Origin of the sequence: Gottfriedia acidiceleris (assembly GCF_050457485.1) — a bacterium.
Lineage (GTDB): Bacteria > Bacillota > Bacilli > Bacillales > Bacillaceae_G > Gottfriedia > Gottfriedia acidiceleris_D.
Map to the genome: position 1 here is coordinate 461,371 of NZ_JBCMJM010000003.1, position 54,568 is coordinate 515,938.

41 protein-coding genes and 1 riboswitch (1 of these 42 cut by a window edge) are annotated in these 54,568 nt (G+C 35.4%); of the genes, 3 read left to right on the forward strand and 38 right to left on the reverse strand.

What is annotated here, in order from left to right:
• Positions 1–979 carry the 5' portion of an efflux RND transporter periplasmic adaptor subunit gene (locus ABEY15_RS04730; RefSeq protein ID WP_429888778.1) on the reverse strand. It extends 284 nt beyond the left edge of the window, so the window shows 979 of its 1,263 coding nt (coding positions 1–979); its start codon is at positions 977–979; its stop codon lies off the left edge, out of view.
• A 673-nt stretch (positions 980–1,652) separates the two neighbouring features.
• Here ABEY15_RS04730 and ABEY15_RS04735 point away from each other — a divergent pair.
• The gene (locus ABEY15_RS04735) at positions 1,653–3,074 is read left to right on the forward strand and encodes an amino acid permease (RefSeq protein WP_429888780.1); all 1,422 of its coding nucleotides are present in this window, start codon (positions 1,653–1,655) and stop codon (positions 3,072–3,074) included.
• Positions 3,075–3,300: 226 nt separating this feature from the next.
• Here the strand turns inward: ABEY15_RS04735 and ABEY15_RS04740 are convergent, their stop codons facing one another.
• The 14 genes from ABEY15_RS04740 to ABEY15_RS04805 form a co-directional block, all read right to left on the reverse strand.
• On the reverse strand, positions 3,301–4,617 hold the full coding sequence (locus ABEY15_RS04740) for a 6-phospho-beta-glucosidase (RefSeq protein WP_429888782.1): 1,317 nt from the start codon (positions 4,615–4,617) through the stop codon (positions 3,301–3,303).
• Positions 4,617–4,928, reverse strand: a complete 312-nt coding sequence (locus tag ABEY15_RS04745) for a PTS lactose/cellobiose transporter subunit IIA (protein ID WP_097974004.1) — start codon at positions 4,926–4,928, stop codon at positions 4,617–4,619. Before ABEY15_RS04745 ends, ABEY15_RS04740 begins: the two co-directional genes overlap by 1 nt.
• Before the next feature lie 141 nt (positions 4,929–5,069).
• The gene (locus tag ABEY15_RS04750; protein ID WP_429888784.1) at positions 5,070–5,378 is read right to left on the reverse strand and encodes a PTS sugar transporter subunit IIB; all 309 of its coding nucleotides are present in this window, start codon (positions 5,376–5,378) and stop codon (positions 5,070–5,072) included.
• Positions 5,379–5,407: 29 nt separating this feature from the next.
• Positions 5,408–5,923, reverse strand: coding sequence for an RDD family protein (locus tag ABEY15_RS04755; protein ID WP_429888786.1), 516 nt, complete (start codon positions 5,921–5,923; stop codon positions 5,408–5,410).
• Positions 5,924–5,974: 51 nt separating this feature from the next.
• Positions 5,975–7,279: a PTS cellobiose transporter subunit IIC gene (gene celB / locus ABEY15_RS04760; RefSeq protein ID WP_025568869.1), complete on the reverse strand. Its 1,305-nt coding sequence runs from the start codon at positions 7,277–7,279 to the stop codon at positions 5,975–5,977.
• Positions 7,280–7,379: 100 nt separating this feature from the next.
• Positions 7,380–11,693 (reverse strand): InlB B-repeat-containing protein, encoded by a 4,314-nt coding sequence (locus ABEY15_RS04765; RefSeq protein ID WP_429888788.1) that lies wholly within the window; start codon positions 11,691–11,693, stop codon positions 7,380–7,382.
• A 173-nt stretch (positions 11,694–11,866) separates the two neighbouring features.
• Positions 11,867–13,807 (reverse strand): BglG family transcription antiterminator, encoded by a 1,941-nt coding sequence (locus tag ABEY15_RS04770; protein ID WP_429888789.1) that lies wholly within the window; start codon positions 13,805–13,807, stop codon positions 11,867–11,869.
• Positions 13,808–14,237: 430 nt separating this feature from the next.
• Positions 14,238–14,954, reverse strand: coding sequence for an SIS domain-containing protein (locus ABEY15_RS04775; RefSeq protein ID WP_429888791.1), 717 nt, complete (start codon positions 14,952–14,954; stop codon positions 14,238–14,240).
• 33 nt (positions 14,955–14,987) lie between these two features.
• Positions 14,988–16,355, reverse strand: coding sequence for a sugar phosphate nucleotidyltransferase (locus ABEY15_RS04780; protein ID WP_429888793.1), 1,368 nt, complete (start codon positions 16,353–16,355; stop codon positions 14,988–14,990).
• Positions 16,356–16,381: 26 nt separating this feature from the next.
• Positions 16,382–17,509, reverse strand: coding sequence for a MupG family TIM beta-alpha barrel fold protein (locus tag ABEY15_RS04785; RefSeq protein ID WP_429888795.1), 1,128 nt, complete (start codon positions 17,507–17,509; stop codon positions 16,382–16,384).
• Positions 17,510–17,542: 33 nt separating this feature from the next.
• Entirely contained in the window at positions 17,543–18,460 is a 918-nt protein-coding gene (locus ABEY15_RS04790; RefSeq protein ID WP_429888797.1) for an N-acetylglucosamine kinase, read from the reverse strand.
• A gap of 361 nt (positions 18,461–18,821) precedes the next feature.
• Positions 18,822–19,805 (reverse strand): tRNA dihydrouridine synthase, encoded by a 984-nt coding sequence (locus ABEY15_RS04795; protein ID WP_429888858.1) that lies wholly within the window; start codon positions 19,803–19,805, stop codon positions 18,822–18,824.
• 204 nt (positions 19,806–20,009) lie between these two features.
• Positions 20,010–21,392, reverse strand: coding sequence for a 23S rRNA (uracil(1939)-C(5))-methyltransferase RlmD (gene rlmD / locus ABEY15_RS04800; RefSeq protein ID WP_429888798.1), 1,383 nt, complete (start codon positions 21,390–21,392; stop codon positions 20,010–20,012).
• A 109-nt stretch (positions 21,393–21,501) separates the two neighbouring features.
• On the reverse strand, positions 21,502–22,386 hold the full coding sequence (locus ABEY15_RS04805; protein WP_129690707.1) for a diacylglycerol kinase: 885 nt from the start codon (positions 22,384–22,386) through the stop codon (positions 21,502–21,504).
• A 262-nt stretch (positions 22,387–22,648) separates the two neighbouring features.
• Here ABEY15_RS04805 and ABEY15_RS04810 point away from each other — a divergent pair, with 262 nt between their 5' ends.
• Positions 22,649–23,116 (forward strand): formate/nitrite transporter family protein, encoded by a 468-nt coding sequence (locus tag ABEY15_RS04810; RefSeq protein ID WP_429888800.1) that lies wholly within the window; start codon positions 22,649–22,651, stop codon positions 23,114–23,116.
• A gap of 60 nt (positions 23,117–23,176) precedes the next feature.
• Here ABEY15_RS04810 and gatB read toward each other — a convergent pair whose 3' ends face one another.
• From gatB to ABEY15_RS04855, 9 genes are all read right to left on the reverse strand, one after another.
• The gene (gene gatB / locus ABEY15_RS04815; protein WP_098565610.1) at positions 23,177–24,607 is read right to left on the reverse strand and encodes an Asp-tRNA(Asn)/Glu-tRNA(Gln) amidotransferase subunit GatB; all 1,431 of its coding nucleotides are present in this window, start codon (positions 24,605–24,607) and stop codon (positions 23,177–23,179) included.
• 15 nt (positions 24,608–24,622) lie between these two features.
• Positions 24,623–26,077, reverse strand: a complete 1,455-nt coding sequence (gene gatA, locus ABEY15_RS04820) for an Asp-tRNA(Asn)/Glu-tRNA(Gln) amidotransferase subunit GatA (RefSeq protein WP_429888801.1) — start codon at positions 26,075–26,077, stop codon at positions 24,623–24,625.
• A gap of 14 nt (positions 26,078–26,091) precedes the next feature.
• Entirely contained in the window at positions 26,092–26,382 is a 291-nt protein-coding gene (gene gatC / locus ABEY15_RS04825; protein ID WP_429888802.1) for an Asp-tRNA(Asn)/Glu-tRNA(Gln) amidotransferase subunit GatC, read from the reverse strand.
• A 287-nt stretch (positions 26,383–26,669) separates the two neighbouring features.
• Complete coding sequence (locus tag ABEY15_RS04830) at positions 26,670–27,194, reverse strand: deoxycytidylate deaminase (RefSeq protein WP_429888803.1); 525 nt, start codon at positions 27,192–27,194, stop codon at positions 26,670–26,672.
• A 234-nt stretch (positions 27,195–27,428) separates the two neighbouring features.
• Entirely contained in the window at positions 27,429–28,976 is a 1,548-nt protein-coding gene (gene pruA / locus ABEY15_RS04835; RefSeq protein ID WP_335485249.1) for an L-glutamate gamma-semialdehyde dehydrogenase, read from the reverse strand.
• Between the two features lie 202 nt (positions 28,977–29,178).
• Positions 29,179–30,381: a CamS family sex pheromone protein gene (locus tag ABEY15_RS04840; RefSeq protein WP_429888805.1), complete on the reverse strand. Its 1,203-nt coding sequence runs from the start codon at positions 30,379–30,381 to the stop codon at positions 29,179–29,181.
• 71 nt (positions 30,382–30,452) lie between these two features.
• The gene (gene ligA / locus ABEY15_RS04845; protein WP_429888806.1) at positions 30,453–32,453 is read right to left on the reverse strand and encodes an NAD-dependent DNA ligase LigA; all 2,001 of its coding nucleotides are present in this window, start codon (positions 32,451–32,453) and stop codon (positions 30,453–30,455) included.
• Between the two features lie 16 nt (positions 32,454–32,469).
• Positions 32,470–34,647, reverse strand: coding sequence for a DNA helicase PcrA (gene pcrA / locus ABEY15_RS04850; protein ID WP_429888807.1), 2,178 nt, complete (start codon positions 34,645–34,647; stop codon positions 32,470–32,472).
• Positions 34,647–35,345, reverse strand: a complete 699-nt coding sequence (locus ABEY15_RS04855; RefSeq protein ID WP_429888808.1) for a heptaprenylglyceryl phosphate synthase — start codon at positions 35,343–35,345, stop codon at positions 34,647–34,649. The genes pcrA and ABEY15_RS04855 overlap by 1 nt, the downstream gene beginning before the upstream one ends.
• A gap of 222 nt (positions 35,346–35,567) precedes the next feature.
• Between ABEY15_RS04855 and ABEY15_RS04860 the strand changes: the two genes are divergently transcribed.
• Positions 35,568–35,825: a YgaP family membrane protein gene (locus ABEY15_RS04860; protein WP_069032652.1), complete on the forward strand. Its 258-nt coding sequence runs from the start codon at positions 35,568–35,570 to the stop codon at positions 35,823–35,825.
• Between the two features lie 109 nt (positions 35,826–35,934).
• On the opposite strand, the gene purD is transcribed toward ABEY15_RS04860, so the two are convergent.
• The 14 genes from purD to ABEY15_RS04930 all read right to left on the reverse strand — a co-directional run bounded on the left by purD (position 35,935) and on the right by ABEY15_RS04930 (position 54,366).
• The gene (purD, locus tag ABEY15_RS04865) at positions 35,935–37,200 is read right to left on the reverse strand and encodes a phosphoribosylamine--glycine ligase (protein WP_429888809.1); all 1,266 of its coding nucleotides are present in this window, start codon (positions 37,198–37,200) and stop codon (positions 35,935–35,937) included.
• A 19-nt stretch (positions 37,201–37,219) separates the two neighbouring features.
• Entirely contained in the window at positions 37,220–38,755 is a 1,536-nt protein-coding gene (purH, locus tag ABEY15_RS04870; protein WP_429888811.1) for a bifunctional phosphoribosylaminoimidazolecarboxamide formyltransferase/IMP cyclohydrolase, read from the reverse strand.
• A 49-nt stretch (positions 38,756–38,804) separates the two neighbouring features.
• Positions 38,805–39,368 carry a phosphoribosylglycinamide formyltransferase gene (purN, locus tag ABEY15_RS04875; protein WP_056474733.1) on the reverse strand — a complete coding sequence of 188 codons (564 nt, stop codon included), beginning with the start codon at positions 39,366–39,368 and terminating at the stop codon, positions 38,805–38,807.
• Positions 39,368–40,405: a phosphoribosylformylglycinamidine cyclo-ligase gene (gene purM, locus ABEY15_RS04880; RefSeq protein WP_429888813.1), complete on the reverse strand. Its 1,038-nt coding sequence runs from the start codon at positions 40,403–40,405 to the stop codon at positions 39,368–39,370. The genes purN and purM overlap by 1 nt, the downstream gene beginning before the upstream one ends.
• An 83-nt stretch (positions 40,406–40,488) precedes the next feature.
• Positions 40,489–41,901 carry an amidophosphoribosyltransferase gene (gene purF, locus ABEY15_RS04885; protein WP_429888815.1) on the reverse strand — a complete coding sequence of 471 codons (1,413 nt, stop codon included), beginning with the start codon at positions 41,899–41,901 and terminating at the stop codon, positions 40,489–40,491.
• Positions 41,886–44,105 carry a phosphoribosylformylglycinamidine synthase subunit PurL gene (gene purL / locus ABEY15_RS04890; RefSeq protein ID WP_335478167.1) on the reverse strand — a complete coding sequence of 740 codons (2,220 nt, stop codon included), beginning with the start codon at positions 44,103–44,105 and terminating at the stop codon, positions 41,886–41,888. Before purL ends, purF begins: the two co-directional genes overlap by 16 nt.
• A complete protein-coding gene (gene purQ, locus ABEY15_RS04895; protein ID WP_098230894.1) occupies positions 44,089–44,772 on the reverse strand; it encodes a phosphoribosylformylglycinamidine synthase subunit PurQ in 684 nt (227 codons plus the stop codon). Before purQ ends, purL begins: the two co-directional genes overlap by 17 nt.
• Positions 44,769–45,023 (reverse strand): phosphoribosylformylglycinamidine synthase subunit PurS, encoded by a 255-nt coding sequence (purS, locus tag ABEY15_RS04900; RefSeq protein ID WP_069032645.1) that lies wholly within the window; start codon positions 45,021–45,023, stop codon positions 44,769–44,771. The genes purQ and purS overlap by 4 nt, the downstream gene beginning before the upstream one ends.
• Positions 45,011–45,733 carry a phosphoribosylaminoimidazolesuccinocarboxamide synthase gene (gene purC / locus ABEY15_RS04905; RefSeq protein WP_429888817.1) on the reverse strand — a complete coding sequence of 241 codons (723 nt, stop codon included), beginning with the start codon at positions 45,731–45,733 and terminating at the stop codon, positions 45,011–45,013. Before purC ends, purS begins: the two co-directional genes overlap by 13 nt.
• 115 nt (positions 45,734–45,848) lie before the next feature.
• Entirely contained in the window at positions 45,849–47,144 is a 1,296-nt protein-coding gene (gene purB / locus ABEY15_RS04910; protein ID WP_429888818.1) for an adenylosuccinate lyase, read from the reverse strand.
• Positions 47,141–48,289, reverse strand: coding sequence for a 5-(carboxyamino)imidazole ribonucleotide synthase (purK, locus tag ABEY15_RS04915; RefSeq protein WP_429888820.1), 1,149 nt, complete (start codon positions 48,287–48,289; stop codon positions 47,141–47,143). Before purK ends, purB begins: the two co-directional genes overlap by 4 nt.
• Positions 48,286–48,771: a 5-(carboxyamino)imidazole ribonucleotide mutase gene (purE, locus tag ABEY15_RS04920; protein WP_429888821.1), complete on the reverse strand. Its 486-nt coding sequence runs from the start codon at positions 48,769–48,771 to the stop codon at positions 48,286–48,288. Before purE ends, purK begins: the two co-directional genes overlap by 4 nt.
• 132 nt (positions 48,772–48,903) lie before the next feature.
• A riboswitch (purine riboswitch) is annotated at positions 48,904–49,005 on the reverse strand.
• Positions 49,006–49,251: 246 nt separating this feature from the next.
• The gene (locus tag ABEY15_RS04925) at positions 49,252–52,770 is read right to left on the reverse strand and encodes a S8 family serine peptidase (protein ID WP_429888822.1); all 3,519 of its coding nucleotides are present in this window, start codon (positions 52,768–52,770) and stop codon (positions 49,252–49,254) included.
• A gap of 498 nt (positions 52,771–53,268) precedes the next feature.
• The gene (locus ABEY15_RS04930; protein ID WP_429888823.1) at positions 53,269–54,366 is read right to left on the reverse strand and encodes a PRK06851 family protein; all 1,098 of its coding nucleotides are present in this window, start codon (positions 54,364–54,366) and stop codon (positions 53,269–53,271) included.
• Between the last annotated feature and the right edge of the window lie 202 nt (positions 54,367–54,568).

The following is a 54,568-nucleotide window of genomic DNA, read 5'->3' on the forward strand; positions in this document are numbered from 1 at the left end:
GCGTTGCTCTAAAAGTGTAATATGGTATAGCTTCTTTTTTGGAATTTTTATCTTGGTTGGTGGATTGCTCATTCATAGGATAGTTACTTACCTCTGAAATGCTTCCTTTCCAGTTCTTATCGGCAACAACCTTTGAAGTGACTTTAATTGCTTGTCCTGGCTCAACTTTTGCTTTCTCTTCTTCTGTTAGCTTTCCTTCAATTTGAAAAGGTTCGTTTGAAGCGATTTGCATAATTGAGATTTGTTGTTTATCTGTGGCTTTATAGCCTTGACCGATACTTTTGTTCAAATTAAGTACTACTCCATCACTATTACTGTTAACAGTTAATGATTCCTGTTGTGCTTTTAGCTTTTCAGCTTCAAGTGTATATTGCTCTACTTTTAGCTGTGCAGCATTAAGCTCATCCTTTGCAGTATTAAGTTCAGCTTGCAGCGATTGAATCTCTGGTGTATTTGTTGTATTTGTTGTATTTTTATCTGTATTATTTGCATCAGTTGTATTAGGTGTTGATGTTGACGCTGAAATAGCGTTTTGAATGTCTTTCTCTAATGATGCAATTTGGTCGTTTTTCTGCGTAACAGTTGTTTCTGCTAGCTTCTTATTTACTTCTGCTTGTCCTAGTTCAGCTGCTATAGTTGTATCTTCATAAGAAAAAAGTTTTTGCCCTTTAGTGACAGTATCTCCTTCTTTAACAAAAATCTCATTTATAGAACCTTTAGTTGGATTAACGTAAATTGTTTCAGTATGGCTTTGTACTACACGACCAGACACAGTTTCAATTTTCGTAAAACTTTTTACCGTTGGACTGATAAACTGTAATGTTTTAGATTTACTTTTTTTAATTTCTACCACCGCTACGCTAAGAACCACAGAAACGATTAAAAGAACAATGATCCCCATTAAAATAAATTTCTTCTGACGTGGCGTAATTGCTTTTACTTGTTCTTTTTCTTCGTCAATTCTTTTCGCCGTTTCCATAAAACTCTTGCCCCTTCCTTCTCTTGCCAAAAACTTAATACGACTTCTCCTATATCTATTGTCTATTGTTTTAAAAAGCGTTTCAAGGAGATTTTTTAGAAAATCATAAATATTTGATATGTTTTTTTTAATAAGCCTTTTATTTGTCCTTTTGAGTTGATTATTAGGTTGATTTGAGCAGATTTATATTATTTCAGAATACTCAAATTTTAATTCCAAAAAAATAATTTTATCGTTTATGTTTTAATTTTTACCAGAAAGAACGAATAATTAGTGTCTACTAAAAAAGTCACAGAATCCCTTGATAAATCTATGTATTTTCGCACATACTTTCATTAATTTAATTAAAATTCAGATTCTAGCAGCTTAAAATATAATATTTAAAACATTCATACTATTATTGCGTAGTATTATTGAACTATGTTACAATACAAAAAATATCTTTGTAGAATAGGATAATTTTTCCAATACCTAGGTCTATTAAAAAGTATTTCGTATACGCGTTAGAAAACGCTTACGAAAATTTCGAGGAATTAACAATCTTTCCACTTTCAATTTTGGGAATTAATACAACTCTCCCGTTGCAAATTGATTAGTTACTACGCACTCTTTTAAGCAGTGTGTATTTATTTACTAAAAATACAGATTATTCACAAAAAGGGGGAGTCTTTGGATGAATGCTTTTTTCAGGAAAAAGTCGATTGAACAGCTTCAACAGGATGGGGCTAAAAATACCGGACTTAACCGCGTTCTAGGTTTATGGCAACTGACTGCCATTGGTTTAGGCGGGATCATAGGTGTAGGTATTTTCGTATTAACCGGTGTAGCAGCGGCTGAACATGCTGGTCCGGCAGTTCTCTTATCGTTTATTATTGCTGGTTTAGCTAGCGCAGCAGCAGCATTGTGTTATGCAGAGTTTGCTGGATTAATACCGGTAGCCGGAAGTGCCTATACTTACAGTTATGCTGTTTTAGGAGAAGGTACAGCTTGGTTAATCGGGTGGGATTTGTTACTCGAGTATGCCTTAGTTGTTGCAGTAGTAGCCATTGGATGGTCTGGCTACATGCAAGAGTTTTTATTACAAATGGGAGTTCATATTCCTGTATGGGCTCAAGGCGCGCCTGGTACTGGAGCAGGTCACAAAGTTGACTTAATTGCCGTTTTAGTTAGTCTTGGAATTGCGGGCTTACTTACATTAGGAACTGAAATGGGTTCTAAATTTAATTCATTAATGGTTATCATCAAATTAGGAATTATTCTATTAGTTATTGGCGTTGGAAGTTTTCATATTAATACAGCTAACTGGCACCCATTCATGCCTTTTGGTTTTCATGGCGTAATGAGTGGAGCAGCTCTAGTATTCTTTGCTGTATTCGGATATGACACATTAACTACAGCAGCTGAAGAAGCAAAAAGACCGCAACGTGATTTACCACTTGCAGTTATCATATCATTAGCTGTCGCTTTATGTTTGTATGTTGCAATGTCACTTATTATTACAGGAATGGCTCCTTATGAAACACTTAATAACGCAGCACCTGTAGCAAAAGCTTTTAGTAATATTGGTATGAAGTGGATTACGTTAATCATTTCTGCCGCTGCAATTACTGGGATTCTATCAGTATTGTTCTCATTTATGCTTGCTGGATCACGTATTTGGTTCTCAATGAGTAGAGATGGTCTATTACCAAAATGGTTTACAAAATTACATCCTAAATATAAAACACCTTATCGTCCTACTTTAATAATTGGTTTAATTACGGCATTTGTAGCAGGTGTTACGCCAATTAACGAAGTTGCCGAATTAGTTAATATCGGAACGTTAACAGCATTTATTTTAATTTGTTCTTCTATTATTGTATTACGTATAAAACGTCCTGATTTAAAAAGAGGTTTCAAAACACCATTGGTACCGATTATTCCATTAATTGGGATAGGATTTTCTGCTTATCTAATCGCTAGTCTTCCAGGTATTACATTTATTCGTTTTATTGTCTGGATGGCTATAGGACTTGTTGTGTATGGTTTATATGGTAGGAAAAGAAGTACACTTGGTACTGCGAACAACAACAATAATAAAACTAAAATAAGCTAAAAAATTATAGAGACTATTAAAAAAGCCATTGCCACAAGGGAATTTATTTTCCTTGTGGTTTTTTTCGTTAATTCAAGTTTCCTATTTTCCAATAAATCCTGTTAAAAAACAAAAAGCATGTATCCGATTTCAAATCGAATACATACCCAAAATTTCCTAAATTCTAGTAAGCTATTAAATCAAAAAAGGCAGCATCCCAATGGATTCGCTGCCCTAAACATTTGTTTTATTTAAAAAACCTTGGTAAATATTCTTTATGAGCTTCTAGCATTTCGTCAACAATCGCTACAGCTACTTTATCATTTGCTACAAGCGGATTAATCGTCAATGCAAGAATAGCTTTTTCGCGACTTCCTTCTACCGCAGCATCAATTGCTGTTTGTTCGAAAGATTTAATCGTTTGTATTAGTCCTCGAACTGGAACTGGTAATTCCCCGATTGTCAGTGGAATTGGACCATCTTTTGTGATGACACAGCTAACTTCTACTGCTCCGTCATATGGTAAGCCTGAAATAGCTCCCTTGTTCATCGTGTTTAATGGTTGGATATCTCTCGTATCATTATAAATAGATGAAATTAAACGACAAGCCGCATCAGAATAATAAGCTCCACCACGTTTTTCTAACTCAGGTGGTTTTATATCTAGCGCTTCATCTTTATATTTTTCAAAAAGAGATGCTTCAATTTTTTGTACGACTTCTGCACGCGTTTCATTCGATTCAAAATCTTTTAATGCTCTTTCAAGCATTTCAGATGTTTTGTAATAGTAATGATGATAAGAACAAGGAATGACATTGACTGCTTTTAGGAATTCAGGTGCCCATTCTTCAGCATCTATATTTTTTACAAAACTAGCATTAGCAGGATCCATAATCATTTCAAGTACTTGCTCTTTTACACTAACTCCGTCTAAATAAACCTCTGTACCATATACCATATGATTTAGACCTGCAAAATCAATACGTACACGTGAATGATCTACGTTTAATAGTTTTGCAACACCCATTTCCATTCCGATCGGTATATTGCAAAGACCAATGAATCTCTTAATATTTGAATATCTTAATGCTGCTTCTGTAACCATACCTGCAGGGTTTGTAAAGTTAAGGATCCAAGCATTTGGACATAGCTCCTCAACTTCTTTACAAATATCCAAAATAACAGGAATTGTACGTAAGGCTTTAAACAAACCGCCTGCACCATTTGTTTCTTGTCCGATTACGCCATGTTTAAGTGGAATTCTTTCATCAAGTGCGCGTGCAGCTAGTTGTCCAACACGAAGCTGTGTTGTAACAAAATCAGCATCTTTTAGGGCCTCTCGACGATCATATGAAAGATGAATCTCCATTGGTACTCCTGCTTTTTTGACCATACGTTTTGCTAGTGCACCAACTGTTTCTAATTTTTCGCGTCCAGCTTCGACATCAACAAGCCACAGCTCAGTTACTGGGATTTGTTCATAGCGCTTAATAATTCCCTCAACCAATTCTGGCGTATAACTTGAGCCCCCACCTATTGTAACGATTTTAAATTTCTTTGACATTACTTTAGGCCCCTTTCATACATGTCAACGAACTCTTTTGCCAAGTCTTTTACAGTCATTGCATTCATTAAGTGATCTTGAGCATGAATCATTAAAAGTGAAATCTCCGTTGGAGTGCCACCAATCTCTGATTGAATAAGCGTTGTTTGGATATGGTGTGCCTCGTTTAATGCATCACCTGATTCTTTCAATTTCTTGCGAGCTAAATCGAAGTCTTGTTTTTTTGCTGCTTGAATCGCTTCCATTGCAGCACTTCGACCATTTCCCCCATGAAGAATCAGTGTAAAAATTTCCGTTTCATTTTTTACCATGAAACTGACCTCCTCTCTTTATTAATAAAAATTTTTTATCGTCATAACCCCACGGTTATTAATTTTCAAAGTTATAAACCTTTGAGGTATTCATCATATTTTTCTTGAGCAAAGATCAGAAAAGTCATTTCTCAACAATTACTACTTATTTTCAATTAAATTGATAGCTTGCTCTAGGATCGCTTCACCATCACACATGCCGTAATTCATCATATTAATTACTTCAACTGGAATGTTTTTCTCTTCACAGATTTCTTCCATTTCTTCTAAAAGGAAACGTACTTGTGGACCTAACAATAACACATCAGCTTCATCGATTTCTGAGCGAACAACTGATTCAGAAACTGCCCAAATGCGTGCTGAAATCCCTTTTGATTCAGCAACTTTTTCCATTTTAGAAACGATTAGACTTGTTGACATGCCTGCAGCGCAGCAAAGTAAGATATTCATGATGATTTCCTCTTTCTTTAGTAAGTTTTTTATATTTCATTCTTATTTATAACGACAAATCGACCGATTCGATCGTGAACAGCTAATGATTTTTTATTAGCAAACATACTAATAACTGATAAAAAGAACGGAAGACCTTGAAAAATAAACATCGTCAAAAATTTAAAGAAACTTCTAACAATCACTAGTAATACATAAGGAAGTATTCCCTTTTTATTATTAATGCGTGTTAACTTCAATCGAAAGATCTTCTTTCCAATTGTCGATCCTCTTAACAATAAGGTTGTTAAGACGTCATAACAAAAATAGATTATAAGCGATTGGAGAAATGCTTCATTAAAAAGAGCCATTACCTTTACAGCTGCTTCTTGACTAGCAGTTGATTTTTGAAGCTCAATCATATTTGCTAGAACTCCTGGAAAGTTTGGAAGTCCCGTGATTCGATACACAATTGACAAGATGATTGAAACAATTATTGCATCAATGACAAAGGCACCGATTCTTTTTAATCGAAACGAAGTTATAATTTTTTGTCGATTTTCCATAAGTTTAAGTCCCTTCTTCTAATCAATTATCCATCTATTTGCTTGGGAGAATTATTTACTAGCTTTCTCCATTTCTAAATTTTTCTTATCCCAAATTCGAATGAATGGGAACCAAATGATCGAAGCCACTGCAAAAGCTACCAATTGCATGACTACCCCCATAATCTTACCACCCGTCATTAGATAACCACTTATGAAATATGGGGTAGTCCATGGGATGATTGTTCCAGTTGTATGTGGGAAAATTCCCATTGCCGTACCAAAGTACGTTACTGTTAATACTGCTACTGGAGCTAGAATATAAGGAATCATCAAAAATGGATTTAAAACAATCGGAACACCAAACATAATTGGCTCATTAACGTTAAAGATAGATGGCCCAATTGCTAGACGTCCTACCTTCTTAAGAAGTTTTGACTTCGCTAAAAATGTCATATAGATTGCAACTGGTAAAGTAGCACCAGAACCACCCATCCAAATTCCATTCTCATAGAATGTATACGTAATGATATGTGGTAACGTTTTACCTGCTTTAAGTGCTTCTAAGTTTGCATCTGCATTTGTAATCCAAATTGGTTCCATAACAGACGTGATGATTGATGAACCGTGGATACCAAAACTCCATAAAAGGTGTTCCATTAAACATGCGACAAGTGTACCAACATAAGTTGAACCTAAAATCGTAAATGGCTGTGTCACAACTTTATGAACAAACGTTGCAAAATCTCCCCAACCAGTATGACTAAATCCGTATCGAACTAGTAAGAAGAAAAGGATAATCACAAAGCCAGGAATAAGAGCCGTAAATGAACGTGAAACTGTTGGCGGCACAGTATCTGGTAAAGTGATGATGATCTTCTTTTGTAAGAAGTAACGATAAATTTCAGCAGTAATAATTGCAATGATTAATCCAACAAACAAGTATTGAGCACCAAAAAGATCAGGTGACCATGCAGATACTGTTTCCTTACCATCTTTGAAAGTGCTCATAATATTAACAATTAAATAACTTGCTAATGCTAATACCCCAGCTGGAACTCCATCAATATTCTTTTTATCGACCTTATAACTACTTGCTAAGGAATACGCTACGCCAAATACTGCGACTAATGCGATAATCCCCATTGAACCGTTATAAACGATATCTCCAAAAGCATTCCAATTTTCGCCAAATACTTTTGACATGAAGTTTTGATACCAATCTGCTTCTAACCAAGCTACGATAATGAAAAATGAACCAATGATCATTAGTGGCATGGCAAACATAATACCGTCACGCAAAGCAAGTAAGTGTCTTTGATTACCTATTTTCGAAGCGATCGGTAAGAATTTTTTTTCAAAAAAGCTGCTGTTCATTTCGTTATCCCCTCTCTAAGGAATTAGGATCTTGGTAAATCAGTAATTCCCCATATACCAAGATCCCTTTTAGAATTTATTTCTATTTTAGATTTAAGATTTAAAACTTGAATTTAATAACAGTAGTGTAACTACCGTAAACTTTAACTTTTCCATCAAGAGTGAAAGCACGAACTTTAAAGTAGTACGTTTTACCTTTAACTAAACCTGTTGAAGTAAATGCTCCAGTTGTAGTTGTTTTTGTTGTTTGATCAGAGAAATCGCTTTTTGTAGCACGAACGATTTCATAACCAGAAACACCACTTAATCCAGTCCAATTTACTTTAATTGAAGTAGTACTTGCTTTCGTTGCTTTTAATCCTGTTGGTGTAGCAACAGTCCATTTTGCGTAAAGTGTTGTATTTGCTGTTACTTTATCAGTAACAAAGTTCCATGCAGTTTTAAGTCCTGCATCTTTGTACCATCCAACGAAGTTAAATCCTTTTTTCGTTGGGTTAGCTGGTTTCGCAATGATAGAATCATAGTTTCCTGTTATAGTAGCTACATTAGATCCACCTTTACTGTTAAATGTAACTGTGTATTTGTTAATACCCCATTTTGCATAAAGAGTAGTAGATGCTGTTACTTTATCGTTTGCAAAGTTCCATGCTTGTGTACATGAAGCATCTTTATACCAACCAAGGAATGTATATCCTGTTTTTGTTGGTGTTGGAGATGTAATCGCTTCATTGTATGTTGCAGTTACTGGATCAACTGCAGATCCACCTTGTGAATCAAATGATACTGTTTGTTTTGCATCTTTAGATACTGTGCGTACAAAAGTCATCACGTGGCTATCATTTGCAAATTGTGGATCTCCGTTCAATGTCATTCCAGAGTATACAATCGTTGCAGTGATGTTAGCTGGTTTATCAGTGTTGTACGTTACTTTTCCATCTGCATCAACAGCAACATCGTCTGGTGAAGATGATTCGTAACTAACTTCTACAAATTTGTTTCCGTCTGTATTCAATCCTTTTTCAGCCATTGCATCTTTTAACCAAGTTGGGTATGCAAATGAGTTCTTGTCAAGCTCAGTAGGAGCAATTTTTTCAGCTGACTTCATTGGATCAACAACTTTGATTGTGTAAGTGATTTTTTTCGGTGTTCTAAAGAATCCGTCGATCACATATGCCGAAACTGTACAAGTTCCTGGTTTTAACGCAGTTGCGTATGAACCATAGTACTCGCCATTTACACTTAAGTCGGTTGGCTTTACGTTACCTTCATCACCATAAGTTGCTAGATTTCTTAGGTCGATAACTTGAGAAACATTTGATTCAGCATTGATTTGAGAAGGTAGTCCATTGCTGTATCCTGCTTGATCCCAAGCATTCGTTGCCCAAGACACATTTCTAACATAGCCCGTTGTTTTTGCATCAAGCTTAACCGAGTCACCCACATTAATGGTAAATGTATGTGAATCTTCATTATATTTCGCATGAGGATTCATCTTTGCAATGTTCGTTGGATAACTTAAGCTTTCTGTACCATTGTTTACTGGTGCAGTAACTTTTGATCCTAACTCTTCTACATTAGCAGCATCTTCAGGGTTTTGAGTGATCCAGTAAGGCATTGAGATTACAGTTGAAGATTCCATTGTTCTGCTGTTACCAGAGTCAATTGTTCTACGATCCATCGTTCCGAAAATGTTTGTATTGTATTTAGACATCATTACTTCATCACGTGGAATTAATTGGTCAGCCATAAGATTTGGTGCTACATGTGTTACGTCATTTCTGTTTGCAGAAAGAACATCCCAGTTCATGAAATTATTAGGAATACGTGTCATTTGCCATTCTGAACCTGCAAGATCAACTTGTGCATTTCCGATATCAATTCCTTTTGCTTTCAATGCACCTAGTGAAGCTGCGTAGAAAGTTGTCATGAATGGATTTTTCTCTCTCTTTTCGTTTGTCCACCATTGGTTCATACCTTCTAAGATTTCGTCACCGTTAAACTTATCTGCATGATGAGATAATGTGTAGTATGCTAAAGCTTCTTCTTCTTCATCAGAGTAATTCATATATGATTCATGAGTTACACCGCTTACACCGATATCATCACCATTATGAGCAGCAATACCAAAGTATCTTGCAAGATATTGTAATGTCATATCAAGCATCGATTTTGAATTGTGTGTTTTTGGATATCTTACTTCAAATTCATTGTGCTCATTTGCCTTTGTTGACGCTTTTTCACCATTCATTACTTTATACTCGTTTGCATAATCAAGTGGTTCAGCAATATTAATTTTTTGAGCTTTTAGTATTTCTCTTTCAGTGTCACTATATCCACCTAAATCTCTTGCAACTACAAGTGCTTGTAACAGTAATTGTGCATTTAATGGACCATCTTCATAGTCTGCGTCTCTTCCCCATGCATCCTTATTACCATCAAGGTATTCAGGGTTTAAATTTGCCCATCTAGTTGGAGCATTTGGAACGTTTAATCCATTTCCACGAATCGTTCCCTCATTAAAACGAGATTCAGTTGGGTTCTCGCCGTTAACAGTCAGTTGGAAATAGTTGTTTAGCATTAACGCATTTGTGTGATTAATCATATTATTTTTAATTAACGCTGCTAGTTCTGGATCCTCATCTTTAAATGCTTTATATGCTAGATCAAGTGTAAAATAATGACCTACTAATTCATCTGTAGATGTTGTTGCTTTGTAAACAACTTTATTTGAGTCTAATGCTTTTGTATCATCATCAAAACCTTCATTTTGGTCTGCAAATATTTCTGTTAAACGTGGAGGTACTGCAACTGTGTCATAAGCTTTAAGAGCATTATTAGTTCCATTTTTGAAAGTTCCTGGCACGTTATAGTAAACTGTATCTCCATTTATATCTGTAGTTTGTCCTGCCTTCTTTTTAATCCATGCATTATCCCAAGTCTCTGCTTCTGGAACTGTAGCGCCGTTATTACTTGTTTTAACCTTGTACGATCTAGCAAAGAAACCAGATGAAGCAGGTTTTTTTGTGTGATCTAATGTATACTTACCATTTTCATCAACGTAAACTGGCTTTCCTTCGTTCTCTGCAAGCCACGTTTTTGCTTCATCGATCGTTGATACGTTTCCACCGTAAGAGTTAACAACATACACATAGTCGTTTACATTGTTTTTAGATGTAACTTTTAATTGTGTACCTGATATATAACCAAGAGTTACAATTGATTCAACTGCACGAATAGCAGATGCTTTTGCATCTTTTGTTCTTTCATCAGATGCTCCGAAGTTTTCCTTCATGTAGTTATATCTCCAGATTTCGCCAGAAGCATACATTGTCGTCCAAAGACCATCATTGTCTGTATCACCCGTTGCTCTAGCAGCGTCTTTATCAGCTGTCATAAGTGCTTTTACCATGTCCGCTGTAGAAGAGAAAGACATACTACCTGATTGGAATCCAAATCTGTCCGTATAGTTTCTAGAAACCTCTGTTTGTAGTAAAGATTTACCCATTAGTGACATTTGTTTTCTAACGATATGCGTTGCATTACCTTTTTCACCTAGAACCCAAAGTCCATTATTACCATCAGGCATAATGTTGGTAATCACTTCTTTGGCGTTAAAAGTTGCAGCCGCACCAGAATTATTAGTACCAGAACCTGAAGATTCACCAGTTTGAGGAATATATCTTCCTCCTTGTAGATACTGAATTTGATCTGCTGGTGCTAAGTTTGGATCATAAAGTGTAATTGCATCAGATACGATACCAGTAATTACTCCATGAGCTTTTTCATCACCAAGAATAATTTTATCGTTTGACTTGATTAAAGTATCCTTTGAAACCAACCATTTTACGCCACTTTCTCCATTTACATAGCCAACATAGCTCTTAGATGGGAATTTAGCTCCTGATGGTGCAGTAGGAATATTTGTTGTTTCCCATTTTGAATCTTTTAGAGCAGCCGGAATATTTGAATCTCCAGCGTTATAATAGTAAACTACCTTTTCAAGATTAGTAGATGACTGTGTCTCACTTACAGTAACGGTAATATTCACAGTTGTTGCATTACCACTCGTATCTACTCCAGTACCAGTGATTCTTGCTGTACCACCAGATACCCCTAAAATCTTTCCGCTATAATCACCTTTTGCGTTTCCAATCATATCAACATATGCAACATATGGATCAGATGTTGTCCATTTTACTGGCTTCGTTGTATCTAAATTAGCTGGTTTTGCATGAGTGATCTGTGTCGTTGTCATATAAATCTTAGTACCAGTTGAAATAGTAGCTACAGTAGATTGAGTTGAAATAGTAGGAGCAGCATTAACTACTACACTATTAAAAGTACCTGCAAACATTGATGCTGCTAGTACAGAAGCTGGAAGTGCTCTACCTAAAAACCATTTATTTCTTTTCATTTATCTTCCTCCAAAGTAATTTATTTAATTAATTTTCTAATCGAAGAACATCTTTTTTTAATAAGTAACCGTTTTCAAGATTATCTAAAAAGGACAAATGATAGCATGAAGTTGATTCGTTTCTATTAGCGATCATCCTACTAATTTTGTTTGTTAGAATGATCGCTAAACTGCTACGAACCATATTGAAACAGGATCTTTGAAATTTCATATTGAAAATCGTTAAAATTATTTGATTTTAATACTTTCTGCTTCGTCTCGGGGTGGTCCATTAAATGTAAAAATAATCGACTTAACTCTTTGTGTAAAAACAAGTCTCCGGCACGAAGATTAATTAAAAATAAGATTTGTACAACTTTCCCATCGATTGTTGGCGGATTTTTAAAAATCACCACACTGATTGAATCCTGAATCGCAACCATTTTTAATGCATGTGGCGCAGCAATTCCATTTTGCAGTATCGTCGATATTTTTTCTTCACGGTCGACAACTAAAGCTGGATAGTTAGGTGCTGCAAATCCTAGTTCAACAACGCTTTTTGCCTTTTCTTTAATAAAGGCTTTGTAGTCAAACGACTCTTTGCTTTCTTCTATATAAAACAAATCTGTATGAAATAAAGATAAAAGTGTTGGTACATCTTCTTTAACTTTATTAGCCGGGTATCTAGTAAGCGTACGACGAATTCTTTGGACATCCGTTTCAGTTAGTATTGGTGCTACTTGAATATACGGAATCGAAATATTGTCAAATGGAATCGAAGTCGATGAAACTAATAAGTCATAATCTTCTAAATTTAATGATTGAAGCTCACTATACAAAACGACATCAATTTTTGCCCCTTGGAAAAGTGTCTCAAGTTTCATTTTCATTAAATCAGCCGACCCTGCTCCTAATCCGTAAGATAGTAGAATTTCTTTGTAGGAGCTTAATTGTTTTTGCTTCTCCCTTTCCACGTGAGCTGCTAAATGCATTGTAATATAACCCATTTCGTCACTAGAAAGTTCGAACCCCCATATTTCCTTTATCATTTCAGAGAAATTTAAAGCAATCATAAACACGTCCGAATACCTACTATAAACATCATCTATTAATGGATTCGTAAGCTTTAAATTAAAATATAATCTTCTTAACAATGGATACATATGCATGATCATCGTATTTAAAAGTTGCTGATCACCTGAAAACTGAGTTAAGAATGTTTGATCTAATCTTTCTAAACAATTCATTAGTTTTTGTTTTAAGTCATTTTTTTCATGTTCCTCAATATCGTCTACACTCGATTTACCACTTATATGAGCAGCTAAATAGATTATTTCACTCTCTGGTAATACGACATGATATAGTTCAGAAAGAATTTCACAAATTCTCTTTGCTATATTCATAAACGACGGTTTAATTAGAGAAACATCTAACTTTTTTTCTTGATTAGGCAAGATAAAGTTGTGTTGAGTTACTCGAAACGAGAGTACTTGGATATGCACTAAAATATTCTCAAGTGCAAAATAACTTAATTTCAATTGATTATTCTGTACTTCTTCACTCAAAACAGCTCGGATTTCCTCAAACGGAAACGCTTTCTCAAAAGTTTGATAATTTGACTTCTTTAATAATCCTGTTTCTTTTTGACTTAAGAAGTAGGAAAACGCTCTTCTAAAATTCGTTTCATCCCCAAGTAAACGAACTCCGTAACGTGATTTTGTTTCTACTTTTAATTCAAAAATCCTTACTTGCTTTTCAACTTCAATCATGTCGGTAAAAACTGTCGATCTGCTAATCATTAGACTATCAGCAAACATATCGATCGTTTGAAACTCTGTCGTTTGAAGCAAAAGCATAATAATATTATTCACTCGAACACGAGGTAAATCTGGTGCCAATGCCCCGTCTATTTCTTTCATATATGTTTGGACCAACTCTTGGTTTTCTATATGAAGTAAATAGCCCTCACCACGTTTTTTCTGAATCACAAATCCAGACTTTTCTCCAATCGCGTTTAATTCTTTTAATTCATTTCGCAGTGTACGATTTGAAATGGCGAATTCTGATTCAAGTTCCTGTGAAGTTAGTGATTTTCCTTTTTGATACAAATATTGCAAAATTAAATCTCTTCGCATACATTACCTCACCACCCCTAGATGCCTAATCTAGTATTTTAAGTTTACTTTCCATCAAATCTATTTAACAGTTTGAATTTTTCCAATATAGTTCGCAATTTAAAACAAATACGTCTAGTTCATATGTCATATATACTTACAATGCTATAATACGACCTAAGTCCTACTACAAAATACAGGAACATTTTACTAGCACCAATCGTTTCTAATTCTTTTGTATACAAAAAAAATCCTTATCTTAGCATAAAAGCACTAAGATCAAGGATTTTGGCTGTTTATTGTTTTAAGCATTTCTTAACAATGTATTAGAAATTCTGTAAGACAAGGTTAACACTTTATGCCGTTCAAACGTGAAAAAGCGCTCCCATAAACTGGGAACGCAAAAGCGAGCCAATAAGTACGATAAATCTTTTAGAGATTCGATTAATTATTAAACACCATAATACTTAGCAAACAACTCTTTATTCCATTCATCTCCACCATCTACATTCGAACTTTTAAACACAGGTGGTTTTAATCCAGCTTGATGATATTTTTTTGCTAATAATATAGAAATTGATTGAGCAACAAAGGCTCCAGCCATTGTGGAAGTTGCCCCCATACCTGTATTTGCTTCATCTACATAAAAGGCAGCATCTCCAGGTCCGGTGCAATTATCTATGACTACATCACTAAAATCGCAAAGATATTTTCCGCTACTATGTCTTGATTTTGAGCCTTCTGGATGATTTGGATTTGTAAAAGCAATTACCTTTGCACCGCATTCCTGTGTCATTTTTGCAAGTTCAACAGTCATTCCATTTCTTCCCGAATTGGAAGCAATCACAAGAATATCCTTTGAGCTTATTTTGTATAAATCAAAAATTACTTTTGCATAAGCTTCTATTCGTTCGATCACAGTACTTTTTAATGGATGGTCATGTAAAAAAAACTCATTCGGCAAAATTGGAGAGACTCCCGCAAATCCACCCGCTCTTACATAAAATTCTTCTGCAAACATATGTGAATGACCCGAACCAGTAACAAGGAAGCGACCACCATTTTGAATGGCTTCAAAAATACAAGTTGCTGCATGGTCAATGTTATGATTCTGTGTCGTATATAGTTTTTCGAGATTTGCCATCACATACTTATAATAATTCTCCATAAATGAATACCTTCTTTTATCGATTTAATAAAATTACCAACCGTACTTCTTTTCACTCCATTTTTTTATAACTAAATCTTGTTTTACGAAAACAAGACTATTTTGTTCAATATCTTTATCGATGATTGCACCTGCTCCTAACACACTGTAAGCCCCTATTTTACATCCAGGCATAATAATCGTATTCACACCAGTTCTACAATAATCACCAAGATAAGCTGCATTTGAAAAATGTAAAGGTATTTCTTTTCGTCCATTAACCACGTGCTCAGTTTCACCGTCATCAAAACGTAATGTTCCACAAACTGTTGCAGCACCGATATCCGTATGACTGCCTATTGCGCCATAAAACTCCCCATAGTGATAAAGATACACCTTATCCATTACCATTCCGCCAAGGAACTCTGCACAGTGGTCGAATATACAATACGATCCAATTGAAACTCCATCATAAATCATACAATAATTACGTATGGCAGTTTGATCGCCAATAACTGCATTGCCATTGAAAATCGCACCATTATCTATGATTGTATTATCACCTACAATTAGGTTACCGTGAATGACAACTCGATCACCAATTGATGAATTCTTACCAAGCTTTACGTGACCATGAATGGTTGCATTTTCAGAAATCGTCGCACCTTCTGCTAGTTCGTTCTCTTTTATTGCATTACAAAAATGATTCACCATATATTCATTCGCTTCTAACATATGCCAAGGCTTATCGATATCAAAGAAATAGCCATTACACTCAATCGCTTGTAATTTTGTTTTCTCAAGTGATTTTAGTAGTGCAGCTTCGACGTATCGTTCTTTCGGAACACCCACTCCTACTTTTACATTTGGAAAATAATCTGGCGTTCTTCTCAATTCATCTAGTAATGACTCATCAAAAAGAAATCCCGCGAATTGATGGGTAATACTGTCACCACGGTAGTGAGCACCGATCGACTGAACATAACCATCCTTTATACTCGCACCGATCCAATTCCTTGAAGACTCTTCTAATTTTTTCAACAAAACGGTAGATTTGTTGGAATTAGCTAATTGCTTGAGATCCTTTTGTTCAATGATCGTATCACCGTAAAGAACTAGAAACTCCTTAGTACTTGAAAGTTTCTCAGCTCCCTTTACTAAACTTTCTGCACTTCCTAAGTTAGATTGATCAACTACAAATTTAATATTAACTATGTCGAATAGAAGATTCTCAATCTCCCTTTGATGTTCCTCATTAACGACAACAATAATCTCTTCTATTCCCATTGCTACAATGGATTCAATATTATAACGTATTAATGGCTTACCAGCGATTTTTATTGCTGTTTTGGAGCGAACTGCGTTGAAAGGATTCATTTTACTCCCTTTGCCTGCCGCAAGAATTACTGCACTTTTTACCATTCTAATACCTCGACTATAAAATTTTTTTACTTATATTCAACTAATCGAAATTTATTTTTGCCTGCTAATAAATAGGGCATTAAATCGTATGCAAAAGGATGAACAAATCCAATAACATTATGTTCAACGGATTGTCCTAAATCTTTTAATGAAATTTGTACCTCGCCCTCATATTGTGCACTTCGATTATTTAAAATAGAAACTGAATATTTTTCTCTTGGAGCACAGTAGCAATGAGGTACTTCCATTCCCCTTGTATCAGTTGCACGAATGAGATTTGCTGGTTGATCTACTCTTGAAATAAGAACCTGCTCGTTAATTTTCACCTTTGTCTGCTCGGGAACAAACTGATTAAAAACAACTGGAATTTCTATATAATCTTGTTTGTAACATCTAGCCATTTCTTTGAGCTCTGAAAAATCTGCAATTGAGTCACCAATTAACACATCATTAAAACCATTTGCAAATAACTCTAGCATGGCAATATGGCTAGGCAAGAAGCGGTGTTTTTCAATTGTACAAACTCCATGACCTAAATGGTGTAAATCTTTAGGCGATAGCTGTGATGCAACAAACCCTCCGACTGGCACACCGAATAAAGCAAACATATTGTTAATTGAGCGTATGTCTTCTAAAGACAATGCTGTATCTGGTAGAGGAAAAAAATTATGACAAGCTGTTAGTTGTCCGATATTTCCCTCTCGTTCTATTGTTTCTAAAAACTCACGACATTCGCGTAAAGCGTTTCCATTTTGATTATTAGAAGAAGACATTGAAGCATTTACTTCTATTTGGATCACCTGTTTATTTTTTGAAAGAAGTGCAACTTCTTCACTCGTAAACCCTCCATCGATGCGGAGCCTTGTGATGCCCATATTTTGTAATGCTGTAAGGTCGGTTAATGTACAACCCAACTCACTGAAAACTTCATCATTCATATCAGCTGACACAGTCATATTAAGTTGATTGCAATAACTAAATAATTCATTCCAAGTGTCCGCATTTACATTTAGTGCACCTTCAAAACCATGGTTATTTAAAATCAGTGAAACAAATACCTTTTTAAAGCCTAATGATTTAGCCTTTTCTAAATAATCTTTGATTTGATCCAAAGGATAAAAGTTGGGATACACACTAATTCCTATTTCACGCATATTCGATCGCCATTCCTTTATTTTTAATTTGAATTACTTGTATTTCTCACCAATAATGATGGCACCGAAAACTGGATCATAAAGAGGTGCAGAAAGTTCAACTTGGGGTAAAGCCACACTTAACTTATCCTTTAGTGTATCGAAATACTCAGCTGATTTCGTCAGCAAACTTCCTGCCACAGATAGGCGGAAATTAATTGAACCCATTTGTCGGCTGATTCCAATGACTAAACGAACCAACTTATCTAGTTCTCCTTCAACAATTGTACGAGCAGCTTCGTCACCTTTTACCCATGCTTCTAAAACGATTGGCGTACATGAAGCTACCTTATCAACCGGAATTGTATCTTCCAAGTATAATAAATCCATAAAATCTTCCGGAGAATTCAACTTAAAATGAGCGAGCAATTTTTCGGTAAATAAAGTAGGAGCAATTACTTTATCGTACTCATTCATAACAGCCGCGATTGCATGTAAACCGATTTGGAAACCGCCACCCTCATCACTTATTAATCCGCCCCATCCGCCTGAGCGTAATGTATTTCCTTTTGAGTCTATCCCCATAACAATGGAGCCCGTTCCAGCAATCATCAAAGCATCTTTTCGATCTCCATTCCCACCAACAAGAGCAATTTCTGCATCATTCACTACTTCTAGATGACAAGTAAAACCACTTTCTTTTAATGCATTCAAATAAATATCAATATCTTTCGGTCGATCTACTCCTGCAGAGCCTAGTACAAGAATCGCATTTTGTAAACGCTCTCCAAAATAAGAAACAAGCGATTCATATATTTCACTAAATACTGGTCTAAGCCCTTCTACACCGATGTTGTTATAATTTGACATTCCAAAATTTTGATCAAATAACGTTTCTCCATCTAGGCGTTCTTTGACCATAACTCTCGTTTTCGTTCCTCCGCCATCCATTCCGATTATCAATCTATTCATTATGTGTTGATCCATCCTTTCGTTTAGCTAATTAGTTATCGTATCAACTTATACAAATAGCTTTAATTTCAAACTTTTTCGTATCTTATTTCATCTTAATTTTCAAATTTGTTATGAATGTTTAGTTGCATTAATTGTAAAGTATACATTTCTCATTTACTAGGTGGATATTTTCTTCATATAAAGGAAAAAAACCACTTATTCAATGTGAACAACTCGTCAAGGTTTAGACTTGGAGATTATATAATGAAAACAAAAAAAGTACCCTATAGCTAGACTTTTTAATTGTCTACTCTAGAGAGTACTTTTTAATTGTATTTATATGTGCAGACTGTAATTGACAACACAAGGGCTGACACTTTTACAGTTCCAATATTCCATCAAGATTCTTTGACTCAAAGTTATCAAGCATTGCACGTACTTCATCTGTTGATGATGTATTCATTAATTGATTTCTTAATTCACTTGCCCCTCTAAACCCACGAACATATATCTTAAAAAAGCGATGGAGCGCCTTGAACGAACGCAGCTCTAAATGTGAATATTTATCATGGAGGTCCATATGCAATCTTAAGAGATCAAGTAGTTCCTTACTGCTATGTTCTTTCGGCTCCTTTTCAAAAGCAAATGGATTATGGAAAATACCACGCCCAATCATAATCCCATCAATACCGTATTGATGAGCGAGCTTTAAGCCAATTTGACGGTCAGTGATATCCCCATTGATCGTTAAGAGTGTATCGGGTGCTACTTCGTCACGAAGTTTCTTTATCTCCGGTATTAATTCCCAATGTGCATCCACTTTGCTCATTTCATCTCTTGTACGAAGATGGATCGACAGATTGGCAATGTCTTGTTTCAAGATGTGAGTTAGCCAGTCGCGCCATTCGTCTACCTCAGAAAAACCAAGCCTTGTCTTCACACTTACAGGTAATCCTCCTGCTTTTGCTGCTTGAATTAATTCTGCTGCAACTTCTGGACGGCGAATCAAGCCGCTTCCCTTTCCGTGCCCTGCCACATTAGGTACAGGACAGCCCATATTGATATCCACACCTTTAAACCCAAGTTCTGCCATTCCAATACTCATTTGTCGGAAAAATTCAGGCTTATCACCCCATATATGAGCTACCATCGGCTGTTCATCCTCTGTAAAAGCCAAACGCCCACGCACACTTTTGTTTCCTTCTGGGTGACAATAACTCTCACTGTTTGTAAACTCTGTGAAAAACACATCTGGTCTTGCTGCTTCACTTACAACGTGGCGAAATACAACATCCGTCACTTCTTCCATTGGTGCCAGTATAAAAAATGGTCGCGGTAAATCACGCCAAAAATTATCTTTCATATCCATTTTCAAATCCTCTCATTATGGGACTCCCGTCCAATCTCCTATCCCAAAATTAACAAGCAAGATGTCCTTGCTTATACTTGTACCTTTAGTCACTTATTATCTCCACGCCTTCAATCAGCAATCAAGTGATCTTAGTAATAAAGGTTTTGCTAAAAAACTTAAGAACATTAGAAGAACACTGGGTTCAATAGACTAGTGTCAGTTCCCTTCCTTAAGTACTAATTTCGCGACAGCTTCTACGTGACTAGTATGTGGGAACATATCCACTGGCTGTATTTCTACTGTTTTATAACCACCGTCTTCAAGTACTCGTAAATCTCTTGCTAATGTAGCTGGATTACATGATACATAAACGACTTTGCTTGGCTTCATATCAATGATTGTATTTAATAAAGCCTCGTCACAGCCTTTTCTTGGAGGGTCTACAACTAATACTTCTGCTGTAATTCCTTGCTTGTACCAATTAGGTATCACTTCTTCAGCTTTCCCTACTTCAAATTCAACATTTGTCATCTCATTAATCATTGCATTTCGTTTCGCATCTTCAATCGCTTCTGGTACAATTTCTACACCATAAACCTTTTTAGCCTTTTGAGCTAAAAATAAGGATATTGAACCGATTCCACAGTATGCATCAATAACTGTTTCACTACCGTTTAAGTTTGTATATTCGAGTGTTTTATCATATAAAACCTTAGTTTGTGTAGGGTTTACTTGATAAAATGATCGAGCTGAAATTTCGAAAGTAATATCACCAATCTTATCTTTAATTGTTTCACTTCCGTATAATACAATTGTTTGATTGCCTAGAATCACATTTGTTTTTTCATTATTTACGTTTTGAATAATACTTGTAATTGTTGGATATTTCTCAACAATTCTAGCTATTAATTCGTCTTTTTGAGCAAAGTTCAATTTTTTAGTTACAAGAACTAGCATTGATTCTTTTGTATAGTATCCATAGCGTGCCATAATATGACGCAATAGTCCTTTGTGGCTAACTTCATCGTATGGCTCGATTTTTAATTCTTCACATAGATCTTTCACGGATTGTATCATTTCATCATTTTCTTTTCCTTGAATGTAGCATTCATTCATTGGAATAATTTCATGACTTCTCTTTTGATAGAAACCAACAACCAATCCACCTTCTAGCTCCCCTACTGGGACTTGTGCTTTGTTACGGTAACTCCATGGATTTTCCATCCCTAACACTGGATGGATTACTACGTCATTAAGTTTCCCAATTCGTTTTACAACTTCTACTACTTGTTTATGTTTCGCCTCAAGTTGGCCATCATAGCTCATATGTTGAGTTTGACAACCACCACATTGATTGTAAATCGAACATATTGGTTCTACTCGTACATCACTTTCTTTTTGGAATTCAATTATTTTACCGAATCCAAAACCTTTGCTTGTTTTTAGCACCTTAATTTGTGCTTTTTCACCTGGAAGTGCATTTGGTACAAAGATTGGATATCCATCTACCTTAGCAACTCCATGTCCCTCATGGGTTAAATCGATAAATTCAACATCTATGAATTGATTCTTTTCTACAGGTAACACTCTTTTCGACAAGTCCCTTACCTACCTTTCAACCTTTTATTAAACCATTTCATTATACAAAATAAATAACCACGTTAACTACCGTGGTTACTTTTTCTAGTATTTACTACTATTTCACTTATTATGGTACATAGATTTCTAGGTGGTTGTAAAGCATATCGACAGTACATGGTGTTTCTCCACCATACTCACCATCAATATTTAATAGTAGTTTATCATCAGACATAATTTTTAAATGGCTTGCTCTTGTATAAAGAACATGTTCATTTTGTACATGCTGGCCACTTAATAGCTGAGCACATACTCTGATGATTTCAGCTATATTTGATTTCTTTAAGACTAATAAGTCAAATTGTCCATCATTAATACTTGCTTCAGGTGCAATTTTTTCAAATCCACCAACAGAATTTGTATTCGATAATAAGAACAAAAATGCTTCTTCATCAAATACTTTTCCGTCATACTCAATTTTTAATCGTGTAGGCTTAACTCTTGGTAACATTTCAATACCTTTTAAATAATATGCTAGCTGTCCTAACATTGTTTTTAGTTTACTAGGTACTTCATATGTTAATTCTGTAATTTTACCAGCAGCTAAAATATTTACAAAATATTTATCATCAACTCTTCCAATATCAAGAGGGACAGTTTGCCCATTTGTTATGACTTCAGCCGCTTCCATAATTGAAACATTCACACCAATTGCTCTAGCAAAATCATTTGTTGTCCCAACTGGGATTAATCCTAACTTTGGTCGATATTCTTGTTCTGCCATACCACTAATGACTTCATTAAGTGTTCCATCTCCACCGCAAGCTACAACTAAATCAAATTTTCGTTCACATGCTTCTCTTGCTGCGATTGTCGCATCACCTGCACCGGTTGTTGCATGACAAGAGGTTTCATAACCCGCTTGCTCGAACAATTGCAACACATCGGGAAGCTTTTTCTTAAAAATTTCACGACCAGAAGTAGGGTTGTAGATAATTCTTGCACGTTTCATCATTAACCATCCTACTTATTTATTTAAGTTCTCTAACTTATATCCTAACCTAAAAAGTTTTTGTAGTAAACTTTTTCCATTTACTTATCTATTTTTACCTTTCTAAAGCATGTTCAAACCCATATTGAAAAGCAATATTATATTATATTAAATTTATATTACATTCGTTTCTTTGCTATATTTTTCTATCGTTTTGAACAACTTAATCATTATAGTACATATTGATGATAAAAACATTAAAGTAGAATTAAGGATTGATAATGAGATGGAAAACAAACCGTTCGTGAATGTAGAGTATTTTGCTCTAAAAAAGTTAAAAATTTACCGAGATAGTGTTTTGCGTTTTTTATTAAGAGCAATAATGGCTAGTATGTTTATAGGCTTCGGAGTTATAGTGGCATTTAAATCAGGTAATTTTTTTCATGCTACGTATACACCTTTTGCCTACCCAATGGCTGCTATTACAATTACTGTCGCCATTCTTCTAATTGCATATGGTGGTGCTGATCTATTTATAGGAAATATATTTTATTTTGCCTATACTGCCATTAGAGGAAAAATGAATTGGCTAGAGGTGCTAAATTTGTGTCTTATTACTTACATTGGAAATATACTAGGTGCTGGTTGTTTTTCTTTATTAATTCATATAACAGGATTATATAACGACCCAACAGTAAAGTGGATATCCTTTTGTATGCACCAACAAGCCAACCATATTATTGAGTCATTTTGACCTTAAACAGTACAAAAAAACTACGGAGCTTATAGCCCGTAGTTTTTTGTATTGAAAATCTTATCTTTTTTGAATTTCTTCCATTAAGATCTTATTTAATAGTGGTGGATTCGCTTGGCCTTTAGTCGCTTTCATCATTTGACCAACAAGGAAACCAATAGCTCGGTCCTTACCATTTTTAAAGTCTTCAATTGATTGTGGGTTAGCATCAAGAGTTTCAATAACGATTTTACGAAGTGCGCCTTCATCAGATAATTGTACTAAACCTTTCGCTTTTACAATTTCATTTGCGTCTCCGCCGTTTTCGATTAACTCAGTGAATACTTTTTTCGCAATCTTAGAAGAGATTGTACCGTCTGTAATTAACTTAAGCATACTAGATAAGTTTTCAGGCGTTAAAGCAACTTCATGCAGCTCTTTTTGTGATTTATTTAAGTACGCTGAAACTTCACCCATTAACCAGTTTGATGCTAACTTTGCATCTGCACCATTGTTTACAGTTTCATCGAAGAAATCAGACATTTCTTTTGTTAAAGTTAATACCATTGCATCGTATGCTGGTAAACCTAATTGCTCCACATAGCGTTTTTGACGAGCATCTGGAAGCTCCGGAATACTTTGGCGAACACGTTCTTTCCACTCATCATCAATGTATAGTTCAACTAAGTCTGGTTCTGGGAAGTAACGGTAATCATCCGATCCTTCTTTTACACGCATTAAGATTGTAGTCTTTGTAGCTTCATCGTAACGGCGTGTTTCTTGTTGGATTACTCCGCCAGATAATAATACTTTTTCTTGGCGAACTTGCTCATGCTCTAGTCCTTTTTGAACGAAAGCAAATGAGTTTAAGTTCTTTAATTCTGCTTTTGTACCGAATTCCTCTTGTCCAAATGGACGTAAAGATATATTTGCATCACAACGAAGTGAACCTTCTTCCATTTTTACATCTGATACCCCACTGAATTGAATAATTGACTTAAGTTTTTCTAAATATGCATAAGCCTCTTCAGGAGTTCTCATATCCGGCTCAGAAACGATTTCAATTAATGGAGTTCCTTGACGGTTAAAGTCTACTAATGAATATCCTTCATCTGTATGATTTAACTTTCCAGCATCCTCTTCTAAGTGAACGCGAGTAATACCGATACGTTTCTTTTTGCCACCAACTTCGATTTCAATCCATCCATTTTCACCAATCGGCTTATCAAATTGAGAAATTTGGTAAGCTTTTGGATTATCAGGATAAAAGTAATTTTTACGGTCAAACTTTGTTTCAGTTGCAATTTCACAATTTAATGCCATTGCTGCCCTCATACCAAAGTTTACAGCTTCTTCATTTAATACTGGTAACACACCTGGATAACCTAAATCAATTACACCAGTGTTTGTATTTGGTTCTGCACCAAACGCATTAGGGCTTGGTGAGAAGATTTTTGATTTTGTTTTTAATTCTACGTGTACTTCTAAACCGATTATCGTTTCAAAATTCATCTTTCCCGCGCCTCCTTATAGTTGTGGTCTTTGTTTTGTAAAGTCAGTTGCTTGCTCGTATGCATGGGCAACTCTGTAAATTGTAGACTCATCAAAATGTTTACCTATAATTTGTAATCCTAATGGAAGACCATTATGGAAACCACAAGGAACAGAAATCGCAGGTACACCAGCTAAGTTAATAGGAATCGTTAAAATATCATTTGCGTACATTGTCATTGGATCACTAACTTTTTCGCCTACTTTAAATGCAGGAGTTGGTGTAGTTGGGCCAATAATAACATCATAGTTTTCAAATACTTTCTCGAAATCTTCTTTAATTAATGTACGTACTTGTTGAGCTTTTTTATAGTAAGCATCATAGTAACCAGAACTTAATGCATAAGTACCTAACATGATACGACGTTTTACTTCATCTCCAAAGCCTTCAGCTCTAGTTTTCTTATAAAGATCAATTAGGTTTTCTACATCAGCTGCACGATGACCGTAGCGAATACCATCGAAACGAGCTAAGTTAGCAGATGCTTCAGATGAAGAAATTAAATAATATGTAGCTAATGCATATTTAGAATGTGGTAATGAAACCTCTTCCCAAGTAGCACCTAAGCTTTCTAATAAATTTAAAGCAGCCATAACAGATGCACGAGCTTCTTCACCAACGCCTTCTCCTAAATATTCTTTAGGTACAGCGATACGAAGACCTTTTACATCACCTGTTAACGCCTTAGCAAATGAAGGAACTTCTACATTTGCTGAAGTTGAGTCACTTGTATCTAAACCTGAAATAGCTTGTAATAACAATGCATTATCTTCTACATTTCTAGTAATTGGTCCAATTTGGTCTAAAGAAGAAGCAAATGCTACTAAACCAGAACGAGATACACGACCATATGTAGGTTTTAAACCAACAACTCCACAAAATGAAGCTGGTTGACGGATTGATCCACCTGTATCAGAGCCTAAAGAGAATAATACTTCTCCAGCAGCAACTGAAGCCGCAGACCCACCGCTACTTCCGCCTGGTACGTATTCAGTATTCCAAGGGTTACGAGCACCACCGAACGCAGAATTTTCATTAGATGAACCCATTGCAAATTCATCCATATTTAATTTTCCGATCGTAATGCTTTCAGCTTGTGCTAATTTCGTAACAACTGTCGCATCATAAATTGGATTGAAGTTCTCAAGAATTTTACTCGCACAAGTAGTACGAAGACCTTTTGTAACGATATTATCTTTTACACCGATAGGCATACCAGCAAGGATTCCACGAGACTCATCCCAAGGCTTTTCATCAAGTGCTTTAGCTTGTATACGCGCTTGCTCTTCATTTAAAGTTAAAAATGATTTTACTTCACCATCAACTGCTGAGATTCGCTCATAAGATTCATTTACTAATTCTTCTACTTTAATCTCTTTTGATTTTAATTTGCTATGTAATTCCGAAACTGTATATTCAAATAATGACATTCTAATTTCCCCCCTTAATCCAATATTGTCGGTACTTTAACTTGTCCATCTTTGTGATCTGGTGCATTTTTCAGTACCTCTTCAATTGGTAAACCTTTACCTGGCTCATCTTTACGTAAAACATTACGCATTTTTAGAACATGTGTAGTTGGTTTCACATTTGTTGTATCAAGTTCACCTAACTGCTCAGCAAAATCTAAAATTGCTCCAAGTTGTTTTGAAAACTTCTCTGCTTCTTCCTCTGTCACCGCTAAACGCGCTAAATGAGCAACGTGCTTAACTTGCTCCATTGTAATTTTTGACATTTATATGCACCTCCATATTATTCGCACAACATACAATATACTGATAATACCAAATTTCCCATGTGTCGGGCAACATTCCACTTAAATACAAGTAAAATAATTACAGACTGTCCGCCAAACGCTCTCTTTCTTCGTTACTCACCTAACTGAAGCTCATTATCGTAAAGGATAACTCCGCTCCTCATTAGGCTAAACGAACCTCAAAAGACATTCGCTTGCAAACAGTCTGTACATCAAATTCTTACATATAAAATTAATCAAACGTTTGTTTAAATATGGACTAAAGTTTATTCGGCAGGGATTCTTGTTAGTTCAATTCCATATTTTTTAAAATACTCAACTGAATAATCATCCGGATAGCCTACATTATATACAACTCTAGTAATCCCCGCTCCATTTATCATTTTCGCACAAGCTCGACACGGTGCAGTTGTACAATAGATTGTCCAATTATCACCTTTTGTTTTTTGAATTCCTGATTGTACTAGTTGATAAATTGCATTTTCTTCAGCATGGAAAGCATCACAAGGATACTGATCTGAGTATTTACCACTATCTAATAACCCCTCTTGACGAGCAGCAAAGCGTGGACATCCCCCATCGATACAATGCTTAGCTCCCTTCGGATATCCATTATACCCAGAAGCAATTATTCTATTATCACTTACAATAACTGCTCCAACCCTTCTACTTCCGCAAGTTGAACGAAGAGAAGTTATAAATGCCTGTCCTAAAAAATAAGAGTCCCAATCATCACGAGTTCCTAAAGGAATTGAATCTACTAATTGAATAATTCTCTGTAAAATTTGCATGATATCCCTTCTCTCTGTTCACTATCGTTTATTTAAAATTATAGCATAATAATATGGGGAAGGACTCTGCATGAAAATATTTAGTATTAAGTTTTCATCAACAATGTGAACCATTTCTGATTACGCTAGTTTTTACATTTTTTCTATCATTTAAAATTACAAAGAAACCCACAAAGAATTTCTTCGTGGGTTTCATCTTTTAAAGGTTGTCCAAAAGACAAGCCTTACTATTTATTAAAGCATTTCTGAAGTTGTTTTACCTTGCATGTGAAGAACTAGGTAGTCTGGTCCGCCTGCTTTTGAGTCAGTACCTGACATGTTGAATCCACCAAATGGTTGGTAACCAACGATTGCACCAGTACATCCACGGTTGAAGTATAAGTTACCAGCGTGGAAATCTTCACGTGCTTTTTCGATGTTTGCACGGTTGTTAGAGATTACAGCACCTGTTAAACCGTATTCAGTGTTGTTAGCAATTTCTAAAGCGTGATCAAAGTCTTTAGCTTTGCAGAATGCTACAACTGGCCCAAAGATTTCTTCTTTCATTAAACGAGCATCTTCAGCAACGTCAGCAACGATTGTTGGTTTGATGAACCAACCAGTAGAATCGTCTCCTTCTCCACCTGTTACTACACGGCCTTCTTCACGTCCGATTTGTACGTAGCTCATTACTTTATTGAAAGCAGCTTGGTCATTAACTGGACCCATGTAAGTTGAACGGTCTTCTGGGTTTCCAACAGTTAATTCGTTTGTTAATTCGATTGCACGAGCAAGAACTTGATCATACACATCTTGGTGAATTACTGCACGAGAACATGCTGAACATTTTTGACCAGAGAATCCGAATGCAGATGCAACGATTGATTTAGCAGCTAATTCTAAATCAGCTTCTTTATCAATTACCATTGTGTCTTTACCGCCCATTTCAGCGATAACACGTTTTAACCAAATTTGACCTGGGTTTACTTTTGCAGCACGCTCATATATACGGATACCTACTTCTTTAGAACCAGTAAAGCTGATGAAACGAGTACGTGGGTGATCAACTAAGTAATCTCCTACTTCAGCACCACTACCTGGTACGAAGTTTACTACTCCTGCAGGTAATCCAGCTTCTTCTAATACTTCTAAGAATTTGTAAGCAACTACTGGAGTTGTACTTGCTGGTTTTAATAGAACAGTGTTACCTGTTACCACAGCAGCTACAGTTGTTCCAGCCATGATTGCAAATGGGAAGTTCCAAGGAGAGATTACAACGCCAACTCCTAATGGAATGTAGTTGAAACGGTTATATTCACCAGGACGGCTTTCAACAGGAATTCCGTCTTTTAATTGTAACATTTGACGAGCATAGAACTCTAAGAAATCAATTGCTTCAGCTGTATCAGCATCTGCTTCATTCCAAGGTTTACCAGCTTCTTTAGTTAATAAAGCTGAGAATTCGTGTTTACGACGACGAATAATTGCAGCCGCACGGAATAAGATGTCAGCACGAACTTCAGGTTTAACTTTTTTCCATGTATTAAAAGTTGTATCAGCAATTTGCATAGCTTTTTCAGCTAAGTCACGGCTTGCTTTAGATACAGAACCAATAACTTCTTTATGATTTGAAGGATTTACAGATACGATCTGTTCTTCTGTAAAGATACGCTCTCCACCAATGATTAGTGGATACTTTTCACCTAAATAAGATGAAACTTTTGCTAATCCTTGTTTGTATTGTTCTTGATTTTCCTCTAAGCCAAAGTTTGTAAATGGCTCATGTTTGTAAGGTATAACCATTGAATAAATCCCCCTTTAGTTTGAAAATAGCAACAACTGTAACCGTTTTTCTATCAGTTTTTTCAGTCAATTGCTAGTAGAATAACTACTGTATAAAAAACTCACATTTACATAATACAATATTCCTATATATTCTTCAAATATGAAACGCTTACAGATTCTTCCCTTATATAAAAAAAAAGGAAGAGTAGTCCTCTTCCTTTTAGTTATAAATATGCACACTTGGTTCCTTAGCATCTACATCTTTTACAATGAGTGCTTCCTGTCCATTTGATGAGAATATATTCGTCTCAACCTTTAAGTATGAAGGGAAATGGTCCATCATAAGTCCCGCTACATATTGAGTAAAAGCTATGACTTCTGCCTTACCATAAAATTGCATAGGTATATCAATTTTTAGTTGTATTAATTCATTATCCTTATAAAAACCAGTGCCTACAACACCAGTATAATTCGGAAAATAATTTTCTATATCTGATTTAAAATTAACCATTTTCATTGCATCATCTCGGTAATCTGCAGTTGCAGCAGCTGAAGGGAATAAATAATATTTCTCATTTATTTTATCCCAATTGCTAATTGTGAAGTCATTTCCAGAAACTGAAGTCATAGCAACATAGTTTCCAGGTACGACAGATGACTGACTTTGCTGACGGAAAATAGCAAATGTGATTGGTATATCTTTAAATTCGTCCATTTTTCGCACTCGCGTCAAAATTTCTTGAGCGATCGCTTTACCTTGTTTAATCATTTCATCTTGAGGAATTTTAAGCTCTCTTGGGTAGCCGTGCTCCTCTTGATAATAATAAACAGAGTTCATTGCTAAACCAATAGCTACACCCTCAACTTTAACTTCTTTTCCGTCCTTTTTTAGATAATCCTGCTCTAAAATAGAATTTAAAAATATCGGAGCTTGTTTAGCTTTTTGATCTTCAGTAAGATTTTTTGTATCCGTTAGAATTGGATTCAATCCATCATTTGTAATCGAACTTGGTTTTAAATTTGCGCTCTTAAGTGCATCTTGTTTTTGTTTAAATTGTGAAGGAGTATACTTCCTTTTTAGCCAAGATTCCACCGTTTTTTTACTTAATAATTGTCCTTCTTGATACAGGTAATCTTTTGTTGAATATTGCTCTTGTACAATTCGCATTAAACCTAATTCAAATTCACTAATATCAAGTCTATTATCGATATTTGCAACGACAGCACCTCTTGTTTTACTCGGTTTAAATGGAAGTATTGTCTTGTAGTAATCATTTGAAATTGAATAACGGGGTATAATTGCGTCTTCCCCTTTTTTGTTATTGCTCTCTTGTACAACCTTATCTTCATTCTTTATTGATAATGAACAGCCAGATAAGATGAGCGAAAAACAACATAGGAGCATTCCTATACGTTTTTTCATCTAACTCACACCTTCTACTTATTAAGTGAACGAACTACTATCATTAATCCGTCCTCTAGTTGATTAAAATTTTATTGTGGTTGAAGCTCTTTAATCATTCTCTCTTCATCCCAAATTTCGATATTTAATTTTCGTGCAGCGTCTAATTTCGATCCAGCTGCCTCACCTGCAATGACTAGATCAGTACTCTTACTAACACTTCCTGCTACTTTTGCCCCAAGTGCTTCTAACTGCTTCTTAGCCTCACTTCTAGTCATCTGTTCTAGCTTACCAGTTAATACTACTGTTTTACCAGCAAAAAGAGAATCCATATTAATATTTTCTACTTGAATCCCTTTATATTCAGTATTTACTCCAACTGATTTAAACGTTGAGATAAGTTCTTTTACTTCGTCTTGTGAAAAATAATCATTGATTGACTGGGCCATTTTAGAACCAATTTCATTAATTCCGGTAATTTCCTCAACCGATGCTTCCATCAATCGATCAATTGTTTGGAAATGCTGCGCTAATGTTTTTGCTGCTTTAGCGCCAACATGACGAATACCTAAACCAAATAATAATTTTTCAAGTGAATTTTCTTTAGAAGCTTGAATTGCAGAAATTAATTTATCTGCTGACTTTTCTCCAAATCGTTCAAGTGATAATAATTGTTCCTTCGTTAGAAGATAAAGATCTGTAAATGTCTTAATCAAATTAGCATCGAATAGCTGTGATACTACTCTTTCGCCTAGACCATCGATATTCATTGCATCACGAGACGCAAAATGAATTAATCCTTCACGAATTTGAGATGGACAGAAAGGATTTACACAACGTAGTGCTACTTCACCTGTTACTCTTATTAACTCATGATCACATGAAGGGCAGTGAGTTGGCATTGCAAAAGGCTCTTCATCACCAGTACGGCGATCTAATAGTACATTTACTACTTCAGGAATAATATCTCCAGCCTTGCGAATAACGACTGAGTCACCAATTCGAATGTCTTTTTCTTTAATTAAATCTTCATTATGAAGCGATGCACGTTTTACTACTGTACCTGCAACACGAACAGGCTCTAAAATTGCAGTTGGTGTTACCACACCTGTACGTCCAACACTTAATTCGATATCTACTAATTTGGTTACTACCTCTTCAGCTGGGAACTTATATGCAATAGCCCATCTTGGTACTTTTGCTGTTGATCCTAACTTTTTCTGAATACTGTATTCATCCACTTTTATGACAATTCCATCAATCTCATAAGGCAATGATGGGCGTTTTTCTTTCCATTCCTCAACGTATTCAATTACTTCTTCAATTGAATGGCATGTTTTACGGAAAGTATTCGTTTTAAATCCAAGTTTGTGAAGATAATCTAATGCTTCGCTATGCTTTTGAATTGAAAATTCCTCAGCTGTAGGGAATCCATAAACGAAGAACGATAAATCTCTCTTTGCAACAATTTTCGGGTCAAGTTGACGTAATGAACCAGCCGCTGCATTTCTTGGATTTGCAAATAATTCTTCCCCATTCTTTTCACGCGATTCATTAACCTTTTCGAAGCTAGCTTTTGGCATAAATGCTTCACCACGAGCTTCTATTGTGATTGGCTCAGAAAGTCTTAATGGAATTGCTTTAATCGTCTTTAAATTATGCGTAATATCTTCTCCGACTGTACCATCACCACGAGTTGCACCTTTGACAAACAATCCATTTTCATATTGAAGTGAAACGGCTAAGCCGTCTATTTTAAGTTCACAAACATAAGATACCCCCGCAGAATCCTGTCTAATTCTTTGGTCGAAATCTCTTAAATCTCCTTCATTAAACGCATTTCCTAGGCTTAACATTGGATGACTGTGAACGACTTTTTCGAACAAATCAATTGCCTGTCCACCTATACGTTGTGATGGAGAATCCGGTGTTAAAATAGTAGGATATTGTTCTTCTAATCCAATTAACTCATGTAATAATGAGTCATACTCGGCATCTGGCACTGATGGCTGATCTAATACGTAATACTCATAGTTGTATTGATTTAATTTTGTTCTTAGTTCTTCAACTTTATCAATGATTTTTTGATCCAAGAGCTCTCCATCCCTTCTATGCTTTCGTAATTGGAGCAAATTTTGCTAATAAACGCTTAATACCAACAGGACTTGGGAATGCAATATCTAACTCCATTGCTTCGCCTTCTCCTTTTACACTTACAACTGTACCAATTCCCCATTTACCATGAGAAGCTTTATCTCCAACTCTCCAACCGAGCGACTCTCCACCTGTTGTTTTCATTGCTACTGCAGGTCTAGAAACAGCACGGCGCTCAGTTACTACTTTCTTATTAGCACGATCTAATAGTTCATCAGGAATTTCATTAATAAAGCGAGATTCTTGGTTTACACTAGTGCGACCATAAAGTGTACGTGTTTGAGCATTTGTAATATATAAATCCTTTTCTGCTCGCGTTATTCCTACATATGCAAGTCTTCTTTCTTCTTCCATTTCTTCTTCGTCCATTAAAGAACGGCTATGTGGGAATATACCTTCTTCCAAACCGATTAAAAAGACTACTGGGAACTCTAATCCTTTTGCAGAGTGAAGCGTCATAAGTATAACCTCATCTGCTTGTGACTCTTCTTTATCCGCTTGATCGATATCAGAAACTAATGCTAAATCAGTTAAAAATGATACTAAACTTTTATCCTCACTGCTTTCTTCAAAAGCATTTGTAACTGTTAAAAACTCTTCAATATTTTCGATTCTAGAAGCAGATTCAATAGTATTTTCATCTTTTAACACTTGGATATAACCTGTTTTATCAAGAACTTCCTCAACAAGCTCGGTAACTGATAAATAATCCAACATTTGCTGCCAGTTTTTCGCCATAGCATGGAAGTCTCCAATTGCTTTCGTAATTTTTCCACTTAATCCTACGAAATCAATTTGCTCTAAAGTATCTGATAAAGATAAGTCATTCATTATGCTATAGTTAATAATTTTATCTACAGACGCCGCGCCTACACCACGTTTTGGCACATTAATGATTCTTGAAAAACTGATCTCGTCATCTGGATTGGCAATAAATCTTAAGTAAGCAAGTATATCTTTAATCTCTTTACGATCATAGAACTTTACTCCGCCGACCATTTTATAAGGAATATTAGACTTAACTAAAACTTCCTCCATTGCACGTGATTGCGCATTCGTACGATAAAGAATAGCAACATCACCATATTGATGAATTCCTTCTTTTTTCCATTGCGCTAGCTTTCCAGCTACAAAATATCCTTCGTCCTGTTCTGAGGCAGCTCTAAAATAATGTATCGGTGTACCTTGTCCATTTTCTGTCCATAGCTTTTTCGCTTTACGGTTTGAATTGTTCGTAATAACCGCGTTAGCAGCATCAAGAATCGTTTGAGTCGAACGGTAATTTTGTTCTAACAGAATTACTTGTGCTTTATCATAATCTTTTTCGAATGAAAGAATATTAGAAATATCTGCTCCACGCCAGCGATAAATTGATTGATCTGAATCACCAACTACACAAATATTTTTAAATTGCTCGGCAAGCAATTTTACAATTTTATACTGAGCATGGTTAGTATCTTGATACTCATCCACGTGAATATATTGAAATTTTCGTTGATAATATTGTAGTACTTCTGGAACACGTTCAAATAAATTAATTGTCATCATAATTAAATCGTCGAAGTCTAATGAATGATTTTTACGTAATCGGTCTTGATAAGATGCATAAATTTCACCAACAACTTTTTCAAATGGAGTAAAAGCATCTCGTGAATAATCTGCAGCAGTTTGCAGTTCATTTTTTGCACTACTAATAGAACCTAGAATACTACGAGGATCAAATTTCTTTGAATCTAAGTTTTTCTCTTTCAAAATATTTTTTATGACTGTTAATTGGTCAGTTGTATCTAATATAGAAAAGCTTCTATTAAAGCCAATACGATCAATATCTCTACGAAGAATTCGCACACACATCGAGTGGAATGTTGAAACCCAAATATCTTCTGCATCTTTTCCAACTAGATTAAATATACGCTCTCGCATCTCTCTAGCTGCTTTATTTGTAAATGTGATCGCAAGTATATTCCAAGGAGCAACACCTTTTTCACCTAATAAATACGCAATTCGATGTGTTAGTACTCGAGTCTTACCTGAACCTGCTCCAGCCATAATTAATAAAGGACCATCAACCGTTTTAACGGCTTCTTTTTGCATTGGATTTAAACCTTGCAATAATTCTTCTGCTGTTTTCATTACTTCGTCGCTCCTTCTTTCACAGCTTTCACAGTAAGTAAAGCTTCTTGTAAGTTATCATATATAATGTTCCCAACAACAATCGTATCAGCATATTGCTTCATCTCAATTGCTTGTTGAGCTGATGAAATTCCCCCACCATAAAATAACTTCGTATTGTTTAATACTTTTGATACTTCTTCTACCACCTGGGGTGAACCATATGTGCCGCTATATTCTAAATAAAAAATCGGTAATTTTAATAATTGCTCAGAAACTTCCGCATAAGCTACAATATCTTCTATTGAAAGATCTGTCACAGCACTTGTCAGCTTAGCTGCTTTACACTCTTCATTTAATATACAATAACCTTCCATTACCAATTCTTCAGCATAAACTAAATGAGCGAATTCTTTCATTGCTTGTTGGTGCATTCCAATAATCCACTTTGGATCATTACTATTTAAAACTGTCGGGATAAAATAGAAATCATAACCTGGAGTTACGGCTTCAAGATTTGATACCTCTAAAATACATGGTACTGCATAGCGTCTTATTCTAACTAGTAGAGATATCGTAGCATCTAACGTTACATCGTCCGTTCCACCAACTAAAATTGCATCCGTTCCTGACTCACAAATTTTTTCTAATTCATCATCAGAGATTTCTTTGTTTGGATCTAATTTAAATATGTGATTCCATTGTGAATAATCGTACATTTTGTCCTCCGGAATTGTTTTTTAACATTAATTTATTTATTTTTATTAAGTACTTTTTATCAAAAATATAAATGTATTGTATCTTATTAAAAAGGAAAAGTAACCCTATGTCCCCATATTAAGTAATTAATACTAATTGTTTCCTATGATATTGAAACAATTAAAGGGAAAAATGGTAAAGAGTGATGTAGTCACTGATACTTATTATAAGGGGAGTTACTGTTGAGACCAAATATTAGCATTATAAATGCACTTATACGTATAACTGCTGGCTTAACAATTTTAGCTTACGGCACAGCAAAGCTTACACGCAGAAGATGTAGTAATTCTGTAATCATTTTGATCATAATCGGTGCCATGAAAGTTGCAGAGGGAGTATTACGTTTTTGCCCAATGACTGCTCTAGGTAAGAAATGTAAGATTATGGCAGATAAACACGACGAGGGAGATACATTCGAAGATTACATTCAACCTTCATAAAAGTAGTTTATCAAAAATGGAGTAGATTGTATAGACGAAAATAGAACACTAGTTCTTATTTTAACAAGAAATAGGGTCGTCATTGATCATAAATGACGACCCTTTCTTACTAATTATTTACTTTAATTGCTTTATGTGCTATATCGTGGCGATAGAATAAGCCAGTTGATTGAACCGTATCAATTTGTTTATATACATTATCGCAAGCTTCATTAATAGAGCTTCCTTTATGTGCAATAATTAATACTCTTCCACCATTTGTAACATATTCATTATTTTCAAGCTTTGTACCTGCGTGGAAAACCATTGTTTCATTACTTACATTATTTAATCCAGATATTACAGCGCCTTTTTCAGGAACTTCAGGATATCCGTTTGCAGCAAGCACGACTCCAACAACAGCTTCCTCTGACCATTCTAAATGGATTTCTTCTTCATTTAATATTGCTAATAATACTTCAGCTAACTCACTCTCTAAACGAGGTAATACAACTTCAGTCTCTGGATCACCAAATCTTGCATTAAACTCGATTACTTTAGGTCCCTGGTTTGTTAACATTAAACCAGCATAAAGTATTCCAGTAAAATGTCTTCCTTCAGAAATCATTGCTTCTGCGACTGGTACTACTATTTCTTTTAAAGATTGTTCAACAACTGAATCTGAAATTTGTGGTACTGGCGAATAAGCACCCATACCACCCGTATTAGGTCCTTTGTCTCCATCATATGCACGTTTATGGTCTTGAGCGATTACCATAGGATAAACCTTATTCCCGTTAACAAACGACATTAGCGAAAATTCTTCGCCCTCTAAAAATTCTTCAATTACTACAGATGCACTTGCATCGCCGTACTTTTCATCAAGTAGCATGTCATGAAGACTTACGATTGCTTCTTCAATTGTCATCGCTACAACTACACCTTTACCAGCCGCTAAACCATCAGCTTTAATAACAATCGGTGCACCAACTTTTTCAACATATGCTTTTGCTTCTTCATAATTAGTAAACGTTTCATATGCTGCAGTCGGGATAGCGTATTTTTTCATTAAATCCTTTGTAAAGCTTTTACTTCCTTCAATAATTGCCGCTTCTTTAGTTGGACCAAATATCTTTAAATTAGCAGCACGAAAATCATTTACAATTCCGTTCATTAAAGGAACTTCAGGACCAACGATTGTTAAATCAATTTCTTCCTTTTTTGCAAATGCAATAAGTGCTTCATGGTCACTTTCATCAATATTGACAAGTGTTGCAACATCAATCATTCCATCGTTTCCTGGAGCAACAAATACATCTGTTACATTCTCCGATTGATTTACCTTCCAAGCAATTGTATGCTCACGGCCTCCGCGACCAATGACTAATACTTTCATCTTGTCATCTCCTTATTTCTTAATGTTTAAAGTGACGAACCCCTGTAAAGACCATTGCAATTCCATATTCATCAGCTTTTTTAATTGAATCTTCATCTTTGATTGATCCGCCCGGTTGAATAATTGCTGTAACACCAGCTTTAGCTGCTGCTTCTACTGTATCATTCATAGGGAAAAATGCATCTGAAGCTAACGCCGCGCCATTTGATTTTTCGCCAGCTTGTTCAATCGCAATTTTTGCAGCTCCAACACGATTCATTTGACCTGCACCAACACCGATTGTCATATGATCCTTCGCTAAAACAATTGCATTTGATTTAACATGTTTTACAACTTTCCAACCTAATTTTAAATTCTCCCACTCTTCTTCAGTCGGTTGACGTTTTGTAGGAACTGTAATTGTTGCATCATCTAATCCAAATGTATCCATATCTTGACGTAATAAGCCACCATGAACTGTCGTTAATTTAGGTGCAAACGTAGGCTTAGTTTCTAAGTCTACTGTTAATAAACGTAAGTTCTTTTTACTTGTTAAGATTTCTAAAGCCTCTTCACTGAATGAAGGAGCGATAATAATTTCTAAGAATAATTCATGCATTTTCTTAGCTGTTGCAGCATCAACTTCACGGTTTGTCGCAATAATTCCTCCAAAAATTGAAACTGGATCAGCAGTATAAGCACGATCATAAGCTTCTTCAATTGTATTGCCTTCGCCTACTCCACAAGGATTCATGTGTTTTACAGCAACAACAGCCGGATTTGAGAATTCGCGTACAATATTTAATGCTTCATTAGCGTCATTAATATTGTTATAAGAAAGCTCTTTACCATGTAATTGCTCTGCATAAGCAATAGACGAAACTGTTGGCATTGGAGCACGATAGAATGTTGCTTTTTGGTGAGGATTTTCACCATAACGTAAAGATTGTTTTAATTCGTAAGTAACAGTATAGCTTTCAGGATTTTCTTCTCCTACTTGCTCTGTTAAATAATTAGAAATTAATGAATCATAAGCTGCAGTATGACGGAATACTTTAGCAGCTAATCGACGATTCGTATCAACTGAAACCGTATTATTTTCAGCTAACTCAGCTAAAATTACTTCATAATCTGTTGGGTCCACTACTACAGATACAAATTCATGATTTTTAGCTGCTGAACGAAGCATTGTAGGGCCACCGATATCGATATTTTCAATTGCATCTTCAAATGTAACATTAGGCTTCATGATCGTTTCTTTAAACGGATATAAATTTACACAAACTAAATCAATTGGCTGAATACCTAACTCGTTCATTTGACGCATATGTTCTTCATTTGAACGAACTCCTAGTAAACCTCCGTGAATTGATGGATGTAATGTTTTTACACGACCATCCATAATTTCTGGAAAGTTAGTTACTTCAGAAATACCAATTACATTTAATCCAGCATCTTTTAATAAATTATAAGTTCCACCTGTTGAAATAACTTCAAAATCATGTTTAATTAATCCACTTACAAATTCAATAATCCCTTGTTTATCTGAAACGCTAACTAAAGCTCGTTTTTTCATGTTATACATTCCCCTATCTAATCGATTTCATGCTCTATATCTAATCTAATTAACTAAACAATTTTTTTAGTGTTTGCACATATAAAACATGCTCGACACTATGAACCTTCTGCTCAAGAGACTCCTTTGAATCTCCCTTTTCAATCAGAATTTCTTCTTGCGCAATAATTGGACCAGTATCCATTCCTTCATCGACATAATGAACCGTAACGCCAGTCGATTCGACACCTGCTAGGAGAGCTTGACCAATTGCGTCTTTTCCAGGAAATAATGGTAGAAATGAAGGATGAATATTTACTATTTTCCCAGGAAATGAGTCTAAAATTGTCGGACCAATCAATCTCATATAGCCAGCTAATACGATAAATTCGACATTTAACTCTTTTAGATGGGCAATAATTTCACCTTCATATTGCTCTTTTGATTCATAGTTTTTCGCTGAAAATATAAATGATGGTATATTTGCTTGCTTTGCTCGTTCGATACAAAATGCATTTGGACGATCACAAACAAGTAATTTCACTTCAGCATTCACTTCTCCGCTTAGAGTTGCATCAAGAATGGCTTGAAAGTTGCTGCCATTTCCTGAAGCAAATACGGCAATCTTCTTCATTACAGAGAACCTCCGCCAAAGGTTACACCTTCACCTGCTTTTGTTCTTCCGATAATAAATACTTTTTCTCCGTCTTCTTCTAATAGTTTAATAGTGTCATGTAAGTTCTCTTCACTAACCGCAAGAACCATACCAATACCCATATTAAAAATATTAAACATTTCTTCGCGCTTCAATTCACCAACCTCTTCTAACAAATCAAAGATTGGTTGGATTGGCCATGAACCGTAATCAATTTCTGCACCGATTCCTTCTGGAAGCATTCTTGGGATATTTTCAATAAACCCACCACCAGTAATATGTGCCATACCTTTTACTTCAAACTTTTTAAGGACATTTAAGATTGGTTTTACATAAATTTTAGTTGGGCGTAGTAGTTCTTCGCCTAAAGTATGACCTAATTTATCAATGTGTTGATCAAGCGTTAAGCCACCTTTTTCTAATAAAACCTTACGAACTAGAGAATATCCATTACTATGGATCCCGTTTGATGAGATTCCTAATAAGATATCTCCTTCTTTAATGGTTTGTCCTGTTACAAGCTTTGGCTTGTCAACAATCCCTACTGCAAAACCAGCAATATCATATTCATCTTCTGGATACATACCAGGCATTTCTGCAGTTTCTCCACCCACTAATGAGCAGCCAGCTTGAACGCAGCCATCAGATACACCTTTTACAATTTGCTCAATTCGTTCAGGTACAGCCTTGCCAACTGCTAAGTAATCTAGGAAAAATAAAGGCTCCGCTCCTTGAACCACAATATCATTCACACACATCGCGACTGCATCAATGCCAATCGTATCGTGACGGTCCATTTGGAAAGCTAATTTTAATTTTGTTCCTACTCCATCTGTCCCTGATACAAGAACTGGTTCCTTATAGTTGAATTTGGAAAGATCAAACATTCCTCCAAATCCTCCTAATCCACCAAGAACTTCTTGACGCATTGTTTTTTGAACGTGTTTCTTCATTCTGTTCACTGCTTCATAGCCAGCTTCGATATCTACTCCAGCTTGTTTATATGCATTCGCCATGTGATGATTTCCCCTTCCGTCCTTATGAATAGATTCAATTGAAAAGAGGCGGCGACTTTGCTCACCGCCTCTGTTTTTTAATATTAATTATGAGAATGTACTAATTCATTTTCATCATAGATTACTGTTGGATACTTCCCTGTAAAGCAAGCAGTACATTGCCCTCTATTTGGTCCCTCATGATTTCTACCAATAGCATTTAGTAATCCTTCTAAACTAATAAATTCTAATGAATCTGCACCAATTTCTTCACAAATTTCTTCTATTGTATTAGTTGCAGCAATTAACTCTTCTCTTGTTGAAGTGTCAATACCGTAATAGCAAGGATTTTTCAATGGTGGTGCGCCAATACGAACATGAACTTCACTTGCACCTGCATCACGTAACATTTGTACGATTCGGCGGCTTGTCGTTCCACGAACGATTGAATCATCTACCATTACTACACGTTTTCCTTCAACGATCGAACGAACTGGAGAAAGTTTCATCTTAACCCCTTGCTCTCTAAGTTCTTGAGAAGGTTGAATAAATGTACGAGCTACGTAGCGATTTTTAATCAATCCAAGTTCATATGGAATACCAGATTCTTCTGCGTAACCAACTGCTGCTGAAATACTTGAATCCGGAACACCGATTACTACGTCTGCTTCAACAGGAGCTTCTTTAGCTAATACACGCCCCATATTTTTACGTGCAGCATGAACATTGATATTATCAATATTGCTATCAGGACGAGAAAAATAAATATATTCCATACTACAAATTGTGTGATTAACTGATGAAGTAAACTGATCAGTTTCCACTCCATTATCTGAAATAATTAATAATTCTCCCGGATTAATATCTCGAATATATTTCGCTCCGACTACATCAAATGCACACGTCTCTGAAGCTACAACATAAGCGTCACCTAGTTTAGCTAACGCCAATGGTCTAAAGCCATTTGGATCTAGTGCAACATACATTGCATCTTTTGTTAGAACTAAGTAAGCGAAAGCTCCTTTGATCATATTTAAAGATGCTTTAATGCTATCTTTTAATGGGGCAGAGCCATTACGTTTAATTAAATGAGCTAGTACTTCAGTATCAGAAGTAGTTTGAAAAATACTACCTTGCATCTCTAAGTCTTTACGTAATCTTGAAGCATTTACTAAATTACCATTATGAGCAAGAGCAATGCTTCCAGTATGCGATTGGAATAATAGAGGCTGAACATTTTCATAACCGCCTCCGCCTGCAGTTGCATAACGAACATGACCAATAGCAGCTTTTCCGTGTAAATCATTTAATTGACCTTTACTGAAAACTTCTGTTATTAAGCCAAGTCCTTTTGCACCTTCAAGCTCATTTCCATTCGTTACAACAATTCCAGCTCCTTCTTGGCCTCTATGTTGCAAACTATGAAGACCATAGTAGGAGATTTGGGCAGCATCAGTATGCCCCCAAATTCCAAATATTCCACACTCTTCGTTTAGTCCTTTTATTTCAGCAAGCATGGGATCGCCTCTTTCCAAGCTTGTTTCAGTTCCTCAACTGAAGCATGAAGAACTGTTTCATTGTTTTCATTACGAACTGTTACTGATGTTTCTTCTGTAACTGTACCGATTAACTTTGCATCTACTAATGCTTCGAATTGTACTTTATGTTCAGGTTTAACTGAAAGTAAGAAACGTGACTGAGTTTCACTAAATAATGAAACAACCTCATTTCCTTCAATCGTAATAGTTGCACCAACTTCTGACGGACCAAATGTGCTTTCTGCAATCGCTACAGCTAAACCACCCTCAGAAATATCGTGTGCTGAAGCAACTACACCTGCTTGAATAGCAGCAAGAATTTGCTCTTGGCGACTAGATTCAACAGCTAAATCAATACTTGGTGCCTTACCAAAGATTTTGCCATTTAATAATTTTTGAAGCTCACTTCCACCGAACTCAGCTTCTGCTCCACCGATTACATAAATTAAATCGCCAGCAGTTTTAAAGTTTTGAGTCGTGATATGCTCTACATCTTCAATTAGACCTACCATACCAACTACAGGAGTTGGGTAAACTGCTTCACCATTTGTTTCGTTATATAATGATACGTTACCACCGATTACAGGAGTACTTAATACATTACAAGCTTCACTCATACCATCTGTTGCTTTTTCTAACTGCCAGAAAATCTCAGGTTTTTCAGGATTTCCAAAGTTTAAGCAATCTGTAATTGCAAGTGGACGAGCACCTGAACAAACTACATTACGAGCTGCTTCTGCTACTGCAATTTTCCCACCAACTTCAGGATCTAAATATAAGTAGCGTGCATTACAGTCAGTTGTCATTGCTAGAGCTTTTTTTGTATCACGAATTCTGATTACTGCAGCATCTGAACCTGGAGCAACTACTGTATTTGTACGAACCATGTAATCATACTGACCGTAAACCCACTCTTTACTTGCGATTGTAGGTTGAGAAAGTAATTGTTTTAACGTTTCTTTTGAATCACTAATTTCAGGAATATAGTTTTCCATCGCTTGGAACTCACCATAATATGCAGGTTCAGTTGATGGCTTATGATATACTGGAGCTTCCTCAGCAAGAGCATCTACAGGTAATTCAGCTACAACCTCACCTTTATGAAGTAAGCGAAGCATCTTATCGTCTGTAACACGTCCTACAGATACAGCATGTAGATCATACTTTTCAAATAAGTCTACGATTTCTTGCTCTCTACCTTTTTCAACAACTAGTAACATACGTTCTTGAGATTCTGATAGCATCATTTCGTAAGCAGTCATACCAGCTTCACGTTGTGGAACTAAATCAAGATTCATCTCAATTCCCATTCCTGCTTTTGAAGCCATCTCAGCAGATGAAGATGTTAAACCAGCTGCGCCCATATCTTGAATACCAACAAGAGCGTCATTTTGAACAACTTCTAAACATGCTTCAAGTAATAACTTCTCCATAAATGGATCGCCTACTTGTACTGCTGGGCGTTTCTCATCAGATGCATCAGATAACTCTTCAGAAGCAAAAGTTGCACCATGAATTCCATCACGACCAGTTGAAGCACCAACGTACATTACTGTATTTCCAGCACCATGCGCTTGACCTTTTTTAATATCTTTATGATTGATTAATCCAACACACATTGCATTTACTAAAGGATTGCCTTCGTAACATGGATCAAAGTTTACTTCTCCACCAACTGTTGGAATACCAATACAGTTTCCATATCCAGCAATACCTGCAACAACTTCTTCAAATAAATACTTAACTCTTGGAGTTTCTAATTCACCAAATCGTAAAGAATTTAGAAGTGCAACAGGACGTGCTCCCATTGAAAATACGTCACGAATAATTCCACCTACACCAGTTGCAGCACCTTGGTATGGTTCAATTGCAGAAGGGTGATTATGGCTTTCGATTTTAAATACTACAGCTTGCTCATCGCCAATATCAACAATACCTGCTCCTTCACCTGGTCCTTGTAAAACATGCTCACCACTTATTGGGAATTTACGTAATAAAGGCTTTGAGTTTTTATAACTACAATGTTCTGACCACATTACTGAGAATAATCCTAGCTCTGTATAGTTCGGATTGCGACCAATAATTGATTTGACTAATTGAAACTCTTCATCAGTTAAGCCCATAGTGGCATAAATTCTATCATTTTCAATTTGAATTGGATTTGGCTCAAGAAGTAACGACATGGTTTTCCCTCCAGTTTCTTACAATCGAACGAAATAGTTGAAGTCCGTCTGCACTACCTAATAATGCATCAACTGCACGCTCAGGGTGTGGCATCATACCTAATACATTTCCTTTTTCATTAACAATTCCTGCGATATCATCTAAACTACCGTTCGGATTATTTTGATAACGGAAAATTATCTGATTATTACTTTTAAGTGATTCGTATGTTTCTTGATCGCAATAGTAATTTCCTTCACCATGTGCGATTGGCACAGTAATTACTTGACCTTTTTCATAACCAGTTGTAAACATTGATTCATTGTTTTCAACAACTAGCTCTACTTGTTTACACATAAATTTTAATTTCTCATTACGTCTAAGAGTACCTGGTAGTAGACCTGCTTCAGTTAGGATTTGGAATCCATTACACACGCCAAATACTGGTTTACCTTCAGCAGCAGCTTTCTTCACAGCATCCATCACGTTTGCAAAACCTGCAATTGCGCCAGAGCGTAAGTAATCTCCATATGAGAAGCCACCTGGTAATAAGATACCATCAAATTCATCTAAATTCGTTGAATCATGCCATACGTATTCTACTTCTTCGCCTAACTCATCTTTGATTGCATGATACATATCAACATCACAATTTGAGCCCGGGAACACAATTACTGCAAACTTCACTGTGCGACTACCTCCTCTACCTCATAACGGTAATCTTCAATTACGATGTTTGCTAATAACTTTTCACACATTTCTTTTACTGTAGTATCTAAATCTGCAACATTTTTATCAATTAATAATTCCATATATTTACCGATACGAACATCTTGAACTTCGCTAAAATTCATGCTATGAAGTGCGTTTTTAACTGCATTTCCTTGTGGATCTAAAACACTTTCTCTTAATGTAACGAATACTCTTACTTTGAACATGATAATCCCCCTAAGCGTTTTAAAATTTCTTCGTATCCATCTGTTAAGTTACCTAAATCTCTACGGAATACATCTTTATCAAATTTTGCGTTTGTATCTTTATCCCATAATCGGCAAGTATCTGGTGAAATCTCATCTGCTAACAAAATTGTTCCATCATTTAATTTGCCAAACTCTAATTTAAAATCGACTAATCGAACATTACATGCATTAAACTGTTCTACTAGAACATCATTAACACGGAGAGCAATCTCTTTAATTGTTTCAAGATCTTCAGTTGTTGCTAGTTTAAGTGCAGCGATATGATCTTCATTAATAATTGGATCACCTAAATCATCACGTTTGTAATAAAACTCAATGATTGGCTTTTCTAACTTAACACCTTCATCTAATCCCATGCGTTTCGATAAGCTACCAGCAACGATATTTCTAACAACTACTTCAATTGGTACAATTGTTACTCGTTTTACAAGTTGTTCAAGTTCTGATGTTTTTTCTACGAAATGAGATGCAATACCTGATTCCATTAACCTTGAAAATAGTAAACTAGTAATTGCATTATTCAAGCGACCTTTACCGGCAATTTCTGCTTTCTTTTCACCGTTAAATGCAGTTGCTGAATCTTTGTACTCAACTCTTACAATTTCAGGATTCTCAGTTGAGAAAATTCTTTTTGCTTTTCCCTCATACAACATTACTTGCTCTGCCATGCTAACAATGCCTCCCATATCCTCATTTAAACACCCAATAGAATTTATGCTTTATCTGTTATTTGAATTGTTTGGCTAAGAATTTTTTTCTCTAATCTTAGCCAAACAATATTTATTAATTTAATCCTAAGCGTTCAAAAATTGTATCGACTTGACTTAAGTGGTAGCTGTAGTCAAAGCAATCATTAATTTCTTCTTGAGATAATAAAGTAGTAATTTTTTCTTCTGCTTCTACAAGCTCTTTAAACTGTACTTGAGTTTCCCAAGCTTCCATTGCTTTTGGTTGAACAGTATCATAAGCCTCTTCACGTGACATTCCTTTTTCAATTAAAGCAAGAAGTACACGTTGAGAATAAATTAATCCGTAAGTACGGTCCATGTTACGTTTCATATTCTCAGGGAATACTGTAAGGTTTTTAACAATATTTCCAAATCGATTTAACATGTAATTTAAAAGTATTGTTGCATCCGGTAAGATGATTCTTTCTGCAGATGAATGTGAGATATCTCTTTCATGCCAAAGTGATACATTTTCATAAGCCGTAACCATATGACCTCTAATTACACGAGCTAAACCAGTCATGTTTTCAGATCCAATTGGATTACGTTTATGTGGCATTGCAGAAGAGCCTTTTTGACCTTTCGCAAAGAATTCTTCAACTTCGCGTGTTTCACTTTTTTGTAATCCACGTACTTCAGTTGCAAACTTTTCAATTGAAGTTGCAATTAAAGATAATGTTGCCATGTAGTGAGCATGACGATCACGTTGTAAAGTTTGAGTTGAAATTGGAGCTGCTTGAATTCCTAACTTTTCACAAACATATTCTTCAACAAATGGAGGAATATTTGCGTAAGTTCCAACAGCGCCTGAAATTTTACCTACTCGAACTGTTTCAATCGCACTCTTAAAGCGATCTAAGTTACGTTTCATTTCTTCAGTCCATAAAGCAAGTTTTAGGCCAAAAGTAGTTGGTTCTGCATGTACACCGTGAGTACGTCCCATCATTACTGTGTACTTATGTTCTTTAGCTTTCGTTTCAAGAATTCCAATGAAATTCTCTAAATCTTTTAATAAGATATCATTTGCTTGACGTAGTAAGTATGAAAGTGCCGTGTCTACTACATCAGTTGATGTTAAGCCATAGTGTACCCATTTACGTTCGTCACCCAATGTTTCAGAAACTGCACGTGTAAATGCAACTACATCATGACGTGTTTCTTTTTCAATTTCATAAATTCGGTTTATATCGAAAGAAGCTTTTTCACGTAACACTTTTACGTCTTCTTTAGGAATATCTCCTAATTCAGCCCATGCTTCACATGCTAAGATTTCAACTTCTAACCAAGCTTTAAATTTGTTTTCTTCTGTCCAAATTGCTGCCATTTCTGGGCGTGAATAACGTTCAATCATATTTTTACCTCCACTGGGTTTTGTTTCCAAATCCCTAACTCTTGTACTTTTTGCATCGCTAGTTCTGTTGATGCTGCCATTATATTAATATGTCCCATTTTACGGCCTTTTTTGCTTTCTTCTTTACCATAAAGATGGACATTTAATGTACTATCATTTTGCATTACTTTCAATACTTCTTCAACATGTTCACCTAATATATTCACCATTACAACTGGTTTTAGTAATTCCGTATTCCCTAATGGTAAATTACAAACTGCTCGAATATGCTGCTTAAATTGTGAAGTTTCGACTGCCTCCATCGTGTAGTGTCCTGTATTATGTGGACGCGGAGCTAATTCATTAATATAAACCTGCTCATCTTCTGTTACAAATAACTCAATTGCTAAAACACCTACAAGATGAAATGAGCTAGCTACTTTTTTTGCATAGTTTTCTGCTGTTTCTATTACTAATTTTGAGGTATTTGCCGGTACAGATGAAGTATGCAAAATTTGATTTATATGAACATTCTCTGCTATTGGAAACGTACTTACCTCTCCATTACTATTTCTTGCGACAATTATTGACAATTCTTTTTCAAAAGGAACCCATCCCTCAAGAATACATTGCTGTTTTTTAACAAGTTCTAACGCTTCAACAAAGTCTTCTTCAGATCTTAAAACAACTTGCCCTTTTCCGTCATAACCACCTGTTGTCGTTTTCAAAACAGCTGGTAAACCTATTTTCGTAACTGCTTCAGAAAATTGCTCTTCATTTTCTACTAGTCGAAATGGAGCAACCTTTATACCTAAATTTTGAATAGCTGTTTTTTCAGTTAATCTATTTCTTGTTAGCTTTAATAACTCACTGCCTTGAGGTAAATAAGAATGCTTATCTAAATACTCAAGTGCGGTTACATCAATATTTTCAAATTCATATGTTATAACATCACTTACTTTCGCAAGCTGTTTAATTGCTTCTATATTAGAGTACTCAGCCGTAATCTCTATATCAGATACTTGCCCACAAGGCGAGTTTGGAGTAGGATCCAAAACAGCTATTTTATAGCCCATTTCTTTCGCTGAAAGCGCCATCATTCTTCCAAGTTGGCCTCCCCCGATGATCCCTATTGTTTGTCCAGGTAAAATTACTTTGCTATTCATAGTAATTCACTGCTTTCTAGAACTTGTTTAGTAGTGTTTTCACGACGAGTTTCTAATGCTAAATAAACTTCTTGATCTTGGATACTTAATACTTGAGCTGCAAGTAAGCCTGCATTCGTCGCACCTGCTTTACCAATTGCAACAGTTGCAACAGGTACTCCACCTGGCATTTGCACAATTGATAATAATGAATCTAATCCATTTAATGCTTTTGATTGTACTGGTACACCAATTACTGGAAGCGTCGTTTTTGCTGCTACCATTCCTGGTAAGTGAGCAGCACCGCCTGCACCTGCAATAATTACTTTAATACCGCGTTCTCTAGCTGATTCTGCATACTCAAACATTAAATCTGGTGTACGATGTGCCGAAACAACTCGTTTCTCATAGCTTATATTTAGCTCTTCTAACACATCACAAGCATGTTTCATTGTTTCCCAATCACTAGTACTCCCCATAATGACACCAACTACCGGTTTCATCTGCTTTTCCCCCAAGTTTATTCGCTATTTTTTTATATTTACACAAAATTTCCAACAAAAAACGCCTAAATAGAATTATTTCTCTATGGCGAGAAAGATAATCTACTTAGGCGTATACTAATTTACGTACACGTGTGATTAACTTCCCCTCATAGTCCAGTAATTTAAGGTTACTAGGTAGAAACTTTTGGGCCATATTCCCAAACTTATATGAGGTTTGCTAAATTTCCTATCTCTATAGTATCAATTTATAACTCTTTTTTCAATAAAATATGAATGTTTTTCTTAAAAAATATTTTAATGTTCGTGTTTTGCTCAGTTTTTTACATTCTATGATGTCTTTTTTTATTAAATTACTGATAGCAACTATAATTTTTTTATTTCTTATTCGGATTTCTTAGTATCAATAATTAATAAAGATCAAAAAAGCTATCTATCCCTATAATAAATAGGAAAGATAGCTTTTTCAATTCTTGACTTTTATTGAAGAACCGTTACTTTAGTCGGAGTTGATGTTACTTTAAATCCATCTTTTGTTACTACGTCAGCAGAGATGTAATACGTACCGTTTGGTAAATCCGCTTTTGGCATCCATTTTGTATGCACTTCTTTTTCATTTTTATATTCGAAAGTATCTACTATATTTCCACTTGCATCTTTTACATTGAACTTCCAATCTACTCTATTTTGAGCAAAGAAGTTGACTGAAGCTACTCTGTTTTTGTTAATATTTGTAGTTGGATAAACACTACCATTCGAAAGAACCATCCATTCACTCATATATTTAGTACTTTGATCTCCCCAAGTTGTGTATGAGTGATTAAATGCGTTGTCAGCTCCTCCGATAACAATACTCTTTGGTTCAACATTAACTACCATTGATTGCGCTGCTCCTGGTGTATAGTAGTTACCGTTAACCCAAACTATTGAAGCTGCATACCCACTTTCATCATCGGTACCCTTCCAAGAAATTTCATACTTACCACCATCTTTAGGGGTAACCTTAATATCTGTAACTTTAGGTAGGATTGAATCAACTTTTACTGGCATTTTTACTTCTTGAGGTTTTGCACCCGGATAATCTAAAGTTGTTCGAATAACATACTGATAGATACCGTCTGGGACAAAATTACCTGACTCATCTGTCATATCCCAAGCATAAAGTTCATTATAGCTTGTATCTCCAAATGACATGACATTTTTCCTGAATTTATATGGAGTTCCGTTAAATTCACTAAAATCACCTAAATATTTAACCACTTTACCATTTTGATTTTCAATATACATTTCTGTTTTTGCTAAATTTCGTAATGCTGTAAATGAAGAATAAATTCCATTTAAATGGAAGTTTGGTGAAATGGCAATTTTGCTAAGATCAAATGTACCTGTTGTAGAATTATATCCTTTAGGATAACGTTCTGAAGTTCCATCCCAAAGAGCTGTATATCCTAAAAATGCATCTTTTTCCCATGCAGGAGCATCAATATTTCTTGGTTCATCCCATTTTCCATAAAAGCCCATGTAAGGAACCGAAATTGGTACAGCCTTATCCTGGTCTTTTGCTACCGGAACTAATCGAACAAATCCTTCAACAAAACTATTTTTCGTTAATGAGTCAGGTAAATCAATATTAACTGTTAGCATTTTTGACTGACCTGGCTTTATTTTAAGCAATGAGCCATCTTTATAAGTTACTTTATTATCATTTACAGTGATTGTTGCACCATCGACTCTTTCACTTGTTAAAGTTAAATAATCTTTTGAATCTAGTGTGCCATCACTGTCTAAATCAAATTGCTTCGTTTCTGTTTTATCTTTCAACAAATCTACGTATACATTGTATTCGATATCAGCACTATTATTTTTTCCTTTAGGAGCATCAAATGCATCAACATTTAGTTTAAAGCTTGTGTTTTGTCCAATTTCTTTTAAAGCTACTGCACCAGCTTGCTCTAATGGTGTATTTCTACTTGTAACAATGACTGGGGTATTGATTGCATTTTGAATTTGCATTAAACCAGAGCCTTGAATACGTGGAGAATATGGAACTTCTCCGTTTGTTTTTGGATCCATTACAATTTTTGATGTGTTCATTAAAGCAATTTTTGCTTTTAAAGCTGTATTCTCTGAATGTTGTAATCCTTTTTCATAAAGTGACTGTAATACTAATGCAGAACCACCTGCAACATGAGGTGTTGCCATTGATGTACCACTCATAACCTCATAATCATTTCCAGGTACCGTTGAATAGATATTTCCACCAGGAGCAGACATTTCCGGTTTAAAATCTAATGTACTTGGAGCTCCAAATGATGAAAAATAAGACATCGTGTCTTTAATTGGATTATCGATCCAAGTATCTCCGGCAAGTTTCATTTTTACAACTTGATTATTAGACAGTTTATCGATTAATTCTTGACCTACTGCTTTACCAGTTGTTGCAGCTGGTATAGAAGTATCCACAAACCTCATATATGGATAATCACTCATACTAGTAGGTGGGACGACAATAACAGCCTTTGCTTTGTATTTCGCGGCATTAAATTGAACAAACGAATAAGAAGTATATTGATTTGCCATTTTAGCTACAACAATCTTACCTTCAACATTTTTCGTACTAAAATCAGTCAACTTTGATCCTTCACCTACATAAACCAATTCATACTCTTGACCAGGTGTTAGATTTTTAGACAGTTTAAAGTTCTTAGTTGGAGCAAACATAGTTTGGTCTTGGAAAGGAAGTTTAAAGCCACTAGCATCACTTAAAGTATTTAAATGCATTTTTGTATTTTCATAAGAAGCAACCGATAAAGCATATGGACTTACACCAGGTGCACCGACTGTTCCAATATCCGGATTATCTGCATATGGCTGCATTGCTGAAGGATATAATAATCCATGCTTTGTACTATACGATGAGTTGCCAGCTGCAACTACTACAAGAGTTCCTTGTTCAGTTGCAACTCGAATTGCTTTTTGAATTGGATCATAATCTTCACTAACAAATCCTGCATCAACACCTAAACTCATATTGATAACATCAGCACCCATTGTAACTGCATGCTCTATACCTGCAATAATGTCATCCTCATAAGCACCACTAGCTTTATCCGAGAAAACTTTCTCAGCTAATAACTGAGTTCCAGGTGCAATTCCTTGAACACCACCATTTGCTTCGTCGCCGTTTGCTCCAACTGTACCTGCAACATGCGTTCCATGTGGGCTTCCATCACCACGAGGAATAACATCAGTATCATGATCGGCCCAATCATAACCAGTTGGAACTTTATCTGTATACCAAACATCATTTACAGATGTAGCGTCTAATTTACTTTGTATTCCACTTTGAGTTAATTTTTCTTTTTGCTTACCTTTATCAGTCAACTTCATATCCTTATGAGTATAATCAATACCAGAGTCGACAACTGCCACAACCAATCCTTCTCCTTGATAGCCATATTGATTCCATACCTTTTGTGCCTGTACTAACTCTTTACTTGCTGCCATCGTTTCGTGGAATGTTCTCGCAACATTTACGTTAAGTACACCAGGAGTAGACTTTATTTCATTTAGATTTTGATATTCCGTCTCAACACTAAATCCATTAAACCCTTCAAAAAAGCGTTGTTTTAATTTAGGTGAAATTGATTTATCCTTTTTGTTTTTTGTGATTTCCTCGATTACTTTGTCTTGCTTTTCTTTAAATAAGGATTTTTTATTCGTTGTAGAAGTATCAGAAGTTGATGGTTTTTCAACTTCTACTATAAAACGAACTTTATCTGTAGGTTTATAAGTTTTCTCAGACGCTTCCTTTTGATTATCTTTATATAAGTCGCCTTTACCTTTTGGACTTTGGTCTAGTAATTGGGGTACTTGATCCTCGACCACTTGAGTTGTTGAATCATTATTTTCAGCAAGTGCTGTATAAGATGAGAAAATCAAAGATGAGATTGCTACTGTGGACATTACTTTAAACGGGATAATTTTACTTAGTTTCATTAATACCTCTCCTTTTAATGAATGTAAATTTTTCGATTATTTATTTGATTTAATACAATGATTAAGAGGTTAGTAGTTTAATAAATATCGAGTAATTAATTTGTTAAACTTAAGCTCTTACCATTAAGTAAGTAAATAAATACCATTTAAATGTACATTCATCTTATAGCGAAGTAAATTGGGGGAAATTCATATGAATTGAAGTGCTTTTTTTCTACAAATAATTACAAAAAAATATTTTAAATGGTATTCTAAGTTACAAAAACTATAAATAATAAGACGAAAAATCTAAAAAAGCGTCGAATTTCTTTTATTTAATAGATTGATTTAAAACGAAATTCGTGAAAATATAAAGAAAATTCAATTTATTTAATACATTTTCTCGAATACCGTAGAAAAAAATGATTAAAAAGTACTAATAATTCTATAATGAATCTCTTCCTCCAAAATAAAAAAAGGTGCACCAATGTGGTTACACCTTTTCCAAATTATAAAATGTTAATTATTTATCATACTTTCAATTTCTTCTATTAGTTCACTCTGGATTTTATCAACTTTTGAAAAGTCCATAGCTCCAATATAAATCGCTTCTAATTCGTCTCTAAGAACTTTAGCTTCTGCCAAATAAGATATTGCTTCTTTCATTTTATCTTTATATGAATTAGTTGTTCTTTCAATTTCAGTAGCGTATTTCTCATCTGTCCCTGGCGTAATACATCTTTCGTACATATCAATAATCTCATCATTTTCTCGATTAGGAAAATATTCATGTGGTGCTGTACTGTCAAAGATCGCAATGCCTTTTTCCGGAATAATTACCATGTCAAGACTGTTTGGATCAAATCCACAATGATATATCTCTACATCAAAGCCTCTTTCTTCTCCTGCAGCTGCTATTTTCTTTAACATTGTTGATTTACCTGAACCTGCTCTACCTTTAATGAAATATCGTTTTTCAATTTCTTCTGTTAAATTTTGAATATAATCAACCGCACCATTCGGAGTTGCTGCACCTAAAAATCTATGTTTTACTTTAGGGTCTTTTTCAGTATTGCTGTCATTACCATAAAATAACGCTATCAATTCGTCAGTCAGTTTATTAGCTTCTAAAAAGTCCATATTTGAAATATAAATTTCCTCAATCTCATCATGAGCCCTTAATGAAGCCGCAAATGTGTCATAAGCAGTTTGAAACTTCTTAGATATTTCATCATTTAGTGATAGTATTGCTTCCTTGTGTACAGATAATTTTTTAGAATCCCAAGCAACACCTAAATTCACATATTCCTCAATAACCCCTGGAGCTTTTGGTTCAATTACATGTGGTGCTGTTCCGTCCACTATACCTATTTGAAATTTCGGGATGATTAAGCCATCAACTGAATTGGTATCTGAAGAACAATGTAAATATTCAATATCGATTCCCTTATTTACAATCAACTCTCCAATTGTTTTCATTAAAGTTGATTTCCCAGTACCTGGACCACCTTTTAGAATGAATAGTTTATCTAAATCCTCTAAAGCTGAGTCATAGAGATTATAAAACCCTTTTGCAGTATTACCTCCTGCATAATAATTGAGTATTTTTCCTCTCATCTTTTTCCCTCCATTCAATCTAGGTTATGTAGATTTATAATTAAGGGTGTTTGCCCAGTATTAATATTATTGTTTACCTTATTAATTTTTAGCAAAAGTAAAGTAACTTGTTAATGATAAGAACTGACATTTCCAAATTTGAACATAAAAAAACATCAGCCTTAATAGCTGATGTTTTTAAGTTACCAGGCGACGTTCTACT

Excerpts from the sequence above, each read along its gene's own strand:
- ABEY15_RS04735 (WP_429888780.1), top strand. The coding sequence starts at position 1,653 with ATGAATGCTTTTTTCAGGAAAAAGTCGATTGAACAGCTTCAACAGGAT.
- ABEY15_RS04740 (WP_429888782.1), bottom strand. The coding sequence starts at position 4,617 with ATGTCAAAGAAATTTAAAATCGTTACAATAGGTGGGGGCTCAAGTTAT.
- ABEY15_RS04745 (WP_097974004.1), bottom strand. The coding sequence starts at position 4,928 with ATGGTAAAAAATGAAACGGAAATTTTTACACTGATTCTTCATGGGGGA.
- ABEY15_RS04750 (WP_429888784.1), bottom strand. The coding sequence starts at position 5,378 with ATGAATATCTTACTTTGCTGCGCTGCAGGCATGTCAACAAGTCTAATC.
- ABEY15_RS04755 (WP_429888786.1), bottom strand. The coding sequence starts at position 5,923 with ATGGAAAATCGACAAAAAATTATAACTTCGTTTCGATTAAAAAGAATC.
- celB (WP_025568869.1), bottom strand. The coding sequence starts at position 7,279 with ATGAACAGCAGCTTTTTTGAAAAAAAATTCTTACCGATCGCTTCGAAA.
- ABEY15_RS04765 (WP_429888788.1), bottom strand. The coding sequence starts at position 11,693 with ATGAAAAGAAATAAATGGTTTTTAGGTAGAGCACTTCCAGCTTCTGTA.
- ABEY15_RS04770 (WP_429888789.1), bottom strand. The coding sequence starts at position 13,807 with ATGCGAAGAGATTTAATTTTGCAATATTTGTATCAAAAAGGAAAATCA.
- ABEY15_RS04775 (WP_429888791.1), bottom strand. The coding sequence starts at position 14,954 with ATGGAGAATTATTATAAGTATGTGATGGCAAATCTCGAAAAACTATAT.
- ABEY15_RS04780 (WP_429888793.1), bottom strand. The coding sequence starts at position 16,355 with ATGGTAAAAAGTGCAGTAATTCTTGCGGCAGGCAAAGGGAGTAAAATG.
- ABEY15_RS04785 (WP_429888795.1), bottom strand. The coding sequence starts at position 17,509 with ATGCGTGAAATAGGAATTAGTGTGTATCCCAACTTTTATCCTTTGGAT.
- ABEY15_RS04790 (WP_429888797.1), bottom strand. The coding sequence starts at position 18,460 with ATGAATAGATTGATAATCGGAATGGATGGCGGAGGAACGAAAACGAGA.
- ABEY15_RS04795 (WP_429888858.1), bottom strand. The coding sequence starts at position 19,805 with ATGAAAGATAATTTTTGGCGTGATTTACCGCGACCATTTTTTATACTG.
- ABEY15_RS04805 (WP_129690707.1), bottom strand. The coding sequence starts at position 22,386 with ATGATGAAACGTGCAAGAATTATCTACAACCCTACTTCTGGTCGTGAA.
- ABEY15_RS04810 (WP_429888800.1), top strand. The coding sequence starts at position 22,649 with ATGGAAAACAAACCGTTCGTGAATGTAGAGTATTTTGCTCTAAAAAAG.
- gatB (WP_098565610.1), bottom strand. The coding sequence starts at position 24,607 with ATGAATTTTGAAACGATAATCGGTTTAGAAGTACACGTAGAATTAAAA.
- gatA (WP_429888801.1), bottom strand. The coding sequence starts at position 26,077 with ATGTCATTATTTGAATATACAGTTTCGGAATTACATAGCAAATTAAAA.
- gatC (WP_429888802.1), bottom strand. The coding sequence starts at position 26,382 with ATGTCAAAAATTACAATGGAGCAAGTTAAGCACGTTGCTCATTTAGCG.
- ABEY15_RS04830 (WP_429888803.1), bottom strand. The coding sequence starts at position 27,194 with ATGCAAATTTTACAGAGAATTATTCAATTAGTAGATTCAATTCCTTTA.
- pruA (WP_335485249.1), bottom strand. The coding sequence starts at position 28,976 with ATGGTTATACCTTACAAACATGAGCCATTTACAAACTTTGGCTTAGAG.
- ABEY15_RS04840 (WP_429888805.1), bottom strand. The coding sequence starts at position 30,381 with ATGAAAAAACGTATAGGAATGCTCCTATGTTGTTTTTCGCTCATCTTA.
- pcrA (WP_429888807.1), bottom strand. The coding sequence starts at position 34,647 with ATGAAAACAGCAGAAGAATTATTGCAAGGTTTAAATCCAATGCAAAAA.
- ABEY15_RS04855 (WP_429888808.1), bottom strand. The coding sequence starts at position 35,345 with ATGTACGATTATTCACAATGGAATCACATATTTAAATTAGATCCAAAC.
- purD (WP_429888809.1), bottom strand. The coding sequence starts at position 37,200 with ATGAAAGTATTAGTCATTGGTCGCGGAGGCCGTGAGCATACAATTGCT.
- purH (WP_429888811.1), bottom strand. The coding sequence starts at position 38,755 with ATGAAAAAACGAGCTTTAGTTAGCGTTTCAGATAAACAAGGGATTATT.
- purN (WP_056474733.1), bottom strand. The coding sequence starts at position 39,368 with ATGAAGAAGATTGCCGTATTTGCTTCAGGAAATGGCAGCAACTTTCAA.
- purM (WP_429888813.1), bottom strand. The coding sequence starts at position 40,405 with ATGGCGAATGCATATAAACAAGCTGGAGTAGATATCGAAGCTGGCTAT.
- purF (WP_429888815.1), bottom strand. The coding sequence starts at position 41,901 with ATGCTTGCTGAAATAAAAGGACTAAACGAAGAGTGTGGAATATTTGGA.
- purL (WP_335478167.1), bottom strand. The coding sequence starts at position 44,105 with ATGTCGTTACTTCTTGAGCCAAATCCAATTCAAATTGAAAATGATAGA.
- purS (WP_069032645.1), bottom strand. The coding sequence starts at position 45,023 with ATGTTCAAAGTAAGAGTATTCGTTACATTAAGAGAAAGTGTTTTAGAT.
- purC (WP_429888817.1), bottom strand. The coding sequence starts at position 45,733 with ATGGCAGAGCAAGTAATGTTGTATGAGGGAAAAGCAAAAAGAATTTTC.
- purB (WP_429888818.1), bottom strand. The coding sequence starts at position 47,144 with ATGATTGAACGTTATTCACGCCCAGAAATGGCAGCAATTTGGACAGAA.
- purK (WP_429888820.1), bottom strand. The coding sequence starts at position 48,289 with ATGAATAGCAAAGTAATTTTACCTGGACAAACAATAGGGATCATCGGG.
- purE (WP_429888821.1), bottom strand. The coding sequence starts at position 48,771 with ATGAAACCGGTAGTTGGTGTCATTATGGGGAGTACTAGTGATTGGGAA.
- ABEY15_RS04925 (WP_429888822.1), bottom strand. The coding sequence starts at position 52,770 with ATGAAACTAAGTAAAATTATCCCGTTTAAAGTAATGTCCACAGTAGCA.
- ABEY15_RS04930 (WP_429888823.1), bottom strand. The coding sequence starts at position 54,366 with ATGAGAGGAAAAATACTCAATTATTATGCAGGAGGTAATACTGCAAAA.